Origin of the sequence: Micromonospora sp. NPDC085948 (assembly GCF_040686315.1) — a bacterium.
Taxonomy (GTDB): Bacteria; Actinomycetota; Actinomycetes; order Mycobacteriales; family Micromonosporaceae; genus Micromonospora.
Window position 1 is genome coordinate 1 of sequence record NZ_JBFBJW010000004.1, and the last position, 57671, is coordinate 57671.

At 69.9% G+C, this 57671-nt stretch carries 53 protein-coding genes and 1 pseudogene (1 of these 54 running past the window's edge); 21 read left to right on the top strand and 33 right to left on the bottom strand.

All coding sequences use genetic code 11. The annotated features are described in order from the left end of the window. Positions 1–617: 617 nt before the first annotated feature. Positions 618–872: a hypothetical protein gene (locus AB0O48_RS12425; protein WP_357242455.1), complete on the bottom strand. Its 255-nt coding sequence runs from the start codon at positions 870–872 to the stop codon at positions 618–620. A 184-nt stretch (positions 873–1056) separates the two neighbouring features. On the opposite strand from AB0O48_RS12425, the gene AB0O48_RS12430 reads away from it, so the two are divergent. Both AB0O48_RS12430 and trpS read left to right on the top strand, forming a co-directional pair. Then, entirely contained in the window at positions 1057–1527 is a 471-nt protein-coding gene (locus AB0O48_RS12430) for a PRC-barrel domain-containing protein (RefSeq protein WP_365065190.1), read from the top strand. A gap of 266 nt (positions 1528–1793) precedes the next feature. After that, complete coding sequence (gene trpS / locus AB0O48_RS12435) at positions 1794–2852, top strand: tryptophan--tRNA ligase (protein ID WP_357242461.1); 1059 nt, start codon at positions 1794–1796, stop codon at positions 2850–2852. A 57-nt stretch (positions 2853–2909) separates the two neighbouring features. On the opposite strand, the gene AB0O48_RS12440 is transcribed toward trpS, so the two are convergent. Continuing rightward, positions 2910–3092, bottom strand: coding sequence for a hypothetical protein (locus AB0O48_RS12440; RefSeq protein ID WP_365065194.1), 183 nt, complete (start codon positions 3090–3092; stop codon positions 2910–2912). A gap of 48 nt (positions 3093–3140) precedes the next feature. Between AB0O48_RS12440 and AB0O48_RS12445 the strand changes: the two genes are divergently transcribed. The 5 genes from AB0O48_RS12445 to AB0O48_RS12465 all read left to right on the top strand — a co-directional run bounded on the left by AB0O48_RS12445 (position 3141) and on the right by AB0O48_RS12465 (position 7198). Continuing rightward, entirely contained in the window at positions 3141–3644 is a 504-nt protein-coding gene (locus tag AB0O48_RS12445; protein ID WP_365065196.1) for an SCP2 sterol-binding domain-containing protein, read from the top strand. Between the two features lie 40 nt (positions 3645–3684). Further along, positions 3685–4893, top strand: coding sequence for a low temperature requirement protein A (locus AB0O48_RS12450; protein WP_365065199.1), 1209 nt, complete (start codon positions 3685–3687; stop codon positions 4891–4893). Between the two features lie 85 nt (positions 4894–4978). Beyond that, positions 4979–5326 carry a YciI family protein gene (locus tag AB0O48_RS12455; RefSeq protein WP_357244021.1) on the top strand — a complete coding sequence of 116 codons (348 nt, stop codon included), beginning with the start codon at positions 4979–4981 and terminating at the stop codon, positions 5324–5326. Positions 5327–5328: 2 nt separating this feature from the next. Beyond that, a complete protein-coding gene (locus AB0O48_RS12460) occupies positions 5329–6585 on the top strand; it encodes a sigma-70 family RNA polymerase sigma factor (RefSeq protein ID WP_357242472.1) in 1257 nt (418 codons plus the stop codon). A 19-nt stretch (positions 6586–6604) separates the two neighbouring features. Then, positions 6605–7198, top strand: a complete 594-nt coding sequence (locus tag AB0O48_RS12465; RefSeq protein ID WP_365065202.1) for an HAD family phosphatase — start codon at positions 6605–6607, stop codon at positions 7196–7198. A gap of 4 nt (positions 7199–7202) precedes the next feature. On the opposite strand, the gene AB0O48_RS12470 is transcribed toward AB0O48_RS12465, so the two are convergent. The 4 genes from AB0O48_RS12470 to AB0O48_RS12485 form a co-directional block, all read right to left on the bottom strand. Continuing rightward, positions 7203–8174: an NADP-dependent oxidoreductase gene (locus tag AB0O48_RS12470; RefSeq protein ID WP_357242477.1), complete on the bottom strand. Its 972-nt coding sequence runs from the start codon at positions 8172–8174 to the stop codon at positions 7203–7205. A gap of 198 nt (positions 8175–8372) precedes the next feature. Continuing rightward, positions 8373–9440 (bottom strand): DUF916 domain-containing protein, encoded by a 1068-nt coding sequence (locus AB0O48_RS12475; RefSeq protein WP_357572964.1) that lies wholly within the window; start codon positions 9438–9440, stop codon positions 8373–8375. 91 nt (positions 9441–9531) lie between these two features. After that, entirely contained in the window at positions 9532–11505 is a 1974-nt protein-coding gene (locus tag AB0O48_RS12480) for an FN3 domain-containing metallophosphoesterase family protein (protein ID WP_357572963.1), read from the bottom strand. A gap of 143 nt (positions 11506–11648) precedes the next feature. Then, positions 11649–12947 (bottom strand): HupE/UreJ family protein, encoded by a 1299-nt coding sequence (locus AB0O48_RS12485; protein WP_365065207.1) that lies wholly within the window; start codon positions 12945–12947, stop codon positions 11649–11651. A 90-nt stretch (positions 12948–13037) separates the two neighbouring features. On the opposite strand from AB0O48_RS12485, the gene AB0O48_RS12490 reads away from it, so the two are divergent. Beyond that, positions 13038–13700 (top strand): hypothetical protein, encoded by a 663-nt coding sequence (locus AB0O48_RS12490; protein WP_357242489.1) that lies wholly within the window; start codon positions 13038–13040, stop codon positions 13698–13700. A 33-nt stretch (positions 13701–13733) separates the two neighbouring features. Here AB0O48_RS12490 and AB0O48_RS12495 read toward each other — a convergent pair whose 3' ends face one another. Together AB0O48_RS12495 and AB0O48_RS12500 are read right to left on the bottom strand one after the other, a co-directional pair. After that, positions 13734–14447 (bottom strand): hypothetical protein, encoded by a 714-nt coding sequence (locus AB0O48_RS12495; RefSeq protein ID WP_365065210.1) that lies wholly within the window; start codon positions 14445–14447, stop codon positions 13734–13736. Then, complete coding sequence (locus AB0O48_RS12500) at positions 14440–14940, bottom strand: sigma-70 family RNA polymerase sigma factor (RefSeq protein WP_357242496.1); 501 nt, start codon at positions 14938–14940, stop codon at positions 14440–14442. Before AB0O48_RS12500 ends, AB0O48_RS12495 begins: the two co-directional genes overlap by 8 nt. 181 nt (positions 14941–15121) lie before the next feature. Here AB0O48_RS12500 and AB0O48_RS12505 point away from each other — a divergent pair, with 181 nt between their 5' ends. Continuing rightward, positions 15122–18358, top strand: a complete 3237-nt coding sequence (locus tag AB0O48_RS12505; RefSeq protein WP_365065213.1) for a S8 family serine peptidase — start codon at positions 15122–15124, stop codon at positions 18356–18358. Between the two features lie 138 nt (positions 18359–18496). Beyond that, on the top strand, positions 18497–19132 hold the full coding sequence (locus AB0O48_RS12510) for a class I SAM-dependent methyltransferase (RefSeq protein ID WP_357242502.1): 636 nt from the start codon (positions 18497–18499) through the stop codon (positions 19130–19132). Positions 19133–19302: 170 nt separating this feature from the next. On the opposite strand, the gene AB0O48_RS12515 is transcribed toward AB0O48_RS12510, so the two are convergent. Beyond that, positions 19303–20847 (bottom strand): non-reducing end alpha-L-arabinofuranosidase family hydrolase, encoded by a 1545-nt coding sequence (locus AB0O48_RS12515; RefSeq protein WP_357572960.1) that lies wholly within the window; start codon positions 20845–20847, stop codon positions 19303–19305. A gap of 520 nt (positions 20848–21367) precedes the next feature. Next, entirely contained in the window at positions 21368–22972 is a 1605-nt protein-coding gene (locus AB0O48_RS12520; RefSeq protein ID WP_357242508.1) for a serine/threonine-protein kinase, read from the bottom strand. A gap of 501 nt (positions 22973–23473) precedes the next feature. Here AB0O48_RS12520 and AB0O48_RS12525 point away from each other — a divergent pair. Then, positions 23474–24628, top strand: coding sequence for a methyltransferase domain-containing protein (locus tag AB0O48_RS12525; protein ID WP_365065219.1), 1155 nt, complete (start codon positions 23474–23476; stop codon positions 24626–24628). A 5-nt stretch (positions 24629–24633) separates the two neighbouring features. Here AB0O48_RS12525 and AB0O48_RS12530 read toward each other — a convergent pair whose 3' ends face one another. Continuing rightward, positions 24634–25845, bottom strand: a complete 1212-nt coding sequence (locus tag AB0O48_RS12530; protein WP_365065222.1) for a histidine decarboxylase — start codon at positions 25843–25845, stop codon at positions 24634–24636. 617 nt (positions 25846–26462) lie between these two features. On the opposite strand from AB0O48_RS12530, the gene AB0O48_RS12535 reads away from it, so the two are divergent. Continuing rightward, positions 26463–27086, top strand: a complete 624-nt coding sequence (locus AB0O48_RS12535) for a hypothetical protein (RefSeq protein WP_357242518.1) — start codon at positions 26463–26465, stop codon at positions 27084–27086. A 65-nt stretch (positions 27087–27151) separates the two neighbouring features. Here the strand turns inward: AB0O48_RS12535 and AB0O48_RS12540 are convergent, their stop codons facing one another. The 16 genes from AB0O48_RS12540 to AB0O48_RS12615 all read right to left on the bottom strand — a co-directional run bounded on the left by AB0O48_RS12540 (position 27152) and on the right by AB0O48_RS12615 (position 43399). Further along, complete coding sequence (locus AB0O48_RS12540) at positions 27152–28657, bottom strand: APC family permease (protein WP_357242521.1); 1506 nt, start codon at positions 28655–28657, stop codon at positions 27152–27154. Positions 28658–28855: 198 nt separating this feature from the next. After that, positions 28856–30382 (bottom strand): amino acid adenylation domain-containing protein, encoded by a 1527-nt coding sequence (locus tag AB0O48_RS12545; RefSeq protein WP_365065226.1) that lies wholly within the window; start codon positions 30380–30382, stop codon positions 28856–28858. Then, a complete protein-coding gene (locus AB0O48_RS12550; RefSeq protein ID WP_357572958.1) occupies positions 30379–31251 on the bottom strand; it encodes a hypothetical protein in 873 nt (290 codons plus the stop codon). The genes AB0O48_RS12545 and AB0O48_RS12550 overlap by 4 nt, the downstream gene beginning before the upstream one ends. After that, the gene (locus AB0O48_RS12555; RefSeq protein ID WP_357572957.1) at positions 31248–31418 is read right to left on the bottom strand and encodes a hypothetical protein; all 171 of its coding nucleotides are present in this window, start codon (positions 31416–31418) and stop codon (positions 31248–31250) included. The genes AB0O48_RS12550 and AB0O48_RS12555 overlap by 4 nt, the downstream gene beginning before the upstream one ends. 11 nt (positions 31419–31429) lie before the next feature. Next, positions 31430–32515, bottom strand: a complete 1086-nt coding sequence (locus AB0O48_RS12560) for an acyl-CoA dehydrogenase (protein WP_365065231.1) — start codon at positions 32513–32515, stop codon at positions 31430–31432. Further along, the gene (locus tag AB0O48_RS12565; RefSeq protein ID WP_357242536.1) at positions 32502–33680 is read right to left on the bottom strand and encodes an acyl-CoA dehydrogenase family protein; all 1179 of its coding nucleotides are present in this window, start codon (positions 33678–33680) and stop codon (positions 32502–32504) included. Before AB0O48_RS12565 ends, AB0O48_RS12560 begins: the two co-directional genes overlap by 14 nt. Then, the gene (locus AB0O48_RS12570; protein ID WP_357242539.1) at positions 33677–33919 is read right to left on the bottom strand and encodes a phosphopantetheine-binding protein; all 243 of its coding nucleotides are present in this window, start codon (positions 33917–33919) and stop codon (positions 33677–33679) included. The genes AB0O48_RS12565 and AB0O48_RS12570 overlap by 4 nt, the downstream gene beginning before the upstream one ends. Continuing rightward, on the bottom strand, positions 33916–35190 hold the full coding sequence (locus AB0O48_RS12575; protein ID WP_365065236.1) for an alanine racemase: 1275 nt from the start codon (positions 35188–35190) through the stop codon (positions 33916–33918). Before AB0O48_RS12575 ends, AB0O48_RS12570 begins: the two co-directional genes overlap by 4 nt. Continuing rightward, a complete protein-coding gene (locus AB0O48_RS12580; protein WP_365065239.1) occupies positions 35183–36658 on the bottom strand; it encodes an AMP-binding protein in 1476 nt (491 codons plus the stop codon). The genes AB0O48_RS12575 and AB0O48_RS12580 overlap by 8 nt, the downstream gene beginning before the upstream one ends. Continuing rightward, complete coding sequence (locus AB0O48_RS12585) at positions 36655–37761, bottom strand: hypothetical protein (RefSeq protein WP_365065242.1); 1107 nt, start codon at positions 37759–37761, stop codon at positions 36655–36657. The genes AB0O48_RS12580 and AB0O48_RS12585 overlap by 4 nt, the downstream gene beginning before the upstream one ends. After that, on the bottom strand, positions 37758–38030 hold the full coding sequence (locus AB0O48_RS12590) for an acyl carrier protein (protein WP_357242551.1): 273 nt from the start codon (positions 38028–38030) through the stop codon (positions 37758–37760). The genes AB0O48_RS12585 and AB0O48_RS12590 overlap by 4 nt, the downstream gene beginning before the upstream one ends. Positions 38031–38158: 128 nt before the next feature. Then, positions 38159–39382, bottom strand: a complete 1224-nt coding sequence (locus tag AB0O48_RS12595) for an ATP-grasp domain-containing protein (RefSeq protein WP_365065246.1) — start codon at positions 39380–39382, stop codon at positions 38159–38161. Positions 39383–39393: 11 nt separating this feature from the next. Then, complete coding sequence (locus tag AB0O48_RS12600) at positions 39394–40332, bottom strand: DMT family transporter (protein ID WP_357242557.1); 939 nt, start codon at positions 40330–40332, stop codon at positions 39394–39396. Positions 40333–40492: 160 nt separating this feature from the next. Next, on the bottom strand, positions 40493–41644 hold the full coding sequence (locus tag AB0O48_RS12605; protein WP_365065249.1) for a saccharopine dehydrogenase family protein: 1152 nt from the start codon (positions 41642–41644) through the stop codon (positions 40493–40495). Further along, positions 41641–42690, bottom strand: a complete 1050-nt coding sequence (locus tag AB0O48_RS12610; protein WP_365065252.1) for a saccharopine dehydrogenase — start codon at positions 42688–42690, stop codon at positions 41641–41643. The genes AB0O48_RS12605 and AB0O48_RS12610 overlap by 4 nt, the downstream gene beginning before the upstream one ends. A gap of 13 nt (positions 42691–42703) precedes the next feature. After that, positions 42704–43399 carry a methyltransferase domain-containing protein gene (locus AB0O48_RS12615; protein WP_357242567.1) on the bottom strand — a complete coding sequence of 232 codons (696 nt, stop codon included), beginning with the start codon at positions 43397–43399 and terminating at the stop codon, positions 42704–42706. A gap of 671 nt (positions 43400–44070) precedes the next feature. On the opposite strand from AB0O48_RS12615, the gene AB0O48_RS12620 reads away from it, so the two are divergent. The 4 genes from AB0O48_RS12620 (at position 44071) to AB0O48_RS12635 (ending at position 48425) form a co-directional block, all read left to right on the top strand. Beyond that, positions 44071–44436 carry a nuclear transport factor 2 family protein gene (locus AB0O48_RS12620; protein WP_357244024.1) on the top strand — a complete coding sequence of 122 codons (366 nt, stop codon included), beginning with the start codon at positions 44071–44073 and terminating at the stop codon, positions 44434–44436. A gap of 20 nt (positions 44437–44456) precedes the next feature. Beyond that, complete coding sequence (locus tag AB0O48_RS12625; RefSeq protein WP_357572948.1) at positions 44457–46190, top strand: thiamine pyrophosphate-binding protein; 1734 nt, start codon at positions 44457–44459, stop codon at positions 46188–46190. A 63-nt stretch (positions 46191–46253) separates the two neighbouring features. Then, positions 46254–47447: a methionine adenosyltransferase gene (gene metK, locus AB0O48_RS12630; protein WP_365065256.1), complete on the top strand. Its 1194-nt coding sequence runs from the start codon at positions 46254–46256 to the stop codon at positions 47445–47447. A 105-nt stretch (positions 47448–47552) separates the two neighbouring features. Further along, the gene (locus AB0O48_RS12635) at positions 47553–48425 is read left to right on the top strand and encodes a hypothetical protein (protein ID WP_365065259.1); all 873 of its coding nucleotides are present in this window, start codon (positions 47553–47555) and stop codon (positions 48423–48425) included. Between the two features lie 10 nt (positions 48426–48435). Here AB0O48_RS12635 and AB0O48_RS12640 read toward each other — a convergent pair whose 3' ends face one another. The 3 genes from AB0O48_RS12640 to AB0O48_RS12650 form a co-directional block, all read right to left on the bottom strand. Beyond that, a complete protein-coding gene (locus AB0O48_RS12640; RefSeq protein WP_357242579.1) occupies positions 48436–49458 on the bottom strand; it encodes a 3-oxoacyl-[acyl-carrier-protein] synthase III C-terminal domain-containing protein in 1023 nt (340 codons plus the stop codon). A gap of 37 nt (positions 49459–49495) precedes the next feature. Continuing rightward, on the bottom strand, positions 49496–50773 hold the full coding sequence (locus tag AB0O48_RS12645) for an MFS transporter (protein WP_365065263.1): 1278 nt from the start codon (positions 50771–50773) through the stop codon (positions 49496–49498). A gap of 590 nt (positions 50774–51363) precedes the next feature. Beyond that, positions 51364–51819: a SitI3 family protein gene (locus tag AB0O48_RS12650; RefSeq protein ID WP_365065265.1), complete on the bottom strand. Its 456-nt coding sequence runs from the start codon at positions 51817–51819 to the stop codon at positions 51364–51366. A gap of 180 nt (positions 51820–51999) precedes the next feature. On the opposite strand from AB0O48_RS12650, the gene AB0O48_RS12655 reads away from it, so the two are divergent. Beyond that, complete coding sequence (locus tag AB0O48_RS12655; protein ID WP_357242588.1) at positions 52000–52728, top strand: helix-turn-helix domain-containing protein; 729 nt, start codon at positions 52000–52002, stop codon at positions 52726–52728. Positions 52729–52786: 58 nt separating this feature from the next. Continuing rightward, positions 52787–53446 (top strand): dihydrofolate reductase family protein, encoded by a 660-nt coding sequence (locus AB0O48_RS12660; RefSeq protein WP_365065268.1) that lies wholly within the window; start codon positions 52787–52789, stop codon positions 53444–53446. Between the two features lie 39 nt (positions 53447–53485). Here the strand turns inward: AB0O48_RS12660 and AB0O48_RS12665 are convergent, their stop codons facing one another. Both AB0O48_RS12665 and AB0O48_RS12670 read right to left on the bottom strand, forming a co-directional pair. Continuing rightward, positions 53486–54274 (bottom strand): SDR family oxidoreductase, encoded by a 789-nt coding sequence (locus AB0O48_RS12665; RefSeq protein WP_357242594.1) that lies wholly within the window; start codon positions 54272–54274, stop codon positions 53486–53488. Between the two features lie 37 nt (positions 54275–54311). Then, positions 54312–54674: a nuclear transport factor 2 family protein gene (locus AB0O48_RS12670; protein ID WP_357242597.1), complete on the bottom strand. Its 363-nt coding sequence runs from the start codon at positions 54672–54674 to the stop codon at positions 54312–54314. Positions 54675–54752: 78 nt separating this feature from the next. Between AB0O48_RS12670 and AB0O48_RS12675 the strand changes: the two genes are divergently transcribed. Beyond that, entirely contained in the window at positions 54753–55547 is a 795-nt protein-coding gene (locus AB0O48_RS12675; RefSeq protein ID WP_357242600.1) for a MerR family transcriptional regulator, read from the top strand. A gap of 233 nt (positions 55548–55780) precedes the next feature. Beyond that, a pseudogene (locus AB0O48_RS12680) lies at positions 55781–56256 on the top strand (prolyl oligopeptidase family serine peptidase); the annotation flags it as partial. 21 nt (positions 56257–56277) lie between these two features. Here the strand turns inward: AB0O48_RS12680 and AB0O48_RS12685 are convergent. Further along, positions 56278–57300 carry an aldo/keto reductase gene (locus AB0O48_RS12685; protein ID WP_357242603.1) on the bottom strand — a complete coding sequence of 341 codons (1023 nt, stop codon included), beginning with the start codon at positions 57298–57300 and terminating at the stop codon, positions 56278–56280. 88 nt (positions 57301–57388) lie between these two features. Between AB0O48_RS12685 and AB0O48_RS12690 the strand changes: the two genes are divergently transcribed. Next, positions 57389–57671 carry the 5' portion of a TetR/AcrR family transcriptional regulator gene (locus AB0O48_RS12690; RefSeq protein ID WP_357242605.1) on the top strand. The gene runs 323 nt beyond the window's last position, so the window shows 283 of its 606 coding nt (coding positions 1–283); the start codon lies at positions 57389–57391; its stop codon lies off the right edge, out of view.

Consider the following 57671-nt stretch of genomic DNA (forward strand, 5'->3'; position numbering starts at 1 on the left):
TTGGCACTGGCTTTACAAGCACCCTGTTGAGTTCTCAAAGAACAACCACACACCGACCAGAAGCCCCACCTCAGTGGAACCCCAACCGGGGCTTTCCGCACCGTGCCCCCGTCGCTCTCGCGCCGGGCACTTTTACTACGTTACCTCACCGTCTTCGCCGTGTCAAACCGTGTGTCCCGGTCTGTCATGCTTCGTACGGCTTAGCACCGGCGCACTCACGCAGCAGCAGGCCGCTGCGTCAGGTCGTCGGATTTGGCAGGCCGGCCGCTGCGGTTTCCCGCAGTCTCGCCCGGTTCCCTGCCGGTCGTGAACCTTACCCGGTCGGCTTCGCTGCACCAAATCCGCCTCGCGGCCGATCCGGCGAGCACCGCCCGGACCGTGTCTCGCAGGAGTGAACCCCTCCGTGACCCGGTTGCCAGCTCGTTTCGGGGCCTCAGGACTTCCGTCCCGTTTGCCCCGTTCCGCGCTGGCAGAGAGAAAGTTACGCGTCTGCGGGTTTGATCGTCAAATCCGCGGGTAGCGGCGCGCGTCACACTCGCGTCGTCGACCGATTGCCGAGCTCGGACTGAGGCCCGATCGGTTCTGCGACAGCCGCTGGCGCCGAGAGGCGTGGCAGGTCAGGACGCTTGCCGGCGGCGGGCGGCGAGCCAGGCCCGGATGCCGAGGACACCGACTGTCGTACCGATTGCCAGGGACGCCGCGATCAGCAGTACGTGGACCCACAGGAAGCTGGTGGCGGAGCCGTCGCCAACGGTGCCGGATGTCCAGGACCGCGGGTCCTGCCAGATGGCGACCGCGAACCTCGGCCAGATGACCCAGGTCCAGACCCCGACCCCGACCAGGAAGACAGCCCACCCTCGCGACAGCACCATGGCTGCCGAGTATGCCAGCGCACCTGTTCACCTGGCCGTTCGCGGACACCCGCCCGGCACCGGGCCGCCCCGGCACCGGGCGATCGACGACGTGACGGGTCCAGGCTCGTCGGTCCGTTTCGATGCCCGCGCGGTGGGCACTGCAAAACAGGACGGCTGAGGACCATCCCCCCGGAGGTGCCCCATGCAACCCACGATCTTCAACCCCTGGGCCTGGCGTGACCCGTCCGCCCTGGCTGGCGGATACAACGAGACCACCCCGTCGGTCACCCCGCCGGAAGGTCAGGACGGTGGCCGCGACGGTCCGGACGCTCCCGGCCCCGGCACGCCTGTGGACCTGGTGGGCTACCACGTGCAGGCGGGTGACGGACGCATCGGCACCATCGACGAGGCGAGCAACGAGGCGGATGCCGGGTACCTGGTGGTGGACACCGGCCCCTGGATCTTCGGTCAGAAGGTGCTGCTGCCCGCCGGCACGGTGGAGCGGGTGGATCACCAGGAACGCGTCGTGCATGTCGACCGGACCAAGCAGCAGATCAAGGACGCACCGCCGTTCGATGCGGATCCGGCCGACCCGGAGTACCGGGAACGCGTGGGCGCCTACTACGCCGGTAGCCAGCTTCCAGCGCCCGGTGCCGCTCCGCGGGTAATGTGAGGCCGTGGTTCGGACGGGCAGTTGCGCAGCGGAGGCGGTCGACACGGTCGACGGCCTCCGCCTCGGTGCGGTGCCCGGTGTTCCGACCAGCTCCGGCGATGGCCGTGAGCAACTCCTGAGTGTCCTCCGTGCCGGTGGTCTGCGGTTCCGCGCCGGCGCGCGATGGCGGACGGCTCGCTGAGCCGATCCCGCCGACCGAGGGGGCTGACCCGCCCCGCTCGGCGCGCGCCCACGCGTCACCCACCAACGGAACGAGAGGCACCACCATGTCCGTCGCACGAATGCTCACCGGCGACCGGCCGACCGGCCGCCTGCACCTTGGCCACTACGTCGGCAGCATCGCCAACCGGGTACGGCTGCACCAGCGCTACGAGAGCTTCTTCATCATCGCCGACCTGCACATGCTCACCACTCGCAACCGCCGCGAGGACATCGACCAGGTCTCCGGCAACGCCCGGGAGATGGTCACGGACATCCTCGCCGCCGGCGTCGACCCGGAACGGGCCACCTTCTACCTCCAGTCGGCGATCCCCGAGGTCGGCGACCTCAACACCCTGCTCCAGAACCTGGTGACGGTTCCCCGGCTGGAACGGGTGCCGTCCCTCAAGGACATGGCCCGCGACGCCGGCAAGGAGGAGATGCCGTACGGGCTGCTGGGTTATCCGGTGCTCCAGGCTGCGGACATCCTCTGCGTGAAGGGCGAGGTGGTCCCGGTCGGCCGGGACAACGCCGCACACGTCGAGGTCACCCGGGAGATCGCCCGGCGGTTCAACCACCTGTACGGCCCGGTCTTCCCGGTGCCCGAGCTGATCGCGGCGGACACGCCGAGCCTGGTGGGCACCGATGGGGCGGCCAAGATGAGCAAGAGTCGAGGGAACACCATCGCTCTCTCCGACGACGCGGCGACGGTGCGGCGCAAGGTGCTCGGCATGTACACCGATCCGAACCGGGTGCGCGCCGACGTGCCGGGCACGGTGGAGGGCAACCCGGTGTTCGCGTACCACGAGGTTTTCAATCCGGACCGCGACGAGGTGGCCGACCTGGCCCGGCGTTACCGGGCCGGGCGGGTCGGCGACGTGGAGGTCAAGCAGCGGCTGATCGCCGCGCTGGAGGGGTTCCTGGCGCCGATCCGGGAGCGTCGGGCCGAGATCGAGGCGGACCGGGGGTTGGTGGACCGGCTGATCGTCGAGGGCACGGAGCGGACCCGCGAGGAGGTCCGCCAGACCATGGTCGAGGTACGCCGGGCGATGGGGCTGACCGGCGCGTACCAGCAGGTGCGGCGGCGGGCTGAGCGGAGCCGGCGCCGGACGGACGCCTCGACCTGAGGCCGGGGCGTCCGGTCGGCGACGAGGCGCCGGGTCCACTGCGACACCGTCGGGGTGTCAGCGGATCCGGACGTCAGCCAGGTCCAGGGTGATCGGCGTCCAGGAGAGGTCCGGGGTGCGGTCCTCCTGGCGGATGTGGATCCGGCGTCGCGTCGGCACGACCAGCCCGTCGACCTCGATCGCCCCGCTCACGTAGTGCGCGGTCGGGGAGGAGCCGTTGACCACCGGCTGGTAGTCCATGCGCCGCAGCAGGCCGCTGTCGTCGAAGTAGTACAGCTGGGTGTCGTTGTGGGTGTCCAGGCTCTCGGGGTACGTGACGCGCAGCCCGCGCCACGACTCGCCGCCCTCGGCCCACGGCTCGACCTCGTGCGCCTCGACGCCGGGCCAGGTGAACAGGAACGGCTCGACGAGCCGACGTTGATCGAGTTGTCGCGGTGGGGGGCCGGCCTGCCCGCGGAGCCGGACGCCGAGATGAGCACGGACGCGTTCATGCTGCTGCTCAAGGCCCTCTATCGGCCACCGGCCGACGCGCCCGTGACCACCCGACTCCGGTTGCAGGTGGGCACCGACGCCTTCGAGGTGGAGGTGGCTCCGAGTGGGATCAGCGTGGCTCGTGGCCGGTCGGGCCAGGTCGACGTCACGGTCACCGGCACCGTGCACGCGCTGCGGGACCTGATGTTCGGCGGCACGCCGCTGCGATCGGCGGTCTCGGCGGGCGACATCGAGGTGCGCGGCGACATCGGAGCCGCCGAGCGGTTCTTCCTGCTCTTCGGAGCGACGCCGGGCGGGTAGACCGGATGGGCCAGCGACCCAGATGGCGCAGAATGCGAGTATGAGGGGGATATTCGACATTCGTCCGGTGCCGGCGGGGGTGACGCACCGGACCACGATGTTCGAGATCTTCTTCGACCTGGTCTTCGTCTTCGCGCTCACCCGGGTCATCACGTTCATGGCGGTGTCGCCGAGCGCGCTCACCCTGGCCCAGGGGCTACTCCTCCTACTCCTGCTGCTCTACTCCTGGGGTCCGTACACCTGGGTGGGGAACCTGGTCCGCCCGGATGTCGGCCTGGTCCGCGCGGCCACCCTGGTCGCGATGGCGGCCATCTTCGTGGCCGCGCTGGTGCTGCCCGACGCCTGGAAACAGAGCCCCGGGTTGCTCGACGCGCCGCTCACCCTGGCCCTGGCCTACGTGATTGGCCGGGCGGTGCAGCTCGTGATTCTGTTCTGGGTGAGCGCGACGAACCCCGCACTGCGCTCGACGCTGCGCTTCTTCAGCGTGCCGGTGGTCCTGGCGTGGCTTCCGCTGATCGTCGGCGCGCTGCTCGGTGGCGCGGCCCAGACGGCGCTCTGGACGGCCGCGTTGCTGGTGGACATCGGCGGCGCGCGGATCGCGTCCGCCTTCCGGCCCTGGCAACTGGGCAGCGTGGACCACTTCACCGAGCGGTTCGGTCTGGTGCTCATCATCGCGCTGGGCGAGTCGTTGATCTCCGCCGGCGAAGGGCCACGGACGATGGCACCGGTCGGTGCGGCCGTGCTGGCCGCGCTGCTCGGCCTCACCAGCACGGTGTGCCTGTGGTGGCTCTACTTCGACCGGCTGGCCGCCGCCGCCCGGGAGGCGGTCAGCAACGTGCCCGGTGGGCGACGGGCCAGCGTGGCCGGCGACGCGTACGGCATCGGGCACTCCCCGCTGATCATCGGCGCCATCTACGTCGCGCTCGGCATCGAGGAGGTGATCGCCCAGCTCACCGAGGGGTCCGCGCATCCCGGCCGGCTGGGTTGGGAGGCCGCGACCGCGCTCTACGGCGGCACCGCCCTCTACCTGCTCAGCAGGTTGGTCTTCCGTCGACTGACCGTTGGCGCGGTGTACCCGGGGCAGGTCGTCGCCGCGCTGCTGCCACTGACTCTGCTGCCGATCGGTCGATCCCTGCCGCCACTTGCGGCGCTCACCCTGCTGACCGCCTTCCTGATCGGGGTCACCTGGTTCGAACGACGAATGGACCGACGGGAGCCGCGACGTGAAGTTCCGCCCCGAAAAACCTGACCCGCCGTGTCGATATCCGCGGGCCTCGACCGTCGTCATGCTGTACGGCGAAGCGCCGCACCGAGAGGAGCCGAACGTGAAGTACATGCTGCTGTTCATGAGCCCCATGGTCGACGGAGAGGTCGTCGGCAACGGGTGCAGCTTCGAGGACTGGATCCGCTACGACCGGGAGATGAAGGACGCCGGGGTCTGGGTCTCCGGGCACCCCCTGCAGGACCTGACCACCTGCACCACCGTGCAGGTCGGCCCGGACGGCGACCGCACGATCACCGACGGGCCGTTCGCCGAGACCCGTGAGCTGCTCGGCGGGTACGACATCATCGACGTGCCGGACCTCGACGCCGCGCTGGACTGGGCGGCCCGCAGCCCCGGAGCCGTCGGCACCGGATCGGTCCAGGTCCGCCCGATCGCCGAGATCGACGTGCAGGTCTGACCGTGCCGGGTGAGCCGGCAGCAGTCGGGTCGTCGGTGGAGGCGGTGTTCCGGGAGGAACGCGGCCGACTGCTCGCCTCGCTGGTGCGCCGCTTCGGCGACCTCGACCTGGCCGAGGAGGTCACCTCGGAGGCCATCGAGGCGGCGCTGACGCACTGGCCGATCGACGGCGTCCCGAGCCGGCCGGGCGCCTGGCTGCTCACCACGGCCCGGCGTCGAGCGGTGGACCGGCTGCGTCGCGACCGGGTGCTGGCGACGCGGCTCGCCGTACTCCAGGCGGAGGCCGAGCGGGCCGACCACGCGCCGCCCGCCGACGCGGACCGGGACCTGCCCGACGACCGGCTGGCGCTCTTCTTCACCTGCGCGCACCCGGCCCTGGCCGCGCAGGATCGCGGCGCACTCACGCTACGGTTCCTGGCCGGCCTCACCACCGCCGAGGTCGCGCGGGCCTTCCTGGTGCCGCCCGCCACCATGGCCCAGCGACTCGTCCGGGCCAAACGGAAGATCCGCGACGCCCGCATCCCGTTCCGGGTGCCCGGCCCCGACGAGCTGCCGGGTCGTCTGCCCACGGTGCTCCAGGCCGTCTACTCGGTCTTCACCGAGGGGTACGCGGCCAGCTCCGGCCCGGATCTGCAACGGATCGACCTGGCCGAGGAGGCCATCCGGCTGGGCCGGATCCTGCGTCGGCTGCTGCCGGCCGAGCGGGAGGTCGCCGGGCTGCTCGGCCTGATGCTGCTGGTCCACGCCCGACGGGACGCGCGAACCGGGCCGGACGGCGCCCTGGTCCTCCTCGACGACCAGGATCGGGAACGGTGGGACCGCCCGATGATCGAGGAGGGGTGCGGCCTGGTGGTGGTCGCGCTGACCGGCCGGGCGCCCGGCCCGTACGGGGTGCAGGCCGCCATCGCCGCGCTGCACGACGAGGCCGCCGACGTGGCCAGTACCGACTGGCCGCAGGTGGTGGCGCTCTACGACGTGCTGCTCGGCCTGATGCCCTCGCCTGTCGTCGCGCTGAACCGGGCCGCCGCGGTCGCCATGAAGGACGGGCCGGAGGCGGGGCTCGCGCTGCTCGACGAGTTGGCCGACGATCCGCGCCTGCGCGGCCACCACCCCTATCCGGCGGCGCGGGCCGCCCTGCTGCGCCGGCTCGGTCGGTACGACGAGGCGGCGGCCGCGTACCGCAGCGCGTTGACGCTTGTCGGCACCGAACCGGAGCGCGCGTACCTGCTCAGCCAACTGGAAGCCGTCACGACCGAGTGAGCTGTGTACCCTTCCCCGGATGAGTCTGCCGCTGCCCGCCGGTGAGTTCGCCGCGTACCTGTTCGACTGCGACGGCACGATCGTCGACTCGATGCCGCTGCACTACCTGGCGTGGCAGCGGGCCCTGCACGACTGGGGTTGCGAGTTCCCGGAGGACCTCTTCTACGCCTGGGGTGGGCGGCCGACCGCCGACATCATCGTCGCCCTGAACGAGCAGCAGGGGCTGGCCATGCCGGTGGCGACAGTTGTCGAGCGCCGGGAGAGCTACTACGAGGAGCTGTTGCCGCAGCTCGTGGCCGTGCCGGAGGTGGTGGAGCACATCCACGACGCCCACCGGCGGGTCCCGTTCGCCGTGGTCTCCGGCAGCACCCGTGCCTCGGTCACCGCCTCACTCGACGCGCTCGGCCTGCTGGACCGGTTCGACGTGCTGGTCTGCGCCGAGGACTACACCCGGGCCAAGCCGGACCCGGAGGCGTTCCTGCTCGCGGCGGAACACCTCGGCGTACCCCCGGGGTCGTGCCTGGTCTTCGAGGACACCGACCTGGGCATCCAGGCCGCGACCGCGGCCGGCATGGCATCGGTACGCGTGCCGCAACAGCGCACGGCGCGCTGAGGTCTCAGGCCACCGTCAGGAGCAGCTTGCCGGCGTAGGAGGTTTCCAGGCGCTGGTGCGCGTCGCGCACCTTGCCCAGCGGGAACTTCTCCGCGACGTGCACCACGAACGGGCCGGCCTCGATGAGTTCGTTGAGGCGCTGCAACTGTCGGGGGCTCGATTCGCCGTCGTACGCCCGGACCACCACGCCCGACCGTTCCTGCGGCTCCGGCTGCACCCCGTGGGCGAAGGCGACGACACCGCCGTCGACAAGTGCCTCGGTGAGCCGGTCCAGCGTCTTGCCGCCGGCCATCGCCAGGATGGCGTCCACCCCGGCCGGTGCCGCGTCCCGGATCCGGGCGAGCACCTCGGTCAGGTCGGCGTGGCCGTCGAGGGACACGTCGGCGCCGAGTCGGGTCACCAGCGCGACGCCGTCCGCTCCGGACGCCACGGCGATCACGTTCAGGCCCTGCCGCTTGGCCAACTGCACGGCCAGGTGACCCTGACCGCCGCTCGCACCGAAGATCAACAACCAGGCGCCGGACGACAGGCTGACGGTGTCGAGCCCGGCCAGCGCGGTCAGCGCGTCGGTGGGCATGGCCCCGGCGTGCTCGGCCGGTACGCCGTCGGGCACCTTCGCCGCGTACTCTGCCTTGACCGCCGCGTACTCGGCGTAGAAGCCGCCCTTCGGGCGGGTGCTGGCGGAGACGTAGACCAGGTCACCGACCCCGACGTTGGACACCTTGCTGCCGGCGGCGAGGACGGTGCCGGCGCCGTCGGAGCCGGGCACGATCGGGAGCGCCGAGCCCTCCGGTACCAGCATGCCCTGCCGCTCGTACACGTCCCACACGCCCACGCCGGCGCTCCGGACCTTGATCAGGATCTCGTCGTCGGCGATCTGCGGGATCGGCAGCTTTCGCAGCGTGATCACCTCCGGCCCGCCGAACTCGTCCAGGGCCGCGGCCTGCATCCGCTCTGGCACATCCCCGTCAACCATGTGGATTCCCCCTCTGTGCCGGCGTCACCGTCGCAGCATGCCGGCTCGGGGACCGGCGTGCGCCGGAGATGAGTGCCATTCCCCCGAAAGGCCCCCACGCGACCTTGCGGTTTCGGTCGCCGATACGCGTGGAACGCCCCCTTATGCCGGGGCAGCAAGTGCAAGATCGTGGGAGAGAGATCGGGAGGAGCTGAACGATCAGGAGGTCTGCGGCTCCTGACCGCGCAGCGCCTGCGCGACGGCGTCACGTACGCGGGCGTCCTCGCGAACCGTGCGCCGCGTCCGGTTGCGACGCCGGTACAGGTACGCCCCGACAACCGCGGCGACGAGGACGACGAGCGCCAGCACCAACATCCACGGCAGCGCCCAGCCGTGCGCGGTGACCGTCACCGGCTTGAGCGAGGTGGTGGAGCCCGAGGCGTCGGTGAGCAGCGGCGTGAGGGTCACGGTCGCGGCCAGCGAGACGGCGGGGGCGACCCCGGCGATGGGTACGGTCACGTCCCAACTCTCGCCCGGGAGCAGCTCCGGCGGCGCGGCGATGTCCTTCGCCCGTACCCGCAGCACGCCGAACGGCCCCGAGACCGATACCGCCTGCTGCCCGGAGAGTGCCGCGTTGCCGATGTTGTGGATCTTGTAGGTGACGGTGGCGTCGCCCTTGCGGAACGGGTTGGCCGAGCCGCCGTACGTGACGTGCGGGTCCTCGATCGCGAGGTTCGGCTTCAGCTCGCCGCCGACCCGCAGCTTGATCCGGATGCCGAGGCGCCTGTCGACGTTGATGCCTTCGGCCTGGTCGGCCTGGGTGAGCGTGGTGAGGATCCCGCCCACGTAGTCCCCGGGCGTGGCGTTGTCCGGGACGCTGACCGTGAAGGGGACCTGCGTGGTCTTGCCGGGCTGGATCACGACACTGCCGGCCTTCGGCTTCGCCCAGGCGCCGATCGCGACGGACTTGGCGTCCCTGGTGAGCAGGTCGAGCTGGCCCGCGTCGGTCGTGAAGCCGTCGGCGGCGTACACGGACAGGGTCAGTGGCGCCTTGCCGCGGTTCGCCACGACCATGGCGTCCTCGACGGCGCCGCCGGGGTTGACGTTGTAGCTGTAACTGGACCGAGCCTCGCCGTAGCCGTTGGAGGCCGTGCGGACCGTCCAGGCGACGTTGCCGTCCGCCGCCAGGGCGGGGCCGGCACCGACGCCGACGGTCGCGACGGCGGCGAGCAGGGACAGCGCGGTGGTACGAGCAAGCTTCTTCCAGCGCGTTACGGACGGGTACATGTCGGATCCTTGAGGTGATCTTGGGAGGCCTGCACATGGGTGGCGGGGTAGGCCCCCGAAGGTGCCTACCCCGCCCGGTGGAACAGTTCGGTCAGCTGCTCAGCGCGGTGATCGTGAGCGTGGTGCGGTAGCTGCCCTTCGCGATGCTGTCCGGGATCTTCAGATCCAGGTCGGCACCGAGGCGGGCGCCGCCCCGCGGGTGACCCTGCGCGGCCGCGGCGAGGGCGCTGGAGACCGAGAGGCCCTTGCCCTGGTCGTCGAAGGACGACAGGACCGGAGCACCGGCCTCGGCGCCCGCGCCGCCGTCGAGCACGTACGGGTTCCAGCCCAGGTAGGAGCCGGAGAACTTCTTGTCGGCGTCCTGGAAGTCACCGACGTTGGCCGAGATCGACCACGGGGCGAGCGAACGGCGGCTGTCCGACACGAGGATCGGGTTGATCTTGCCGGCCGCCTCGAAGTACGTGCCGTCACGCTCCTGGGCGGTGCCCAGGTCGACCAGGCCGTTGTAGCCGTCGATCGTCCAGCCGAACTCGCCCGGAGCCGCGTTCGGCACGTTGACCTGGATGGCCTGACCGTCACCGTGGTACGGGTGCACCGTGACCTTGTCGACGATCGAGCCGACCGGCTGACCGTCCGGGGTGTTGACGCAGGAGAGGCCCTTCTCGACGGCCGCGTTGGGCGCCGCGCAGGTGCCGCTGCGGACGTTGGCCAGCACCAGCTTGTCGCCACGCACCTGCACCTTGACGTAGCTGCGGACGTGCTCCTGGTTCTGCACCGAGTTGTACCAGTACTTGCCCGGGTCGAGCGGGTCCGGGCCGTTGCCCCGGATGCCGGTGCCGCTGTCGTCCGGCTTCTTGATGTCGTAGTACTTCGAGCCGGATGCCGAGTTCGCCGTCACGTAGATGACGCCGCCCGGACCGGGGAACACGTCGGCAGCGCCGGGCTGCTCGGCCGGGTTCTCCTTCTGGCCGTTCTTGATCGAGTAGCTGCGGGTGTAGCTGTGGTCGTGGCCCTGGAGCACCATGTCCACGCCGAGGTTGGAGAAGGCCGTGGTGAAGTCTTCCCGCCGCTGCTTGTTGTCGCTGTCGGTCGCGTGGCTGGCCGGCGAGTAGATGGAGTGGTGGTAGACCAGCACCTTCCACTTGGCCTCGGAGCCGTGCTTGTTGATCACGTCGGTGACGTACGCGACGTGCGCCGCGTCGCCGCCGGCGGAGCCGTCCGCCGGGTTGGCGTAGCTGTTGCTGTTCAGGTCGATGAACAGCACATCCTTGTGGATGAACCAGTAGTCGCCGCCGGACCGGGTCGCCTGGTCGCCGTTGTAGTACTGCGCCGAGCGGTCGGTGTTCGGGGTGAAGTGGTGCTGCTCGTAGGACTTGCCGCCGACGTCGTGGTTACCGATGGTGGCCACGAGCGGGTACTGACGCAGCTGCTCGGGGGCCAGGAACGAGGTCCACTGTCCCTCGTCGTTGGCGCTCTCCACGTGGTCACCGGCGGAGACCAGCAGCTCGGCGTTCGGGTTGGCCCCGGTGGCGACCTTCAGGGTCTCCTCCCAGCCGGCCTGGTCCTTCAGCCGGTCACCGGAGGAGCCGATCTGCGGGTCACCGAAGAACAGGAAGTCGTAGTCGCCCTCGAAGTCCTGGGTCTTGAAGGCGTACGCCGGCGACCAGCTGCCCTCGGCGCCGACCCGGTACGAGTACGCCGTGTTCTCGCGCAGGTTGCCGATCGTGGCGTGCCGGTTGAAACCGGTGGTGGAGGTGTTCGCCGCGCCGACGGCGTCGAAGCTGACGGCGCCTGCCGGAAACTCGCCGTTGACGATCTCGGCGGTCGGGGCGAGCTGGATCTTCTGGGCGGTGTCGGCGGAGGAGTACCAGCTCACGATCCGCTGGGTCTCGTTGGCGCCGACGCCGAGGACCACACCGGTGATCGTGGTGGACTCGGCCGCGCTGGCGGTGGCCGTGAGGCCGCTACCGAGGGCCGCGCCCATTCCCAGGAAGCCGGCTGCGACCCCGGCGACCACGCGCCGCCGCACGAGCCCGGGGGCCCGTGTCGAGGTGCTCAATGTCATCGACATTGTTCCCTTTTCAAATAGAGAAATGGATGGTGACTTCACCCGACGCGGGGAAGCAAATCCACGCTTTCGCCGCCTGGTGAACCGACCATGAACGTGATCTTGCGAAAGCCTGCACTTCGCGAACTACTTAGCCTTACTCAGGACCCGGAAACGCGCTGGACAAACCAGATCAGCCCCATGACGGACACGGCTGCGGAAACAACACCGGTCGCCCAGATGCCGGCTTTCGGCGCACGGCGGCGCAGGACGAGCAGGAGCGGGAAGACCACCGCGATAATCGTCAACTGAACGACCTCGATGCCGATGTTGAACACCAACAGCGACCACAGCAGGGTCCACGACCACGCCTCGTCGATGCCCAACGCGCCCGCGAAGCCCAGGCCGTGCACGAGGCCGAAGCAGAAGACCACCCCGAGACGAATCCAGCCGGCCCGATCCAGGCTGAAGTGACCGTGCCCCGCCGTCTCCAGGTCGGTCGCGTGCTTGCCGCGTCGCCAGATTCCCCACAGGTGCCAGCCGGCGACGACGGCGATCGACAACGCGATGACCGGCTCCACGACCGCCCCCGGCACCTCGACCAGGCCGAGGGCCGCGAGCATGAACGTCACCGAGTGCGCCAGGGTGAAGCTGGTGGCCGCGAGCACGATCTCCCGCAGGCGCCGCGATCCGGCGATGAGCGCCAGCAGGAACAGGATGTGGTCGATCCCGGACAGCAGATGTTCGGCGCCCAACAGGAAGAACTCCCCGAACCGCTCGTACCACGCCTGAGCCGTCGAGAAGCTGGGGTTGGCGCCGTCCAGCGCCGCACTGCCCGAACGGCTGTCGATCTCGTAGGTGACGATCGTCTTGGTGCCCTTGACGTAGCCCTCGTCGTCCGGGAACAGCGCGCTGCGCACCTCGTGCTGGTCGACCCGCTCGGGGCAGGTCCAGTCGAGCAGCAGATTCGCGTACGGCACGCCCTCGCGCTCGCCGATCGTCGCGTCGCCCACCTGTGTCGGCTGACAGGCCGTGGCCCGAGCGGTCACCGAGACCCGGTCGGAGACATACCTGAGGACCGTCGACGAGTGGCTCTTCAATGCCGCGGCCTGGGCGCCGCTGTCGCCCGCGTCAAATGCGGCGGTGCCCGCCGTGAAGAGTGGGTCATCGTCGCCCGAATCCGCGGCGGACACGACGAGAAGGTCGTATTCGAGATCCAGCGCCGTGCGGATGTGACCCTCGTCTCCGGCCGTTATTTTCGCGTACACAGTCGACGAGAAGCCGTGCGCCGACGCGGTTCCGGCGCCCAAAAATGGAAGCACCACTGCGGCAATCCCGACAGCGGTGCAGATAACGGTACGGCGGACGCGCCCCAACATGCGACTCCCTCGGTTGGCCAGTGCACGTTGCATGGCGTGGGTAAACACCAGCCCGCGCGTCGACGAACCGCCGGAAAACAACTACCGCGAAGGACCGCCCGCGGATAACCGGGTGCGGGGAATTGAGATAGGAATACGAGGTTGCCGCCACCACTCGAAAGGACGACCACCTTGCGCCCCCCGCTTCGGGCCGTCGCCATGCTGGCCGCGACCGCCGCACTGGTCGCCGCCTGCGACTCCGGCGACGACTGGTCCCAGCCGCACCCCGCACCCAGCGCCGTGGGGACTCTCGGCCCTGGATTCGTCGACCCCTCCACCACCCCCGCTCCGGAGGCGACGATCACGCCGCGACCCGGTTCGTGGGCCGGGGTCCACCCGCCGAAGGACTATCGGGTCGTCCTACTCACCGCCGGCACCGACGACCCGACCAAGGCTCTCGTGACGGCCGTGCGGGAGTGGGCCGACGACGAGCACGCGGATCTCCGGACCATCACCGTCGGCAACGCCCACGATGCCGTTCCCAGCATCGCCAAGGCCATGGAGATGAAACCGGATCTCATCGTCAGCGCCGGCGGTGACCTCATCGACCCCCTCGCCCTGGTCACCCCGAACCACCTGGACGAGAAGTTCCTCGTGGTGGGCGCCGAGCTCGCCGAGCCCACCCACAACGTCACGTCCGTCGACTGGGAAGGCGCGTCGTTCCGCGGGGAGGGGCTCGGCATGTCCTCGACGTACGACCCGAAGTCGTTCACCGGCGAGCGCTGCGCGGCAGCCATCCGGGCGGGTGTGGCGGCGGTCCTCAACGACCTGACCGGGATCGTGGTCTGGCTCTGACAGCGGTCCGCCCCGGGCCGTGACGGTGCGGGCTCAGCGCGGAACCGGCCCACGATCCTCGAACTCGTACGTGGTGGTGAGGCCCTCGGGCAGGTCGGGGACCAGGGCGTTGGTGCCGTCGACCACCTGGACGTAGCGCTTCCCCTGAAAGATCGAGTAGCTGCCGTCGGCGACCTGCTCGATCCGGAAGCGCTGCGTCGAGAGGGCCACCTCGCAGGTCCGCCCGCGTACGCTGCCCGGCGCGGCGTCGTGCACGACAGTCATGCAGACCTGGTCGGCGTCGGGCGGGGCGGCCAGGACGATCCGGAACCCGTCACCGTCGGGGCGCAGCACCCACAGTGCCCGGTCGTCGCTGCCCCGATCGGTGCGGGCCCGCACCTGGTCGCCACCCTCGTCGATCACCAACGCGGCCCCACGCATGCCGGGCAGCACGATCTGGACCTGACGTCGGCCACCCAGAATGTCCTGTCGACCGGCCGTCGCGGTCTCGGACGGAACGACCGGGGCCGACGACGGGACGGGACTCACCGGGCCGACACCCACCTCCGGCGTCTCGACCTGGTTCGGGGTCGTCCAGACGACGACGCCCACGGTGCCGGCCAGGAGGGCCAGACCGGCGGCGACGATCGTCGTCCGATGCCGCCGACGCCTGTCGCTGCGCTGCCGCAACGTCTGCGCGGGGGGAAGCGTGGCGACTCGCCGGACCTCGTCGACGATCGCGGTGAGGTCGTCGCGTGGATCAGCCATGGGACGTCTCCTCCTGGTGCGCATCGGTCAGCAACCCGGCCATCGCTCGTCGACCACGGGCGAGGTACGTCTTCACGGTCCCGACGGGGGCCTGCATCTCGGCTGCCACCTCGGCGACGCTGAGATCGTTCAGGTGGTGCAGCACCACGGCCCGGCGCTCGTTGACGCTCAACCGCTGCAACGCCTGCAACAGGGCGACGTGGTCCTCGTTCAGTCCGGGAACGCCCTGGTCGACGGCGGCCCGGCGATGCGCGCGTACCCGGTTGAACGTCTTGCGCCAACTGCTCACCGCGATCCGGGACGCGACGCGGCGGACCCACGCCTCCGGGCTGTCCGCCTCCCGTACCGTCCGCCAGCGCTGCCAGGCCCGCATGAACGCCTCGGCGACGGCGTCCTCCGCCTCAGCCCGGTTGCCGGTCAGCGCGTACACGTGACCCACGACCCGGCCCGCGCAGGCCGCGTAGAGGGCGTCGAACTCCTCGGCGTCACGCATCCGACCGGTGCCCTCCCCTGCCGCGTCCGCTGGTCACCGCCGCATGCAACCCTTCCGGGTGAATCGGACACCTCAGCGCGGGGCAGGATTGTGGTGACCGTCACAGCAGAGTGATCAACCTAACGTCCTGCCCAGGCGTCATCGTGCCGTCCCGGGAGACGCCCGTGGCGGAGAGGACGATGTGCGACGACGGCAACGACGCGCGCTGACAGCCGGCGTACTCGCGATGGCGCTGGTGGCGGCGGGCCTGACGGCCACCCCGGCGAGCGCGCGGGTGCGGCCGGAGGGCGCGGTCGACGGCAGACCCGGCACCTTCACGCTGATCACCGGCGACGAGGTGTCGCTGGACGCGAGCGGTCACCCGACGATCCAGCGCGGGCCGGGGCGGCCCGGCATGCGGTTCGTGACCAGCCGCGAGGGCGGCCACCAGTTCGTCATCCCGGTGGACGCGATGCCGCTGCTGCGGGACGGACGCCTCGACCGTCGGCTGTTCGACCTCACCGTGCTCGGCGGGTTCGGCTACGACGACCGCTCCGCCGAGTTGCCGCTGCTTGTCGCGTACCCGGAGAACGCGTCAGCGCAGGCGCGGGCCGCGACCGTCGGGGGTGCCGCGCGGGTCCGGGCCGACCTGCCCGCCACCCACGCGTTGGCCGTGCGCGCGCAACCGGCCGACCGGGTCACGCTCTGGGGGTCGCTCACCCGTGGGACGGCCGCCGGGCGCACCCTCGCCGCGGGGGTCACCCACATCTGGTTGGACGGCAAGCGCACGGTCTCCCTCGATCGCAGCGTGCCGCAGATCGGTGCCCCGACGGCCTGGCAGGCCGGGTTCGACGGCACCGGTGTCACCGTGGGCGTGCTGGACACCGGGATCGACGCCGGTCACCCCGACTTCGCGGGACACCTCACCGAGGTCCGCGACTTCACCGGAGGCAACGACCCGAGCGACGCGGTCGGTCACGGCACCCACGTGGCGTCGACGATCGTGGGCAGCGGCGCTGCCTCCGACGGCAGGTACCGCGGGGTGGCGCCGGGGGCGAAGCTGCTCGTCGGCAAGGTCTGCGCCACCACCGAATGCCAGGACTCGGACATCATCACCGGCATGCAGTGGCTCGCGCCGCAGGCGCGGGTGGTCAACCTGAGCGTGGGCGGCGACGACGCCCCCGGCCTCGACCCGCTGGAGACCGCGGTCCAGGAGCTGAGCCACCGCTACGGCACCCTCTTCGTGGTCGCGGCCGGCAACGAGGGCAAACCGAAGTCGGTCTCCTCGCCGGCCTCCGCCGACGACGCCCTCGCCGTCGCCGCTGTCGACGCCGACGACCAGCGGGCGTACTTCTCCAGCCGGGGTCCGCGCGTCGGCGACAACCACATCAAGCCCGAGATCAGCGCACCGGGCGTCGACATCGTGGCCGCCGCGCCCGGCGGCCAGTACGCCACCATGTCCGGCACGTCGATGGCCACTCCGCACGTGGCCGGCACCGCCGCGATCCTCGCCGGGCAGCACCCGGACTGGGCCGGCCCGCAGCTCAAGGCCGCCCTGATGGACTCGGCCAAGCCGACCGGCGAGGACACCATCTACGAGCAGGGCGCCGGCCGGGTCGACATCGCCCGGGCGGTCGCCCAACCGGTCGCCGCCGAGGTCGCCGCCATCGACTTCCCCGTCCAGCGCTGGCCGCACGCCGACGACACCCCGGTCACCCAGGTCGTCGGCTACCGCAACACGGGCACCGCGCCGGTCACCCTGACGCTGGGCATCGCCCCGGCCCCGGCCCCGGCCGGCATGCTCACCGTCAGCCCGACCACGTTTGTGGTGCCGGCCGGTGGCCGCGCCGAGGCGACGATCACCGTGGACACGCGGGTGGACGCCCCGGACGGCGTCTACCAGGGTGCGCTGACCGCGACCGGAGCCGGCGACCTGCGGGTACGCACGCCGTTCGCGCTCAACCGCGAGATCGAGAGCTACGACGTACGGCTCACCCACACCGAACGCGACGGTCGACCGGCCACCGACTACACGACAGTGGCGGCGAACCTGGCCACCGGAGAGTTCAGCACCCTCGACGGGGCGCCGGGCGGCGGCACCCTGCGGCTGCCCAAGGGCCGGTACGCACTCTGGAGCACCATCCACGAGGGCGACGCGTCGACCCTGCTCGTGCAGCCCGTGCTGGACGTACGCGGCCCGGTCACCGAGGCCGTCGACGCCCGCACCGCCAAGCCGGTAGCGCTGACGGTGCCCCAGCCGGACGCCGCGCCCGTCGCGATCAACGTCAGTGCGAACTGGGACGACGGCTTCCGCTATCCCGGAGTGCAGCTCAGCGGGGTGTCGTTCGGGGACGTCTTCTTCGGCCGGATCGGACCCGCCGTCGCGGCACCCGAGTTCACCGCGACGCTGGGTGTCGGGCTCGCCCGTCCGGGCAGTGCCGGGACCTTCCGGAACAGCCCCTACACGTACGACCTCGCGTACGTCCGCCCGGGCGACATGTTCACGGGCCTCACCAGGAAACTCTCACCGGGAAACCTGGCCACCGTCCGGACGACCTACCGGAGCCAGTCCACGGCGACGACGGCCGTCCGGTTGCACCGTGCGGCGGCGCCCGGCGGCTCGGGTCCGATCGGTTCGAGAACGCCACTCGACCTGCCGTTCCGCGGCACCGAGTACTACAACACCGACGGCGGCATCACCTGGACGTCCACGTTCGTCGAGGGTGACAACGCCACCACGCAGACGTCGACCTTCACGGCGGGCAGGTCGTACACCCAGACCTGGAACGCGGCGCCCTTCGGCCCCACCGTGGCGCAGGCGCCGACGCTGACACCCCTGGGGTACGCGGGCCGCGACGGCGACACCATCTCGATCGCGTCGTTGCCCCTGTTCGGGGATGCCACGGGTCGCCCCGCCACCCGCGACGACCGGCCGGTGCAGGTCCGGCTGCTGCGGAACGGCAAGGAGATCGGCACCTCGGACAGCCCGTGGGCCGAGTTCGCGGTGCCCGCCGGCAAGGCGACGTACCGGCTCGAGGCGACGGCCACCCGCGGCGCGCCGGACACCCTGTCGACGTCGGTCTCGGTGGCCTGGACCTTCACCTCGGCGCACACCACGTCGCCGCAACGGTTGCCGCTGACGACGGTCCGGCCGACGCTCGTGCTCGACGACACCAACACGGCCCGGACGGGCCGGATCGCGGCCGTCCCGGTGGCGCTGGACCGGCAGGCGGGCTCGACGGCGGCCGCCAACCGGACCCTCGGGGTGTCCGCGTCGTTCGACGACGGCAGGACGTGGGTGGCGTTGCCGGTGCTCCGGAACGTGGCCCTTATCAGCCACCCCCGGCGAGCCGGGTTCGTCTCGCTGCGGCTGACGGCCACCGACACCGCCGGCAACACGGTCACGGAGACGATCCAGCGGGCCTACCAGATCGCCTGACACACCGTCCGGCCCGGGGTGGCGGCGCTTGAGCTGCCGCCCCGGGCCGGGCCTCGGTGCGCCACGGCGGTAACGGCACCGCCGTCGGTGATCGAGGACACGGTGCACTGGCTCGTCCGGCAGGGTGAAATCAGATGTGTGAGCAGAGCAGGCACCTCGGGCGACGCCGTGAAGTGCACTCTGCCCATCCGCCATTCGGCTTCCACCAGCGGAAACGGCATTCCCCTGCCGGACGAGCCGGGGCGGACGACGACGCACCACCGGCAGCGCTGGGCAGTGGAGACGATGACTGTCGCCCCCGACGACACGGTGCTGGAGATCGGATGCGGTCGGGGAGCCGCCGTCTCTCTGGTCGCCAGCCGCCTCACGACCGGTCGGATCGTCGCCATCGATCGGGCTGCGACGATGGTGCGACTTGCCACCAACCGGAACGTTGCCCATGTCAACGCCGGCCGAGCTGACATTCGCTGTGTCGGGTTCGAGTCGGCCGACCTTGACCCACTCCGTTTCGACAAGATCTTCGCAGTGAACGTCAGCATGTTCTGGCTGGGCGACGCGACACCGCAGATCGAGCGAGTGCGGAGCCTGCTGAAGCCCGATGGGCGGCTCTACGTCTTCGGCGAGCGACCCACGGCCGCACACGCCACAGCGAACCTCACCTCGACCACGTTGCTGCTGGAGGCCCACGGCTTCGCGACAACCACGGCGAGCGCCACTCGCGGTAAGGGGCAGGTGCTCACCTGCGTGAGCGGCGCACGCCGTCCCACCGAGTAGCGCGGGTGACGCAGCATCGACCGCGAACGTCGTTCGTCCCAGCGCGGGGAGCAGCGGCACCCAGATCGAGCCAGACCCGCGCCTGCCCGTCGCCATCTCGCGGAAGGACCCGTGGCGGAGTTGTCCGCCACGGGTCCTTCGTCAGCAACGAGTCAGACCTACGTCACGACTCAGCGCTGGAGGGTCAGCAGACCCGGCCGGTACGGCAGGAGGCCGTAGGGGACACCGTCGGAGCTGGGGGAACGACCCTGGTAGAGCAACTGCAGGTTGCAGGCGTCGACTGTCATCGTCTGGTCGGCGTTGGTGCGCAGCAGCTCACCGTGGCTGATGTCGTTGGTCCAGGTGGCACCACTGTTGACCTTGGCGGCGAACGGGTTGCTCTGCGTCGCGGCCTGCGGCGTCCACGTACCGTTGAGGCTGGTCGCCGTGAACGAGCGGAAGTAGCGGCCGGTCGAGCCGATCGCCTCGACGATCATGAGGTACTTGTTCAGACCCTGCAGCTTGTAGACCTGCGGGGCCTCGAACAGGTTGTTCTGCGTGTCGCTCATGATGGTCGTGTAGCTGCTGCCGAAGTTACCGGGGAAGTTCCCGATCGGCATGCTGGTCCGGTAGATCTTGCCGTTGTCGCCGGCGAAGAACAGGTACATGGTCGTGTCGTCGGCGATGACCGTCTGGTCGATCGGCCCGGTACCGGAACCGGTGATGCTCCCGGTGAACATCGGCTGCGCCGCGGACCAGCCGTTCGGGTTGGTCGGGTTGGTCGAGGTCCGGTAGTGGAACGCCGCCCCGGCCCCCCACTGGTAGGTGAGCACCCAGATGTTCTTCGGCGCGAAGTAGAACAACGACGGGGCGACGGTCCCCGAGTTCATCCCGGTCTGGGTGGCCGAGGCCATCTGCGACCAGTTCGAGAAGAGGCTGAAGTTCATCGAACCCCAGCTGTCGCCGAAGTCGTGCGTGGTGGCGTAGACCAACTGCTGGCCGTTGAAGGGGGCCACGGTGAAGTCCTTGAGCGACACCCAACCCGACTTCGGAGTCGCCAACACGCCACTCGACGACCAGCGGTACGTCGAGGGAAGGTCACACACGCCACCCGGCGGCGGTGACGACGGCGGCGGCGTGGTGGGGTTGCTCCCACCGTCGACGCGGACGAACTGCCACTGCTGGTTCGTGCCGTTCCAGTCGTCGTACTGCACGATGTTGCCACCGTCGGCGGTCGAGGCGCCCTGCACCTCCATCACCTTGTTGCTGTTGCGGTTGATCAACCGGACGTAGCCGCTGTCCGAGTCGGCCAACCGGAACTGCTGGTTGGTGCCGTTGTTGTCAGACCACTGCACGATCGGCCCGCCGTTGGCGGTCGAGCGGCCGGAGACGTCCAGCACCTTGCCGGACAGCCGCGACTTCACCCGGTAGTAGCCACCGCCGGAGTCGACGAACTGCCACTGCTGCTGGTTGCCGTTGTTGCGCGTCCACTGGGTGATCCGGGCACCGTCGTTCGTGGCCAGGTTGTACACGTCCAGGGCCTTGTTGCTGTTGCGGTTGATCAACACGTACCACGCGCTCGTGTCGACAGTCGCCGCGGCGGCGGGCGACGACACCACCGCGACGGCAGCACCGCCGACCAGCACCGCCGCCGCGCCAGCGGCGATAATGCGGGGCAACCACCAACGCCGCCGTGACGGCGGTGCGATCGATGGAGACCTATCGAGGGCAGACATGATCCTCCTTCAGTGACCAAAGCCGAACGGCCTGCCCGAGGGTGGGCGCACCGCGACGTGTGTCCGGGCGATGCGTCGGGGAAGTTAGCGCTAACAACACGCCTACATGCCCTGACGCACGACCGATTCGGGGGTCGACGAAGCAGGCTTCCCCGGTAAGCCATAGATGTCGTCGTCCTTAGCCATCGACTGTGAGCGATAACATGCCGTTCGTCAAGACGTAACGTGCTGGGAACATCAGGCGGTGACGTGTCGTGCCGCAGGGCGGGATCGCCTCCCACCGGGCCTGTGCAGGCATCCGCCCCCAACTCGTCGGCACGGGCCGCAGCCGGAGCCCTTGAGGAGCCGATGCGTTGGCGCTAACATCGACGGTTGCCCATTATTCGGGCAACGTCAACCCGGACCGCCGCAGCCGGCCGGACCGCCGCCACAGCGCACCACACCCAGGTTCAGGAGACGTGGGTCAGGCAACGATGGCCCCTGGGTGGGGGCTCGGCGACGCAGTCGGGGTGCGCCCGCCTCAGACCGCGCCTCGGTCGACCAGGCTGAAGGTGGTGTCGACCGGGGCATCACCCATGAACTCGACGTAGATCTCGCTCCTGGTCTCGTCCCACTGCACCACGCCGTGCTCCTCGTTGACGATGACGTAGGAGGTGCGCCCCTTGTCGTCCTTGCCCTCAGGAGTTATCGAGAACAGAGTTGCCTTGGTCGGCCGGCACTCGGCCCCTACCAACAACTTGTCGTCGTCCCCATCTCTCTTGACCCCGAGGCACGGTCGGTGGGCGATCTCCGGGTTCAACGACTTGATCATGTATTCGACGCCGTCCGGTTCGAGCACGAAGAGCGCGTCCTTGCCGGTCCCGCTACCGACCACGACCTCGCCGTCCGACGGCAGTGACAGATCACGGTCGATCTCCACCACGTGCACCAGGATTCGCCGCTGTCCGGTCAGGATGGCCTGGGTAGGGTCCGCGGCGGCCGACGGCGAACCGGTCGGCTTGGCCGCTGGCGTGGACGCGGCGGCCGATGCCCCGCTCGCCGCCTGACTCCCCGCCGCCGTCGAACCGGCCGGGGCCGGTCCGGCCTGGTCGTCCAGCAGTCGCGGGCCGAACAGGAAGGCGGGCACCAGCACCGCGATCACCGCGACGACCGACCCCAGAGCGATGAGCCAACGACGCCGGCCCGAGCCCGCACGCCCGCCGGACGGCTCCGAACGCCGCCCCTGGTCGGCAGCACCGTGCGCCTGTGCCGCACGCACTGTCGGCATCTCAGCCAGGCGTTGGGCTGTCTCGGCAGCACCCCGCTGATTCGCGGCGGTCAACAGTTCGTCGAGCAACTCCCGGGCGGTGGGCCGGGCAGCGGGATCCTTCTCCAGCGCCCGGGCGACCAACTCCCGCAGCGCACCGCCGAGGCCGGTCAGGTCCGGCGGTTGGGTGAGGATCCGCATCGCGACGGCGGTCGGGGAGTCACCCCCGAACGGGTTACGGCCGGTCGCGGCATGAGCGACCAGGGCGCCCCAGGCGAAGATGTCCGCGGCCGGACCCACCGTGTGGCCGGACGACGCGTCGAAGCGCTCCGGGGCCATGTACGAGACGGTCCCGACCATCTGGTTGGTCCGGGTGTGCTGGCTCGTCGCCTCGAAAGCTCGGGCGATGCCGAAGTCGATTACCTTGATCCCACCCGGTGCGACCAGGACATTGGCCGGCTTCAGGTCTCGGTGGATCACCCCGGCGCCATGGATGGCGGTGAGCGCGGTTGCCACCCCGACCGCGATGCTGTGCAGTTGCGCGGCCCCCAGCGGCCCTCGATCCCTGATCACCTGGGCCAGACTGGGGCCCTCGACGTACTCCACCACCAGGTACGGCGGGTTGTGGTCCGGGTCGGCGTCCAGGACCTCGGCGGTGCAGAACGGTGGAACCTGGCGGGCGCGGTTCACCTCACTTCGGAACCGACCACGGAACTCCTCGTCATGCGAGAACTCCGGCCGGACGACCTTGACCGCCACCTGCCGACCCTGCGGAGACCGGGCCAGGAAGACAGTGCCCATGCCCCCGTCGCCGAGCCGGTCGAGCACGTCGTACCCACCGAGGCGGGCCGGGTCCCCGGGACGCATCCCGTTGCTCACGCCGGATGCCCGCAGACCGCGATCACCGCGCGAACCGTTCCGCCTGTCACCCGTTCCCCTTAGGTCACTCGACTGCCGCCCGCAGCCTATCGTCCGCCCACCAAACCCTGTCGATGCCGTCCACGCCTCGGGGTTCCCCCGTCGGCGCCCCGGGCGCGGACGCCGCAGCGGGTGCGGGCGTGGTCAGGCGACAGGTCCGGAGCGTTCCGATGAGCTGTGGTGCAGCCCGCGAGGAAGGTGCTGCGGTCGGGGCCTCACGGCACTCCTCGGCCTCGGTGTTGCTCCAGCGGGGACGCCCTCGCAGGAGCTATATGATGAGAGCCCTACCAGCACCGATGTCAGCGAGCGGGTCTGCGTTGCCGGCTCTCGACTGATGTGACCAGGAAGGGTGACCGCGTCGGTGACACCCACCATGACTCACCGCGAGGACCCCGCGGAAGTCGCGCCGACCGTCGTCGGCCGAAGCGGTGCACCTTCCCGCGCAGACCACGAATCCGGCTCGTGACCTTCCGCTACATCGCTCGGACGGTTCGCGGGCTGGAGTGGATCTCGGCCGCGGAGATCGAGCGGGACATCGCCGGCGCCACCATGATCACCATGGCGGCCAGGGAGGTGAGCTTCGAGACCGAGCGGCCCGAGCCGGCCGTCGCACGCCTCAAGACCGTCGACGACCTCTTCGTCCAGGTGGGTGAGGTCGGCGGTGTCGGACACACCAAGGCGGATCTTTCGCCACTCGCGACCCAACTGGCGCGGCTGGAGTGGAGGTCCTCGATCCCGGCCGTGTCCGCGCTCCGTGAACTTCCCGAAGCGCTCAGGTTCGATGTCGTCGCGAGCCTCGAAGGGCGACGGACCTACAACCGGTTCGACGTGGAGAACGGCACCGGACGTCTGCTCCAGGACCGGCTCGGAGGCACCCACCTGCCGCGCACGGAGAGCGTGCGCCCCAAGGATCCCGACCTGACCGTCCGGCTGTTCCTCCGCGGGCCGACGGCTGTCGCCGCGCTCCGGCTCGGGCAACGCCCCCTGCACCGGCGAGGCTACAAGGAGGAGGCGGGACCTGGGACTCTGCACCCTCCAGTGGCCGCGATGCTGGCGATGCTGGCGGACCTCGCTGCTGGCCAGACGATGATCGACCCGTTCTGCGGAGACGGCACGATCGCCATCGAGGCCGCCCTGCTCGGAACGGGCGCCGACGTGTCCGCCAGCGACATCGATGCCACTCGGGTCGGTAACGCACGCCGGAACGCGGAACGCGCAGGGGTGCGGGTCCGGTTCGCGGTCGCCGACGCGGGGAAAGCTGCCTGGACACCGGGATCCCTCGACGCGATGGTGACGAATCCGCCCTGGAACGTTGCGGTTTCCGGCAGCGGTGAGCTGCGCCGGTCTCTCGACCCCTTCTGGGCGCGGCTGTCTGACGCCTTCACCACGCAGGGACGGATCTGCGCTCTGGGCGACGCCGAACTCCAGATTCCGGCCAGGATCGCAAGCCTCGGCCATGTCGTCACCATGAGCACACAGATCCGTCTCGCCGGGAGGATCTCCGAGGTTGTCCTGGCTCACCCTGCCGCTGCGGAGCCGTTCCACCTGCCCGCCAACCTGGCGCGGTGGCGTGCGCGTGCCCGGCGTGCCGGCATCGTCACCGAAGCCGGCTGGTAGAGCGATCAGGGCCGCTCGGCGCTGAGGGGAAGTTGCGCGACCGGCACGAGCCGCCGGACACCCCGGCTGGGGCTGGGCTGGTCGGTGCCCTTGACGGTGGCGATGTCGGCGACGAGGGCCTCGATCTGTTGGCGGGTGACACCTGGCATGCAGATCAGGTGGCTGATGCCACCGTCGGCATTGGAGAGCCCGTGGCGACGGGCGATTGTCAGCGGTGGGGTGGTGAAGTACACGGTGAAGGCGTGGACGTTGCGCCAGGCGGGCCAGCCGATGCTGGCCAGGAGCGAGTGGGCGTAGCGGGCTGTCTCACGGGCCTGTTCGGCGCGCTCACGGTGCCCGTCCTCGCCGAAGAGCCGCATCACGTACCACATCTGCACGGCGAGTTGGCCGGTGCGGGATCCGCCGATGGTGGTGTCGGTCGTGGCGGTGTAGGCGATTCGCCGGGCCGCGCGTTGTAGTGAGCGGCGGGTCAGGACCAGTCCACCGGTGATCGTGGTGCCGTAGAACTTGTGGCACGAGATCGCGACCGAGTCGATCACGCCGTCGAGGTCGAGGGCCACCGGCCGCTCCGGCAGCAGGACCAGCGGGACGCCGGCGAGCGCGCCATCGACGTGCAGGTGGTTCTTGCGGATGGCCAGGTCGGAGAGGATGGTGCGAATCCGGACCGGGTCGTCGACCGCCTCCGTGACCGTCGTGCCAGCGTTGGCCACGACGATCGCCGGGCGATCCCGGCGTCGGGCGAGCTCGCCGCGCAGATCGTCATAGTCGATCTCGCCGGTGTTGTCGGTGCGGATGACCACCTCGGGCAGGCCGAACATGCCTGCCGTCTTGTTGATCCAGTAATGAGTGGCCTGGCTGTAGTAGAGGACGGGATCCGCGCCCGCGAACCTGTCTCGCGCCAGCAGGATCGCCGCCTGGTTGGCCTCGGTGCCGTCGCCGGTCAGGTAGCCCCACCGGTCACCGGTTGGAGCGCGGAACAGGTCGGCATGCCAGTTGAGGACCTCCCGCTCGTACGCCTTCGTGTGGGCGGTGTCCGGTGCGGTCTCCGGGTCGCCGACGTTGTTGATCAACATCTGGAAGAGCGGAAGCGTTGGCCCGTAGTCGATGTCCCGTGCGGCCGGAAAGCCGATCGAGCGATCCTTCGCCAAGCTGGCGAGAAGGTTCTCGATCTGGGCGGCGAGGGACAGATTGTCGGGGACGCTGGTGGGAGCGCTCATCGCGGACCCGCCGTCGCGGCACTCACGGCATCACGGACCAGCAGACCGCATCGCTGATGGCAGGGGGTGGTCACGAGCACTCCGTTGTTAGGCACCCAAAAACACAAAGTGGACCATGATTACGCCCGGCGGGCAACCAGTCCTTTGTCGAGCGATCGAACGGACTGGTGGTGTGCGGTTGATCGCGGTGCGTGTGCAATGAGAGGCTATGGCGACGGTTTTCCGGGGAGGACTACATCGTGGTGTATGACAGGCGAGCGACCCAGCCAGGCCCTCCTGAGTGGACTGCGGAGAGCTGGAGGGCGTCCGCCAGTGGCGGTTGGACGACGGAGGCGCCCTGGGACCAGCAACCGGACAACCAGACGTCGCCCTACCAGCAGGCGCCGGTGCCGGACAGCCGGCATGCCTGGGTGGCGCCGACGAGTGCGGTGCCGTCCCCGGCAGCTGAGCGGTACCCGCCGGCATCGTGGCATTCGACGTCTCCCGCGCAGCCGCCACCACCCGATCCGCCGCCGGCCGCGCGAGAGTCGCCCCCCGCCGCGCCCCCGGTCAGCGATCCCGAGACACGACGGATCTGGGCCTCGCTGCGGTCTTCCGCGCTGAGCCGAGTCGGGTTGATGAACACCATGCACGGCCGCCACGCCTGGGCCCAGCGCCGGCGTAGCCCGTTGTGCCCGTACGGCTTCGCGTTTCTCTACGCGGTGCCGTTCCCCGGCTCCACACCGGACCGACCGGTCTTTGAGGTCGGAGCGGCGACGCGTCTGGACAAGGCTGGCGAGGACGTGTCAAACCTGCCCAGGTTGCTGTACGACCTGACCGAGACAGCACAGCACTACCTCGATCACGGCGGGTTGGACCCGCGTCAGCCACCGCAGATGTGTAACCGGGTCGACGAGCGGGTCAACGCCGACTCGACGTTCATCGGCATCGCGGTGAGTTCGCTCGATGGTCCGCTGGGCACCTGGGAGCAGACGATGCGGCAGGTGGAGGGCGAGGATCGGATCCCGGGACGGTTCTACATCCAGCTGATGGACCCCGAGGAGACGCGGATACTCGTCGATCGGCCCACCGACCCGTGGAGGAAGCCGTTGATCCAGTCGACGACGCCGACGTACGAGGCGTGGCGGCCGTTGCAGAGCCACCCGGGCGACGCGCCCATCTGGACTGGCATAGCCCAGTTGGCGACCCTGGTCCACCACGGCGCTCAACGGATCGGGAAGGGCAGAGGCGGGGCAGCGTAGCCAGCTCGACAGAGCGAAGGCGGGGCCGCACACGCGGCCCCGCCTTCGGTGTCCTTCGAGGACGTTCAGAGCGTGAGGTGGCCCAGATCCTCGTCAACCTGACGCGTCGGGTTCGTCTCCCGCACACCGACGGAGGCGAGCAGCTCCGGCCGGCGAAGCCGCAGGCTGACCGCCCACAGCACGCCGACGAGGACGAAGGCGCCCACCGTCCCGGGCACCAGCCACGCCCGGTGTGACCCGGGTGGCGTACCCAGCGCGGCACTGATGTTGATCAGCGTGACCAGCAGGATCACCGCGATCGAGATACCGCCGAGCGTCGGTGCGATCATCCGCGCCCACAGCGACTCGTTGCGCCCACCGCCCCCGGCGAAGAAGCGGACGGTGGCGAGTGAGCTCACCGCCATCAACAGCATCAGACTCACCGCAGCGATGTTGGACAGCCAGGTGAACATGGTCAGCGCCTCGGCGCCGCTCATCACGAACAACAGGAGGACGATCAGAGCGGTGATCGACTGGGCGACCGATCCGCCCTGCGGCGCACCGGAGCCGCCCTCACGGATCGTCGCCAGCCGCGCCGGCAGCAGACGGTCCTTGCCCAGCGTGAACACGTACCTCGCCACGCTGTTGTGGAAACTGATCATCGCCGCGAGGACGCTGCTGATCAGCAAGAGGTTGCCCAGCGCCACGAGCAGCACGCCGGCCGTACCAGCGCGGGAGGTGGAGAAGACCTCGAACGGCAGCGGCACCGACGGGTCGCGGGCCAGATCAGCGACCTGGTCCGCCCCCACCGTGGCCACCATCGCCCACGCGCACAGGGCGTAGAGCAGGCCCAGGCCGAGGATCCCGCAGAAGATGCTCCGCGACACCGCCCGCGGTGAGCGGGCCTCGGCACCGTACGCGGCAGGGGTTTCGGTGCCGAAGAACGCGGCGATACCCAGCGGCAGGACCGCGAGGCCGGCCACCACCCCGCCGCCGAACAGTTGCGTCGGGTTCAGCGCCTCGAACGTCAGGTGACCACCTGCCGGGTGCGCCAGCCCCATCAGCACGAAGACGAGCAGCAGTGCGACCTCGACGACCAGGATGGTTCCGAACATGGCGGTGCTGATGCCGGTGCGTTGCAGACCGAATGTCGCGACGATCGCCCAGGCGAGGAGAGCCCACGCCCACCACGGGCCGCCGATCAGTCCACTTGCCACCGAACCGAGCAGGCCGTACAGCGAGATCTGGATGGTGTTGTAGGCCAGCAGCACGACTGGCGCACCGGCGACGCCGACGGGCCGGGACAGCCCGGCAGCGAGGGCGGTGTAGAAGATCCCGCTGGGTGGCACGTACCTGGCGATGGCGATGTACCCCGGCGCCCAGAGAAGCATCACGACGGTCAGGAGCAGGAAACTGCTGGCCACGCCGGTGTTTCCGGTGGCCGCATAGGTGGCCACGATGCCGCCGACGAGCACGGCCATCGGGGACGATGCGGTCGCGCCGAATGTGACAAGCGAACTCATCCGCAGTGTCTTGCGAGCCAGCCCTCGCTCGGCGGACACCGTCAGGGGGGTCACAGGGGACGTGACCATCACTCAACCTCCCCAGGTCTAAGGCAAATCGGTCAGGCGACGGGACTCGATGACCTTACAGGTGATTTCGCCGTCACAGCGAGCAGCGAAGCATAGATGTGATCACTCATCGGAGGCGGGCGTTGCGCCGTGTGTGTCCACGATGCGGCCCTCGGTCGCAGCGCGTCGCTGACCACCGCGCGGGGCTTTGCCGGCTACCTACCGGTCACCTGATCGCAGGACCTCGCCGAGCAGAATCCGGTCGGTCTTGCCGTTGGCCGTGAGCGGCAGGGCCTCGAACCGCGTGACCCGGCGGGGCACCATGAACGGGGCAAGCGTGGACCGCAGCAGGGCCAGCAGCTTCTCCTCGTCGGCCACCGGCCCCTCGTAGGCGAGGTGCAGATCCACACCACCCGCTGGCACGGGGAGGGCCAGGGCGACCGCCTCGGCGACCTCCGGGTGCCGCCGGGCGACCGCCTCGATCTCGCCGAGTTCGACGCGGTATCCGGACACCTTCACCTGGTGGTCCAGCCGGCCGAGGTGGATCAGCCGGCCGTTCTCGTGGCGGACCCGGTCCCCGGTCCGGTACCAGTCCGATCCGGACGGTGTGCCGTGGCGGAGCCGGTAACGGCCGGCGGCGCCGGTGACGAACCGGTCGCTGTCGTCCGCCGGATCGAGATAGCCCGGGAACCGCTGCGGACCCCGGACGCACAGCTCTCCCTCGGCCGTGGGGCGCAGGTCTTCGTCGAGCAGCAGCCAGTCGACCGCCGGGTAGGGCTCCCCGATGGGCACGGTGCCGTTCGTGGTGACAGGCCAGTCGGCGGGCGATGCCGGCAGGCGGTAGCCGGTGCACGTGACGGTGAGTTCGGTGGGTCCGTACATGTTCTCGATGACGCTGTTCGGCGCGGCCGTCTGCCAGGCGGCCGCGGCGTCGACGGACAGCGGCTCGCCGCAGAACATGCTCCATCGCAACGTCGGCATCCGGTCCGGGCCGAGCTGCCGTAGCCGCCGCGCGATGGCGACCGCCGACGGCACCGAACTCCAGTGGGTGATCTCGCGTTGCCGGACGAACCGGACCGCCGCCATCAGGTCCGCCGGCTGCGGCACCACCACTGTCGCTCCGGCGCCCCAGGTGGCGAAGAGGTCGAAGATCGACGGGTCGAAGGTGAGATCGAACATCTGCGACACCCGGGCGTCGCTGGTCAGCTCCGCGCGTCCGGTCACGGCCCGCAGGAAGGCGAGCACGTTGGCCTGGGTGACCGGCACGCCTTTCGGCGTCCCGGTCGACCCGGAGGTGAACATGATGTACGCCGGACGGGCCGCGTCCCCGTGGTCTGCGGGCCTGCCGTCGCCCGGTGGGAGCGCGGCGAGGGCGCGATCGTCGACCGGTAGCACCGGCACCGGCACCGCACCGCCGCTGCCGCCGGCGTCGGCGAGGACCAGGTCCAGCTCGGCCGCCGTGGCGATGGCCGCGGTCCGCGCGGGCGGATACGCCGGACTGAGCGGTACGACAGTGGCGCCCAACCGGTACGCGGCGAGATACCCGGCGTACGCACCGGCGCTGCGTGCCGCGAGCAGCCCCAGCCGGCGCGGGGGCTGTCCGAGCCGGTGGACCACCGCAGCGGCGACCCGGCCCGCGAGATCGTCGAGATCCCCGTACCGGAGCTGATTGGCTCCGAGATCCAGCGCGATCCGGTCCCGATGCCGGGCGGCGGACTCGGCGAACCAGTCGTACAGGGTGTTCACGCGGTTGCCCCCTCGGTGCTGATCCGGTCGAACGCGGCCCGGACCACACCCGGCCGGGGCCGCCCACGGCCGGCCGACTCCACGGCGAACCGCAGAGCCCGCGGCAGGTCCTCCCAGGCGGACACGGCGGCCGCGGCCACCGCCGGGTCGGTCAGCCCGGCGGCCGACCGGACCCGGTGGCGGAACACCTGGTGCCGGCTCGCCGCCCACAGGTCGTCGGCCAGTGCGGCGAGCCTCGCCGGGCCCTCGACCGCGGCGGCGAGGTGCGTCACGGCGGCCGAGCCGGTGAGCCATCCCGGCTCCACGGGAGGACGCACCGCGGCGGTACGGGCCAGCCAGCGGTACTGCGACGGCGGTGGCACCTCGACGGGCTCGCCGAGGGCGTGCCGATCGCGGTTGGCGACCTCACCGGACGCTGTGGTGACCGGCGTGAGCAGCACCCGCAGCTCGTCGTCGGTGACCGGCCCGTGGTACGGACGATGCTCACCATGCGGCGTCGTCGCGGCGAAGTGGTCCTCCACCTGCCAGCGGCCCCCGGGGCGGCCGCCGGTCAGCAGCACCCAGTGCGGGGTCGCGCGGCGCTGGTACTCGGGAGACCAGGGCAGCTGTTCGGTGTTCGCGACCGCCAGGACCGCGCCACGGGTCTCCAGCTCGGCGGCGATCCCGGCCGTGGCCTCGGCCCATCGGCCCGTCCCGAGATATCCCAGGCTGCCGCCGTCGATACGGCCGTGATGCGACAGGGCCGTCGTCGCGGGGAGGACCGCGAGACGTACCGCGTCGGCCAGCTCGGACCGCAGGTGCGGCCGCCCGGGTGCCAGGTAGGCGGCCAGGTTGCTGGTGTAGCAGCTCAGCTCCGCCCAGTTCGTCATCGTTCCCCCGTCCCGTGGGCCACGGCCAGGCGGCCGACCGCCACCGCGGCCGCCGTCGTACCCCGGTCGTGCGAGATGCTGACGCCGGTCGTGGACCACCCGGCCAGGGTGGGCAGGTCCGGTCCGGAAGGGTACGACCCGCCCGCCGTCCACACGTCCGTGTCCACCTAGACCACCGTCACCAGGCGAGACCGTGCAGGAGGTCGTCGACGCGGTCGGCGAGCAGCTCACGGGCCACCTCGCCGACACCACCACCGATGCCGAACACCGCCGCCTCCGTGCGCAGCCGCTGGACGCCGCCGTCGAGGAACCCGGCCGCGCCGTGCAGGCGAGCGCATTCACCGAGCACGTGGTCGACGGTGTCGGCGGTGGCGATCTTGACCCGGGCCGCGGCTGCGGAATCGTGGCGCTCGGCAACCCACGGGCCGGCGGTCACGCACACCGCGCGGAGTTCGTGGACCCGGGCCAGGCATCCGGCCACGTTCCGCCGTACGCCCGGGTCCTGCCAGAGCGAGGTGCCACCGTCGTCGGGCCGGCGCAGGCGTTCCACGGTGTCGGCCAGCACACGCCGGCACAGGGCGACCGCCCACAGACCACCGGCCAGTCGCTCGGTGGCGATATGCCGGGCGAACAGGGCCATCCCTCGGCCACGGCCGCCGATGACGGCGGTGGCGGGGAGCTGCACGCCGGTGAACGCCACGTCGCCGAGCCCGGCCCCGTCGAACAACTCGGTACGGGTCGGGGTCACTGTCACACCGGGAGTGTCGGCCGGCACCAGCACGAAGCTGAAGCTGGTGAAGTGCCGGCCCTCCTCGTGCCGGGCCAGCACGAGGAACGCGTCGGCGGTACGCGCGTTGGTGATCCACCGTTTCGCGCCGGTCAGGGTGAGCCGGTCGCCGTCGACCCGGTAGCCACTGCCCAGCGAGCTGAGCTGCGAACCTCGGCCGCTGTCGGTGGCGGCAAGCGCCAGCACCGCCCGCCCGGCGGTCACCTCGGCCGTCAGCGGATGGTCCGGCAGGGCCGTACGCAGCAGCGGCAGTGCCGCCGCGACCTGCACGCAGACACCCAGCGTGACCCCGATCGGTTGGGACGCGTCCACCGCGGCCAGCAGCCGGCCGAGCCGTTCCGAATTGACGCGTCCGCCCGGCTCGTACAGTGCCGCGATCAGGCCGGACGCCCCCAGAGCCGACCACACCGGGCGGTCACCGGTGAGCGCCCGGGCCACCGCGTCCCCGGCCCCTGACGTCCGCTCACCCACCGACATGGGTGACTTTCCGATCGAGCAGCACGTGCCGTCCATCGGCAAGGTCGAGGCGGTCGTTGTGGTAGTTGAGCGCCGCCGACCGCAGATCCCGCAGGACCCGTTCGAGGTAGGTGTCCGAGTCCTTGAAGTAGCCGTGCCGCAACCCGACCGCGTCGACGAGTTCCTCGACGGCCTGCCGGCACGACTCCGCCGCGGTCACCTTCAGGCCGTTGAGCAGCATCTGCACCGGCGCGGCCGACAGGTCACCGCCGTCCTCGACGATGTGCTGGGTATGCCGCAGCAGCGCGTGGACGGCGTCGATCCGATGGCGGGCCCGTGCCAGCCGGGTCAGGAGCAGCTCGGACCGGTGGTCGAATCGTTCCCGGCCGTCGGGGCTGCGCAGCAGGGTCGCCACCCGGGACAGCGCCCCGGCGGCGGCACCCAGCCAGCAGGCGGCCCAGCCGAGGTGGGCCAGCGGCGAGAAGAGGGCCAGCGAGATCTCCCGGAACCCGTGCTCCGCGCCGATCAACTGGTGGCGGGGGACGGTGCCGGTGAGCCGTAGCGCCACACTGTGGCTGGCCCGCATGCCCATCGGTTGCCACTGGCCCGACTCGGTGATCCGCAGTTGCTCGCGCTCGGCGTAGACGAGGCAGACCTGTCCGGGTGCGTCCGTGCCGGGGCTGCCCATGGTGATGAGGAAGCCGTCGGCGTGGGCACCGCCGGTGACGATCGGCGCGAATCGCTCGATCAGCAGCCCCTCCCCGGTGTCCCGCAGCGGCGCGGTCGCGGACAACAGGTGGCCACCGGTGCCCGCGGCGGTGGTGACCGACGCCAGATAGCGTTCGCCCGCGGCGATGCGCGGCAGAAGGGTGGCCCGCAGCTCATCGCCGCCATACCTGACGACGGTGGCGACCTGCTGGCAGTGCATCGCGAAGATCAGCGCCACCGACAGATCGGCGCGGGCCAGCGACTCGGCACAGTCGATCAGTTCTGCCGGGCCGCCGCCCAGCCCGCCGTACGCGGCCGGCACCATCAACGCCAGCAGCCCGGACGCGCGCAGTTCGGCAAGCGCCTCGGTGGGGAAGACCGCCTCGTCGTCGGTACGCCGCGCGTGCTCCCGGGCCACCGCCGTGACCCGTTCCACCCGGCCGGCCAGGTCGACGGCCGTGGCCGCCACCGCCGTCATGGGGCGTCACCGCGAGCGGTACGCACGGCCGCCCAGAGGCTCCCGGCAGTGGCGAACGTGCTCTCGGTCAACGCCTCGTCGGGAAGGCTGACACCGAAGTCGTCCTCGATGGCGAAGAGCAGCTCGATCGACTGCATCGAGTCCAGGCCCAGATCGTGAAGTACGGCGTCGTCGGTGATCTGGTCGGGGGTGGCGTACTTGAGGAAACGCGACAGCAGCGCGACGAACTCCGGATTCACAGCGGCTCTCCCAGGGAGATCGGGGTACGGACCAGGCGCATCCGGGACACGTGCCAGGTGGCCGGGTCCGGGGCGGTGGAGTCGAGAACCACCTCGGCCGGCAGCGGGTGGCCCAGGAAGGCGAGCAGGCTCGCGTCCAGGCCGTAGGCGCCGACGTTGGGTACGGCCAGCAGGTCGCCGGGTTCGAGCCGGGGCAGTTCGACGGCCCGCGCCCAGACGTCCAGCGGGGTGCACAGCGGGCCGCACACCGTGGTCGGCACGATGTCCGCCGCAGGCGCCGCCGTGTCGACCGGGACCAGGTACGGCACCAGCGGTGGGAGGCGGCGCAGCCCCGACAGGCCGCCGAGGTGGTTGATGCCGGACTCGAGGACGACCAGGTTGCTGCCGTGCGACGGTTTCGCGTCGAGGACCCGGGTGAGCAGCGTGCCGGCGGTACCGACGAGGTAGCGGCCCGATTCGAAGGCGATCCGGGGCCGGCCGTCCCGCCAGTCCGGTGCCTCCGCGTCCAGCAGGGCGGTGAGCGGTTCACGTAGCCCGGACAGGTCGAGGCGACCGCCGGCCCGGGCGAACGGCGCACCGAATCCGCCGCCGAGATCGAGCACGTCCAGACGTACGCCCTGGGCGCGCAGCACCTCGCGCAGGTCGGCGGCGGTTCGCAGGCTGCTGGTGAACTGGGCGAGCAGATCGTCCACGGTGGTCAGGTTGGTGCCCATGTAGAGGTGTAGTCCGGTCACGGTCACGTGCGGCAGGTGCCCGAACCGTTCCGGGGCGGTCGCCACCCAGCGGGCATCGGCACCGAACGGCGACGACACCCCGGTCATGGTCAGGCCGGGCCGGGACGCGGGCGCGTCGGCGTTGATCCGCAGCAGGCACCACACCGGCACACCGGCCGCTTCCGCGCACCGGTTCAGCTGGTCCAGGGCGTGCGGCGAGTCCACCGAGAAGTGCCGCACTCCGGCGGCAAGCGCGGTGCGCAGATCGAGGTCGCGTTTGCCGGGTCCGGCGTACAGGATGGTGTCGGGGTCCCAGCCGGCCGCCAGGGCGGCGGTGAGTTCGCCCGGGGAGCAGACCTCGGCGCGGCTGCCGGCGTGGTGCAGCGCCCGCAGCAGTTCCGGGTGACGGTTGGCCTTCACCGAGTAGTACGTGTCAGTCCGCTCGGGCAGGGCGGTGCGCAGGGCGGCGAGGTTGTCCCGCGCGGCTGCCAGGTCGTACACGTAAGCCGGGGTGCCGGCCGTGGCCGCGACGTGCCGGGCCAGAGCGGGATCAAGCATGGCCGGCCACCAGGGTGGTCAGCGCCCTGCGGTCGATCTTGCCGTTGCTGGTCAGCGGCAGACCGTCGACGACCACGCACCGTTGCGGGATCTTGAACACCTCGAGATGGGCGCGCAGCCGGTCCAGCACCGTCTCCGGGGCCAGCTCCGTGACGGCGACCAGCACCGACCGCACGCCGTCGCGGGGTGGCAGGACCGCGACGGACGTGACCCGCGGTATCCGGCGAGCCGCGGCCTCCACCTCGGTGGCGCTCACCCGGTATCCGCGTTCCTTGTAGATGTCGTCGGTACGACCGTCGACGTAGACCCATCCCCCGGCGTCCACCCGACCCTGGTCGCCGGTGCGCAGCTGGGTGGTGAGGCCCTCCTCCACCCGGAACCGGTCGGCGGTCAGCTCCGGGCGCCGCCAGTAGCCGGACATCACATGCGGACCGCGGACCACCAGCTCACCGACGGCACCGTCGGGCAGACGACGTCCCTGGCCGTCGATGGCGAACACCTCCGTCCCGGCCAGCGGTCGACCGCTCGACCCGGGCCGCTCCCGATCACCGTCGGGGGGCATGATGGCGACCCGCTTGCACTCGGTCAGGCCGTACATCACCTGGGTCCGCAGATGCGGCATCCGGGACCGCAGCGTCTGCAGCAGGTCCGCGGGCATCGCCGCGCCGGTGGTGGTGAGCAGCCGCAACGTGGGCGGCTCACCACCACGGCCCAGTAGCCGGGCCAGCATCTCGGCCGCCGACGGGACTGCCGCGAACACGGTCGCGCCGGTCGCGGTGAGCGCCGCCGACAGACCGGGGCCGGTCGCCGTCAGACCGGCCAGGTGTATCCGGGCGCCGCTGAGCGCACCGAGGAAGAGCTGGTACAGCCCGTAGTCGAAGGAGACGGGTGACGGGCAGAACACCACGTCGCCGCGGCGATAGCCGACGGCCTCCTGGATGGCCGCGACGGCGAACAGCATCTGCTGGTGGGTGGTGACCACCGCGTTGGGCCGAGCCGTGGAACCGGAGGTGTAGACCAGACACACCGGGTCCACGGTCAGCGGCTCACCACCCGGCGGCAAGCCGTCCAGCGGTGCCCCCGCGGCCAGTCCGCTCAGGTCGCCCGCCGCGGACCCGGACTCGACCGCCGAGGCTCTGACCTCCGCGTCGTCGCTGAGGACCAGGGCCGGTTCGCAATCCTCGAGCACATGCCGCAGCGGATCACCGCGGAGTTGTTCGTGCAGGACGACGAAGACGACACCGACGCGGGCCGCGGCGTACAGGACGGCGGGCAGGACCACCGACGGCGGTGACACGATCACCAGCCGGTCACCGCGGCGCAGACCGGCCTGGAGCAGCCCGGCCGCGATCCGGCGACCCGATGTCACCACCTCGGCGAAGGTGGCCCGGTCCGCGCCTACGGTGACGGCCACGTCGTCGGGGGCACGCCGGGCCGCCGTGTCGAAGAGTTCGTGCAGCAGGGTCATGAGGCGCCGGTCCCGGCGCGGGCGACGATCCGGCACAGGCCGTCGAGGTCCTGCAGGTTCTCCGGTACGAGGTCGTCGGCGGACAGTTCCACACCGACCACCCGTTCCACCAGCTCGACGATCTCGACGATCCGCAACGAGCCGTAGTCGGGAGAGGCGTCGAACCGGGTGCCACCCAGCACCGCGGGCACGGGCAGGCCGAGGACGGACGCGGCAGCCTTGGCGACGTGCTGCCGCCACGGCTGCCCGCCGGCCGTCGGTACGGCGAAGAGCACCTGGTCCCGGTGCAGCAGGTCACCGAGTCGCCGCAGCGGGGCCTCCGGCGCGGGCCGGCCGCGCTGCACCATCCGCCACGCGACGTAGGTCTGCTGAACCAGCCCCTGCCAGGCCCCGAGATGTTCCTGGAGCTCCATGTCGCGGTAGGCGGCGTGCAGCAGCCGGGACCGGGCGAGCAGCCAGGTCTGCAGGGTCAGGCGGGCGAACGCGGCAGCCGGGTCCGGGGCGTCGGCGTACGCGGCCAGGTATTCGGTCGGGTCGTCGAACTCGACTGCCGGCCGCGGTTCCGGCAGCGCCGCCGCGCCGAAGCTGATCACGTCGGCGGTGTCGCCGAGTGCCGCGGTCAGTTCCTTCTCGCTCAGGTCCCAGTGTCCCGGCACCGCCGGCCCCCAACGGGTGTCGTTGCGGTAGGCGTCCCAGACACGTATGCCGTCGTCGTGGGCGTGCACGAGGAAGCTGTGTCGCAGGTGCTCCTGCCCGGCGTAGGGAAGCCACGGCAGGTGGTAGGCGTCGGCGACGACGTAGAGGGGCTCGCGCCGGGCGATCAACTCGGGCACCCGGTCCGCCGGGCAGGCGTCCCAGCGCTCGTCCACTCCGAGTCCGAGGAGCCCGGCCGAGTGCTCCACCTGGTCGGCCACGACGGGTTCGACGGTCCACCAACCGTCGTCGAGTCGGGGTCGGAAGGCGAGCCGGGCGCCGAGCCGCAGATGGGTGCCGAGACCGTGTCGCACGTCGGCCAACAGTGCGAGGTTGACCTGTACGCAGTCGAAAAGGTCGGCGGGCAGCGCATCGAGAGCCGCGCCGAGATCGGCGGCGGGGCCGCTCATCGGGCGGTCCGTTGCACGAGGTCGACCAGGTCGCCGACGGTGCGCGGCAGGGAGGCGGAGAACAGGTCGTCGGGCAGCGTGACACCGAACTCTTCTTCGATCTTGAGCAGTACGGCGAGCAGGCCCAGCGAGGTGACGTCCAGCAGCGGCCCGGCGAGCGGCTCTGCCTCGGTGATCCGACCGGTGCTGATCGTCAGCTGGGACTGTGCGATGACGAGCCGTTTCACAGTGTCCGCAACGGTGTCGCGGTCGGCGGTTCCGGTGGGCACTCTGTCGCTCCTTCCCGAGTGGACGGTGGTGCCGGATCGGCCCGGCGGGCACGCCCGTACCTCACCCCGGCGTCGTGCTGTGCCGAGGCGAGGCGGGGACGTGTGGAGGCGAGGCGGGGACGTGTGGATCAGTCGCCGTAGAGGCCGGCGACTTCCAGCGAGCGCAGCCGGTCGTAGTCGGCGATGACCTGCTGCCGGTCCGGGGCACACAGGTACAGCGTGCCCGGGCAGGTGGCCATGTCGGTGGTGGGCGACAGGAGGGTGCCCTCCGGGATGTTGAGCACCAGGCTGTCGAAGGACGCAAGCGCCCGGACAGCCGCCCAGGCGTCGGCACCCGGCATGACGCCGTCGCGCTCGGTGATCAGGTTGACGCAGCGCAGGTAGGCGTCGAGCTGATAACCGCTGGTCCCCTGACGCGTGAACACCTCGGGGTCGGCGATTGCCAGGGCCAGGCTGTCGACCTGGTTGGTGCCTGTGCAACGAGTCAGCAGTTCCGGCATCTGCCCGCCACCGAGGCGGGCTCCGCACTCGACCAGCACCGGCCCGGACGCGGTCAGCATGACCTCGGTGTGCCCTGCGCCGGTACGGATCTCGAGCGCGTCCAGAACCGCCAGGGTGTAGTCGGCGATCTGCCGGGTGGCAGGGTCGTCCCAGGCCAGCAGGTCCTCGTAGTCGTAGATGGTCCGGCCACCCGTGGAGCGCTTGTGATAGCGCCAGACCTCCACGATCCGGTGCACGCCGGCCCGGCTGACCGAGTTGACGTAGTACTCGGTGCCGGCCAGGAACTGTTGCACCAGAACGATGCGGTTCTGCCGGCCGTACCGGTCGAGGTTGCCGGTGATCCGCGCGTACGCGTCCCTGATCTCCTCGGCGGAGTGGCAGACGTAGACGTTGTCCCCGCCCGCGCTGGACGGCGGCTTGAGGACCACCGGCCATTGCCCACGCTCATCCGCCCAGCCGAGAATCGCGTCGACCGACTCGGACCGGAAGCCGTCGGCGGCGGCCAGGCCGGCGTCCCGGATCGCCTCGTGCATGGCGAACTTGTCGCGCCGCGCCAGGGGATTCCGCATACCGTTGCCCGGTGTGCCCAGGGCGGCTGACAACTGGTCGGCCAGCAGCACCCCGGACTCGGCGCCGGCCACGACGATGCCGACGCCGTGCTCCCGCATCCGGGCGACGGTGGCGTCGAGGTCGCCCTCGTGCTTCAGGTCGACAGTGAATTCCTCCGGCCGGTAGCTGAGCCGCCAGTCGGGCGCGTCCGAGCGGATGTGGATGAATTCCATGCCGTGCCGCAGCAACGCGGCCGGCAGGTGCCGGCCCGCGCCGTACGCGTCGACGATGGCGCATTTCATGGAGGACTCCTTCATCGGCGGTCTCCGACGGTGTCGTAGGCCGACGGCATGGTCGCGGCTTCCAGTCGGCTGTCGTGGCGTGCCCGGGCCAGGGTCCCGGCGGTCGCGAGTGCCACGATGCCCACGATTCCCACGATGGTCAGCGAGGAGGGCTGCAAGCGCCCGTCCAGGAATTGCATGAAGTAGGCGAAGATCGGTGACAGCGAGACGATCAGTGCGGTGGTGATGGGTTCGGTGTGCCTGATCCCGATCTGCAGTACGTAGATCGGAAGCCCGATGCCGATGACGGCCACCACTGCGCCGGGCACGAGCGCGGCGGTCACCTCTTCCAGCGAACTCGTCGCGGTCATCGCCCACCCGATCGCGATCATCAGGAAGAACCGCACCGCCAGCACTTCCTGCGGGCTACGACCACGATCGCTGAGCCGCTTCATGTAGGTGATGTTGGCCGCCGATCCGATCGCGCACACCACCGAGAAGAAGAGTCCCCAGGCGGCGGTGCTCTCGCCGATGTCCCCGACGGCGGTCTCACCGGTGAAGGAGCCCCATACCAGGACGCTGAGGAAGACGCAGATCCCCAACGCGACCACGACCTCCGCGGCGATGACGGACGCCCCCCGGCGCAGGATCGCCCCGGTCAGAAGGATGAACACCGGACCGAGCGCCAGGCCGACCACGTTCACGACCGCGGGCTCCAGGTTGCGGAGGGCGTAGAAGGTGGCGAGCCACGTCACCGCGGTGGTGATGTTGATGGCGATGACGTCGTGGCGTGACTCCCGCAGCATGGTCAGGAACGCGGTGCCGTTACGCGCCATCTCCAGGACGAGGAAGAAGACCGCCGTCAGTGTGAACGAGACCGCGGTGAGGCTCTCCGGACTGACCACCTGGAGCCGGTTGCTGCCGTACACGTCCATCGCGGCGGTCAATGCGGCGAAGATCAGTAGCGGCACAATGCCGCGCCGAATCGTCGCCGATTGCCTGGTCCCCGACTGTTGCGCCATATCCTGGCCTCCCCGTAACTGGCTGTGAACCGCGCCAGACCGACCGAAGTGTACTTACCTCGGTACGTTATAAGGCGACCGAATTCCAACCATGTACTAGATCATCGGCCTATGGCACATATTCCTGACAGACGACTCCGTTGGCGGACAGGAAGTCCAACCAACTGTCGATCGAATCGGGGTCGGAGGTCGCCTGGTGCAGACCGGCGGACAGCCGGCCGGCCAGCAACTCGGCGAGCCCGCCGGCGAGGGCCACCGAGACCAGGCGAGGTGTCGCGTTCTCGGTGGCATCCCCCTGGACGTCCATGGTGTACTCACCGGCCCAGCGCGCTCCGTCGCCGGTCACCGCCTCCAGCCGTACGAACATGACCACCCGGTCGTGGTCCTCGCTGGTGGCCGGGTACTGCTCGGCCAGCCGCGCGGCCAGGGCAGTGATCTCGTCGGCGGTGCCGTTCTCCAGCTGAGTGAAGACCGGCTGCCAGGCGTCGGTCCATCCGTCGAGCCGGACGGTGCCGCGAACGAAGGTGTCCACCTCCCAGAACTTCGGGAACTGATACGTGGTGATGTACGGGATGCTGTCCCGGTTGGCGTAGACCTCGAACGGTTCGCCACCGAGGGTGATCTTTTCCGCGGCGCGGTACGGCCGGTCGACGGTCCGCTCGCGGCCACCCTCCACGAAGCGGGCGGGAGTGCCGAGTGCGGTCAGGACACCCCGCGGAGCCCAGCTGAACCGGTATCGGAAGTCGTTCGGCACCGCCGGGAAGCTCCCGCAGTACGACGTGAACGACACCGTTGCCGGCGTATCGCCGAGGGCCTTCTCCGCGGCCTGGACGAGCCGGTGGGCCAGCAGGTGATCGATGCCGGGGTCGAGTCCCGCGTCGGTCAGCACCACGAGCCCGGCCCGTCGCGCATCGGCGGCCAGCTCGGCGACCTCCGCGGAGACGTAGCTGGAACTGGCGAAGTGCGCCGACTGGCGCAGGCAGAGCCGGAGCACGGCCGGGTGCTCGGCGGCCGGCAGCATGGAGACGACGAGGTCACCTGGGCGGACACCCTCGGCGAGGGCGTCCCAGCCGAGTTCCCGCGCGTCGGCCTGGCCGCCGAGCCCGAGCCGCTCGAGACAGGCCTGTGCCTTCTCGCGGGTGCGTCCCCAGACCGTGGTCCCGGTCGCGGTGGCGCAGACCAGGGCGAGCCCGCTCCCGGTCGACAGGCCGGTGCCGAGCCAGTGAACCCGTCCGGTCGGCTGGATGAGGGTGGATGTCACGACGGGCTTCCCATCAGGTCGAGTTCAGATGTCGCGGTGGTGAACCGGTCGTACGCCCGTCGCCAGACCGGCGTGTCGTCCCGCAGGGTGCGCAGGTGCGGCAGCAGGTCGGCGGAGAAGGCCACACTCGCCTCCCGCGGCAGCAACGAGGGCAGGTTGTCGATGGCGAGCAGGTCGAGCGCGGGCTCGGCACGCAGGTGGTGCACCGGCCGGGCCCAGTCGGTCGGGGTCCGGTAGATCGGCAGCAGGTTGAACTCGGACGTCACGTCGCAGGTCACATCGCTGATCACGGACAACGTGCGAGCCGGGTCGTCGAGATCCTCCGGGCGTACGAACGGAGGCGCGAGTTCGTTCGACAGCACGGTGTTGACCAGCACGTCGTGGTCGAGGATCGCTCGGCGGTCGAGATCACGGGTCTCGGCAAGGTCCCACGCCGTGGGCTCCACTCCGCCAACGGACAGCGCGTCTCGCGCGCCCCGACCGCACCGGCCCAGCGCGCCGATCACCAGTGCCCGTACCCGGCTGTTGCCGGACGCGGCAAGAGCCTCGTCCAGTTCCGGGCGGGTCATCGCGCGCAGGGGCGGAACGAGCCGGCCCCGGAGATGCAGGAGCGCCAACGCCGCGCCGACGTAACCGGCCCAGTAGCCGAACGCGGCGACCCGGCGGCCCGTGTCGTCGGTCAGGTATTCCAGGTCCAGCAGAGTGCCACCGGCCCGGAAGCGGCGCAGCAGCGCCGCCCCGTCGCGCTGACCCTTGTAGGCGTGTCCGAAGAAGATGTGTCGATGGTGCAGCGGTTCCGGCTCGTCGGCGGGGGCCTTGAGCCCCACGACGACGGTCTCGGCCGACGCCTCCGGCCAGGTGCCGGCCGTGACGATCCGGGCACCGGCCGCCGCGTACTCCCCGGTGTCGAAGATCCGGTGCGCCGACTCCTCGACGGTCAGCCGCACGCCATCGGCGATCAGCACCCGGGCGTCATCGGGAGTCAGGACGGTACGGTGCTCGTCCGGGTTGATCTCTTCGCGTAACCACAGCTCACGAACGCTCATCGCAGGCTCCCGGTCACGCGTGCAGCTGTGCTACGACCACGGACCGCCGGCGGGGACCCGACTGCGGGCGCCGGTAGTGGAAGTGTTGGATCTCGACTCGGTCGAAGCCCGCAGCGAGCGCCTGCTCGCCGAGGTAGCCGGCGGACAGCCAGTAGAAGCCCGTGACGTTCGAGGCCGCCTGCGCCCAGGAGCCGTTCCGGGTGTCGTCGTTGGACGCCACGAACGACGCCACGCCGGCAGGTCCCGGTTCGAGCCAGGTGAGGATGCGCTTCAGGATCGACTGGAGTCCGTTCTCGGGGTCGTACAGATGCCCGAGCACGCCGTCCATGTAGACGACCGACCACTTCTCTTCGGGCGTCCAGGTGTTCAGGTCCGCCTGCACCGCCTCCAGACCCTTGGCCCGGGCGAGATCGACCGCCTCCTCCAGCGCGTCCACCGCAAGCACGCGGTAGCCGGCCTTGGCCGTGTCCGCCTCCACCACGGCGTTGCCGCAGCCGAGGCTGAGCAGGCCGGTGGCCCTGTTGGTCTCCAACCGGTTCACCAGGATGTCCGTCATCCAGCCGCGGTACTCGGTGGAGTAGGTCGACGGCGTCACCGAGTCGCCACGGGCCCCGCCCTTCTCCCAGATCTCGAAGAGGTTCGGCTCTCCGTCGCCCTGCGGACGATAGAAATCCAGAAGTTCCGTCTTCTGTCGACTTTCTGTGCTCACAGTTTTCCCCCGCTATTTGCCGGTCATTCACCAAATCACGTGGCGAGACGATCGCGTTAGCCAATGGCACCCAGCGGCGCGCTGCATCGCCTTGGTGATTCAAGTGATTAGTCGGAATTCCCCCAGGTAACGAGACGACCAGAAGCACCAGGCCACTCTCGCCAATTCGGACCACGGTCCGACAGATATCGATGCAAGCACATGGACCCCTGGCTGTGCAAGCATGCCTTCCTAAGATGTGGGAACGCGGCTCGAAACCCAGGCGAAATGTCGATCACCGGCTTTGGAGAATGCGGTGCGCACCCCCACACCGGACTCGCGATGAGCTACCGTGCCGAAGGTCCGGTACGCGACATCCCCGCAAACTTGCAGCCCCTTGGCCCGCCGTATAGACATGTTGTCCCAGCACAGGAAGCACCACCTTTGGTGATCACTGGCATCGATGCCAGTGGCGACACCGCCCAACCTCGCCCGCGCCACCGCCGTCACCTGACGGGCACCCTGTGTGATGAGGGCCACACAGAGCGAGGCGAATAATGTGGGGATGATGTCGGATCATGCCTTTCGTCCAGTAGCGAGCCTGCACTTCACCCCGCCTGACCGGCGATCACCACGACCGGAGCCGCTCGGTGGTGAGCCGCGAATCATTGCCGGAGACACACGTGTCGCACATGATGGATCGGACTCACCTCGACGACGTGGTGCGCACCTACTACCACCGGGTCGACGCCGATGACATCGAGGGAATGATGCTTCTCTTCGAAGCGGACTCCATATACGACCGGCCAGGTCAAGAATCCATTGTCGGGCGATCGGCCATCGAAGCGTTCTACCGTTCTCAGCCACCCATTCGCAGCCGCCGGCACAACCTTTCATCCTTGATCGTCGAAGGGTCGGAGGTGGCAGTGCACGGCTCTGCCGACCGGATCACCCTGGGCGGACAGCACTCCACAATCGGCTTTGCCGACTTCTTCACCGTCTCCCGATCCGGCCTGTTCTCGTACCGCCGGACCTTCTTCTTCGTCCCATTCGCCTAGCGACTCCCAGGGAGAAACCAATGAGCGCAGCTGAGGGTGCGGCGCGCGCCGGCGCGGAACTTCTGGTCGAAGCGCTGGTGCGGCACGGTGTCGACACGATCTTCGGGTTCCCCGGAGACACCAGCATCCACTTCTACGACGTCATCGCGAGGCGCCCGCAGGACGTCCGGCACGTGCTCGCCCGCGACGAACGCCACGCGGCGTACATGGCCGACGGTTACGCACGTACCCTCCGCCGCCTCGGGGTCTGCGAAGCGCCGAGCGGCGCGGGCGCCGTCTATCTGGCCAGCGGTCTGGGCGAGGCATTCGCCTCCGGCATCCCGATCCTGGCGATCGCCACCGACAACCCGCATCGCAGCCGGGGCACCAGCGCCATCAGCGAGATCGACCAGATGGCTCTGTTCAGCGGCGTGACGAAGTGGCGGCGAACGGTGGACCGGACGGCCGACCTGCCCGGCGCGGTCGCGGAGGCGATCACCGCCGCGACGAGCGGCCGGCCCGGCCCGGTCGTGCTGATCATCCCGGAGAACGTTCTGGAAGAGACCGCCGACCTGCCCGTCGGCACCGGCAGCAGCACGGTTCCCGCCGCACGCCCGCTTGCCCCGACCGAGGCCGTGAACACGGTGGCCGAACAGATCGCGCAGGCCGCACGCCCCGCGATCGTCGTCGGCGGCGGCGTACACCTGTCCGGAGCCTGGCGCGCCCTCACCGACCTCGCGGAGCACGCGGCCATTCCGGTCGGCACCTCCATCCACGGCAAGGGCACTCTCCCCGAGGACCACCCGCTCGCCCTCGGCGTCGTCGGTGCCAACGGCGCCCGGGAGTACGCCAACGACTACCTGCGCAACTCCGACTTCGTCCTCTTCGTGGGAACCCGCGCGAACGCCACCGACACGGCCAGTTTCACCGCACCGCCACGCTCGGGCACCCGGATCGCGCACATCGACCTCTCCCCGGAGCGGGCCGGACGCAACTATCCCGGAAGCACGCCCCTGGTCGCGGACGCCGGGGCGGCTCTCGACCAGCTCCGCCAGGCACTACCCGCCGCCGACGAGCAGACGCGCGACGGTCGGATCCGGGCTCTCGCCGCCGCCCGGCAACTGTGGGTCACGGCGAACTCGTCACCACTGCCGGACCCCGGCGACCAGCGGCTTCAGCCGCGGGACGTGGTTCGTGCGCTGCACGCCGAATTCGGCGGGTCCACCTGGGTCGTGGCGGACGCCGGCACCCCCACGCCGTTCCTCGCCTCCTTCTGGGAGTCGTCCGGTGCCGGGTGGCGAGTCGTCATTCCGCGCGGTCACGGGCCACTGGGCTTCGCCATCTCGGCCGCGATCGGCGTCGCCGTGGCGCACCCCGGCGAGCGGATCCTCTGCCTCACCACCGAGGGCAGCGTGGCGATGGGTCTCGGCGACTGGGAGACGGCCGGCCGGCTCGGGCTGCCGATCACCTACGTGGTCCTGGACAACACCTCGCTCGGCTGGATCAAGATGATCCAGCATCTCTACGCCGGCGGGCGCTACTTCGCGGTCGACCCCGGGCGGATCGACCCCGTCCTGCTCGCCAACGGCATGGGACTGCCCGCGGCACGAGCGTTCGACATGGAACAGCTCAGCGTGATGATCAAGGAGGCGGCCACCGGAGGTGGTCCGTCGGTCATCCACGTCCGGGTCCCCGAGCACATGGACAATCCGCCGCCGGTGGAGGCGTGGCAGGCAGCACTCGCCGGCACCGCCACGCAGCGCCCGATCCACTGACAACCTCCGCCCGCCCGCCGGCGCGCCTGAGACGGGAACGCGCCGATATCGAAAGGAAACGTCGTGGCACGCCGCCTTTTCACCTCCGAGTCGGTCACCGAAGGCCACCCGGACAAGATCGCTGACCAGATCAGCGACGGGATTCTCGACGCCCTGCTCGCCCAGGACCCGCGGAGCCGCGTCGCGGTGGAGACCCTGATCACCACGGGCCAGGTGCACGTGGCGGGCGAGGTCACCACGCACGCCTACGCCGACATTCCCAGCATCGTTCGCGACACGATCCTGCGGATCGGTTACGACTCGTCGAAGAAGGGCTTCGACGGCGCCTCCTGCGGCGTGAGCGTCTCCATCGGCTCACAGTCGCCCGACATCGCGCAGGGTGTCGACGCCGCCATCGAGGCGCGCGAGGGTGGGGCCGGCGACTCGCTGGACAGCCAGGGCGCCGGGGACCAGGGCATGATGTTCGGGTTCGCCTGCTCGGAGACGCCCGAGCTGATGCCGGTGCCGATCGCGCTGGCACACCGCCTGGCCCGCCGGCTGTCGGCCGCCCGTAAGGACGGCACGATCCCCTACCTGCGTCCGGACGGCAAGACGCAGGTCACCGTCGAGTACGACGGTCTGCGTCCGGTGCGTCTGGACACGGTCGTGGTGTCCTCGCAGCACGCCGCCGACATCTCGTTGGAGTCACTGCTGACGCCGGACGTCCGCGACCACGTCATCGCTCCCGAGCTGGAGACGCTCGGCCTGGACTTCGAGGGTTACCGGCTGCTGGTCAACCCGACGGGCCGGTTCGAGATCGGTGGTCCGATGGGTGACGCGGGTCTGACCGGCCGCAAGATCATCGTGGACACGTACGGGGGTTACGCCCGCCACGGTGGTGGCGCGTTCTCCGGTAAGGACCCGTCGAAGGTGGATCGCTCGGCGGCGTACGCGACGCGCTGGGTCGCCAAGAACGTGGTGGCGGCCGGCCTGGCCGAGCGGTGTGAGGTGCAGGTGGCCTACGCGATCGGCAAGGCCCACCCGGTGAGCTTGTTCGTCGAGACGTTCGGAACCGAGAACGTGCCGGTCGAGCGGATCGAGAAGGCGATCAAGGAGGTGTTCGACCTGCGGCCGGCCGCGATCATCCGTGATCTGGACCTGCTGCGTCCGATCTACCAGCAGACCGCCGCGTACGGCCACTTCGGCCGTGAGCTGCCGGACCTGACGTGGGAGAGCACCGACCGTGCTGCCGATCTGAAGAGCGCGGCGACCAGCTGACATGGGGCGGCTGATGCCGTGCGTGCGGCCGCCGACCACACCGACGCCGGCTGAACGCCCTACTGTCGAAGGCACTGCGCACACCTGTTGCTCGATGGAGACGCTTTGCACGAGATCACCGAGACCCGTATCTCCTATCACCGGGGTGAGACTGCCGCGGAGGCGCGGATCGAGGCCGTCCTGCCGGCCGGCTCCGGGCGCTGGGCCGTCGTCACCGACGCGACCCCGTTCCACCCGGTCGACGCCGCCTGGCCGGACCAACCGGGTGATCACGGCAACCTGACCGTGGGCGATCAGGTCATCCCGGTCGTCGACACCCAGATCGTCACCTTCCGGCCGGCCGACGGCGCGGTGTCCATCGGACCCGAGGTGACCGCACGCCGTGGCGACACCGAGCACGTGTTCGCGGTCGCTCACCTCATCGTCAAGCAGCCGGATGAGTCCTGGGTCGGTCGGACCGCCCAACTGACGGTGGACGATTACCGGCGGCGATGGTTGAGCGCCGCCCACACCGGGTGCCACCTGGTGGCGTACGCGTTCAACGAGGCCACGGACGAACTGTGGAGCAAGGACGCGCCCCGGGACTCACGGGGAAGCCGCAACTTCGACGCCGCCGCGCTGATCGACAGCCGGCACGACCTGGGCAGCAGCGTGGACCGGTATCGCCTGGGCAAGTCGTTGCGACGCAAGGGTTTCGACCACGCCCGGATGCTCGCCGGCCTCGACACGTACCTCGCTCGCGCCAATGATCTGCTGGCCTCCTGGGTCGCCGCCGACGCCCCGGTTCATCTCACCGGATCGTCGGACAGCTTCACCGCGGAGCGGGTCTGGCGCTGTGAGATCTCGCCCGTGGCGACGATGCCGTGTGGCGGCACACATGTCAGCAGCCTCGGGCAGCTGCGTTCCATCGAGATTCGGGCCGAGTACCTGGAGTCGGAGAAGGAGATGCACCTGGTCGCGGCCTCTCAGCCGCGATGAGCGGAGGCGGTCAGACCTCCAGGAGTGTGCAGAACCAGTGCATGCCGTACCCGATACCGGCCAGTGCCACCACGTCACCCTTCCGCAGATCGCCGCGCTCGACATAGGTGTCCAGGCAGATCAGCTGGTCCGCAGCACCGCAGTGGCCGATCGACGCCCCCAGCTCGAAGTTGGTCCGATCGAGCGGCAACCCGACCGCCTCTGCCACGTCGACCATCGCCTTGTGGTTGTCGTTGAGGTAGATCAGCCGGGTCAGCCGGGCCCGGTCGGTACCGGAGCGCGCGAAGGCGTTGTCCACGACCAGGGCGACCCGTTGATTCAGCTCGCGGGTGAACCGGGTGAAGTGGTCGGGGTCACGGCGGAACTGCCGGTAGACGGCGGCGAGCCGGTCAAATTCGAGGTTGCCGAGGCCATCGGGGGCGATCGGTGCCGCGGCTCCGCCGTACTCCACCCGGAAGAAGTCGACGCACTCGGGATCGGTGAACTGATCGGTCGCCAGCCACCGCAACGTTGCGTGGTCCCGCCTCAACACGGCGGCGGCGGCCCCGTCGCTGGAGACACACGTGTTGGTGTTCATCCGGTTGGCGTGTCCCTCGCTGACCTGGTTGATCGCGACGAGGAGGACGGTCCGCACGTCGTCACGGACGGCGAAGGTCCCGGCGATCTGCTGGAACGCCGTGACCGTGGCGGCGCAGGCCTGGGTGAGCAGCAGCGTCGGCGTCCCGATCATCCCCAGCTCGCGGGCCACCGCCGAGGAGACGTCCCACTGCAGGTAGTCCGGGACATCGCTGGCGGCCACCACGAGCAGGTCGATCTCGCCGACCTCGATCCGCGCCCGCTCCAACGCCCGGGTGGCCGCTCGGGCGCCGAGATGCGCCGACGTGGTTCCGTCGACGACCCGATGGAACGTGCGATAACCCCACGCCATCACCCGCTCGGGATCCTTCACGTAGCTCGGTGCCACCTCAGCGACATCCTGAGGTTCCCCCAACGCGGCACCCAACGAAACGACGCCGAACTGCACAGGCGGCATGGCACTTCCTTCCTTTGCGGGCTACGCCACGATCGGGTCAGGCCTCTGCGGCCCGGCTGGGCACCGCGGCGTCACCGGGTTCCCGGGAACGCGCCGAACGCTGGGTGAGCAACGAGGTGACCACCCCGGTGACGAGGAGAACGGCTCCCAGGACCAGCCAACCGACCGGCCCGGGACCGACGACGGCCACGGTGAGCAGCCCTGGGCCGATGACCGCGAAGCCACCCGCCCCGAGGTTGTAGAGACCCAGATAGAAATTGCGTCGATCCACCGGGGACAGCCCGAAGGACACCCCCCATCCCCCGGCCGACTGCCACAGCTCCCCGAATGTCAACGCCACCGCGGCGAGGAGGAGCACAGCCGTCGTGGCCACCGGACCCAACCCGGCCGACACCGCGGCCAGGACGCAGAACACCGCGAGAGCCACACCCGCGCGGCGCTGGAGCCGACCGGCATGAGCGAGATCGTCACCACCACGGCTGAATCGGACCTGCAGCGCCACGGCGAGGACGGTGTTGATGAGCAACACGACTCCGACGACCGGCTTGGGTGCCGACGTCTGCGTCACGATCCACAGCGGCAGTGCCACACCCAGGATCGCAACGTGCAGGAACAGGATGCCGTTGAGCAGGGCCAGCGAAACGAAACGCAGGTCCCGCCAGGGGAGTGCCCCCACACTGGCGCCGCGCGGCCGTACCGCGACACCCCGTGGTAGCTCTCCACGCACCCGCAGCAGCAAAACTGCGGTGATCAAAAAAGCTACCGCATTGACCAATACAAACCCGATGTACGCCGACGCGTCGGCCAGGGTGATGAAGAGTGTGGCTGCCAACGTAGCCAGGGAGTACGCCGTGTTGCGCACCACCGAAACCGCCGCCATCGTACCGACCGGCGTATCGTCCTCGGCGATCGAACCAGCAATTGATTGCAGTAGGGGGGTCGCCGCGTTCTCGGCCATGCCGATGAAACACGCCGCTATCAGGAATCCGCTGAAATCGTCGACCAGTGGATAGGCCAAGAAGCCGGCCGCGCGCCACAACTGGAGCGCGATGAGCATCCGGGGCGCTCCGACCCGATCAGCGAGCCGGCTGATGGGTACGACGCAGACCAGCCCGCAGAGCGCCGCGATCGACAGCCCGGTACCCACCTGCGTGCTGGTCAGCCCGATCACCTGCGTGTAGAAGAGGACCGACCCGGTGAGGAAGATCCCCCGGCCCGCCGCGTCGATGAAGACCGCCAGCAGGAAGGCCCGGGCGGCTCTGCTGTGAGACAGCCGGCGGAGCAGATGCAGATCGAGTCCGAGTAACCGGTTCAATGCCGTGGTCCGCGATCAGTCGTGCCGGGCGGATTACATCGGGCCGCCATCTCGGCGCTCCCCGGAATGCGGCCCGCAAGGCCGTCCTTGCGCAGGCCCATTCGAGCAGTCAAGTGCGAGTATCGCATCATTCGCCGAGCCTTCCCCCGATGTCCGGCACCTCGACGTTCGCGGGGATACAGTTCCAAGGCAACGACTGATTGACCCGCCGCGATCCGTGATCGGATCCTAGGTCGACCACGCAGCGACCACAATGGATGTCCCATCGTGCCGCTGTGAACTAACTCTCACCGTGCGACAACCGGGACGGTCCGGTCTTGTCCGCACCCGTTCGCCCCAGTGGCTCCCGCCCACGGCTCCCACCAACCCCGGCTGGAGCCGTCTGCTACCAACGGATTCCGCGTGGTCACGGGGCAGTCAGTGTTCGAGTTCTGGAACTGGCCCATGCTCGACCCTGCTTCGCCGCCGCCGTGTCCAACCGGCTGGGCCACCGGACCGTCCGACCACGCGGAAAGCTCTAAGCCCTGCCTGGCCCGAGCGGGCAGGTCCACTCCGAGCGCAGGTGGTGGTCTTCGACGACTGCCGTCCGCTCAGCCGGGGATCAACGACTCCGCGCCAGGGTAGTAGCGCCACCAGCGTTCCCTGTTCTGTTTCCGCAGCTGCCCGCCGAACCGGGTCAGCACCAGCACCTCACCGTTGAGCACCAACGCGGCGTCCTCGACACCGGAGCGGAGCACCCTGTCCACGGCCACCACCATGTTCCGGGCACCCCGGTCCGGCGGGCCGAACTTGTCCATCCGGAAGCTCAGGTCCGTGTAGTGCTCCGGCTCCCACTCCCACGGACCGTCGTCGCCGTCGGCGTCCAGGTAGCCGTTTCGGCCGGTGAGCAGCGTGACATCGAAGCCGCGCTGCTCCGACATCTCCGCGCCGAGCGTTGCCAGGTACGGCTCGAACCTCGCCACGTCCGCTGGGTCGGGAAAGGCGCGGGCGGCGAGGTCGGGCAAAGGGACCTGACCAGCGAGGGTCAGTCGGTAGTCGATGGACATGTGTCTCCCTACAGCAACGGGCGATTGGCGCGACCGGCTTCCCGCCTCCTCGACGATTCGGGACCGGCTCCCTCATGGAAGTCCGGGCGTACTTCTTGCGCTTCTGGAGGTTGTCGGTCCTGACTGTCGACGTCGCTAGCCTCATCAGGGAACCTCGGCAGATCGACGACGGAGGAGGCCGTGGCGTTGCGGTTCGAGCATCGCGACACCGAGATCGACGTGAGCCTCGTCGACCGCGTGTGGCGCACCCGCTCTGACGCGGAGGAGACGATGACGTCGGCAGCACGCACCTGCTGGCATCTGATCCTCTCGCGGGCGCAGGGACGCCTACTCGCCAGCCTGCGCGGGCCGGAAACGAGGGCGACTACGGCACCGGTCCCGCCGGGCACCGAGTTCCTCGGGATCCGGTTCGCATTCGGCGCGGTTCTTCGGCCGCATCCCGCAGCCTCGATCGTCGATGGGTGGGTGCCGTTCCCAGTGACGGAATCGGGCAGGATCGTCATCGGCGGCGAGAGCTGGGAGGCGCCGACGTTCGAGAACGTCGAGCACTTCGTCCGGCGACTGCAGGACGCGGGTCTGCTGGTGCGATCGCATCTCGGGGACGAGGAGCGGACCGCCGAGCATCCCGAGGCCAGCCCGACCGAGCGAACCCTGCAGCGTCGCTACCGAGCGATCATCGGACTGTCGCAAACCGCCGTGCGGCAGATCGACCGCGCGAACGCCGCAGCCACGATGCTGCACGACGGCCTTGACTGGCGCACAGTCGTCGAGACGTTGGGGTACTTCGACCAAGCCCATCTCGCGCACGCGCTGCGTCGCTACGTCGGGTGCACCGCACGCGAGCTTCAGGCGGGCCACTTCGCCGCGATGTCGTTCCTGTACAAGACCCACCCTGGGCCCGGCAGCTAGCGTCCGTCTGCCAGCCAGCCCTGGCCGGCTGTCCGCCACCAGAACCTGAAGGAAAACCGTGCTGCTCAGCGTCAACATCTTCGTCAGTCTCGACGGCGTCATGCAGGGACCCGGAAATCCCGACGAGGACCGCTCCGGCGGCTTCGACCGCGGCGGGTGGCTCGTTCCGCACGCCTCGAAGCACACAAACGACGTCGTCGAGAGCTGGTTCCGTGAGGCCGACGCGTTCCTCTTCGGCCGCACCAGCTTTGGCCTGCTCGGCGGATACTGGCCGAAGGTCACCGAACCGAACAACCTGATCGCCACCAAGCTCAACACGCTGCCAAAGTATGTCGTCAGCTCCACCCTGACCGACGATGAAGCCGATTGGAACCCGACGACGGTCCTGCGCGGCGACCCGGTCGACGAGGTACGCCGTCTCAAGGGGCTTCCCGGCAAGGAACTCCAGGTTCACGGAAGCTGGAAACTCGTGCAAACGCTGCACCAGGCAGGACTCGTCGATGTCTACCGGCTACTCCAACACCCGGTCGTCGTCGGCACGGGAAAGCGCCTGTTCCCGGACGGATCGACGCCCGCGACGTTCGCAACCGTCGAAGAGAGCTCGCGCGTACTGCCCGGCGGCGTCGTCTCGCTGACCCTCAACCCCACGAGCCTCGGCGTGATCTCCGCAGGCTCGTACGGGGTCGACGAAGGGCGCTCGGCGACGTTCCTCGACTGACAACGGTGCCCGACCGGCTTCGAGGCCCTGATCTCCGGCTCAGACGGTCGGGACTGTTCCGCCATCGATCACGTACTCGGCGCCCACGATGGCCGAGGCGCGGTCCGAGACCAGGAACCCGACCAGGTCGGCGATCTCCTCAGTGTTGGCAAACCGTCCCAGGGGTACGCCTCCGAGGGAGTCGTAGATGCTCTGCTTGGCTTGTTCTCGACTGATCCCGTTGCCCTCGGCGATTCGGTCCACGAACCTCTCGTAGGCCTCCGTCTCGATCCCGCCGGGGCTGATCGCGTTGACGCGGACGCCGCGCGGGGCGAGCTCGTTGGCGAGCCCCTTGCTGTAGGTGCGCAACGCGGCCTTCGCTGCCGCGTAGGCCAGGGACGCGTCGTACTGAGGAAGTTCACGCTGGATCGAGGTGAAGTGCAGCACGACCGCCGACCCGGACTCGATCATCGCCGGGAGGAGAGCTCGATCGAGCCGCACCGCTCCGAGGAGGTTCAAGTTCAGCTCGATCATCCACTGCTCGTCGGTGATGACGGCGAACCCACCGGACGGCGTCGAGGCACCTCCGACGACGTGCACCAGGATGTCCAGTGCGCCGCCGGTCTCGGCGATCCGGTCGGCCACCGCCTTCGCGCCCTCGACCGTCGAGGTGTCGGCCTCGATGAACCGGTCGGGGTACTCGTACCCCTCGGGCATCGTCCGGGCCGTCACGTGGACGTCGGCGCCCATCTCCCGCAGTCTCTCGACGACGGCCTTGCCTGAGCCCTTCGATCCGCCCGTGACCAGCGCACGACGTCCATCGAGACGATCGCGATCTGAAGTAGGCATTCTTTCTCCTCTGAAGATGAACGCGGTGCGGGTCTTGTCAGGATCCGTGGTTGGCGATGACGAGTTCGGTGACGGCGTCCTGACGGATCGTGAACCGGTAGTCGAGCTCGGCGACGCCGCCTGGGAAGGTTCCCTCGAGCCGCAGGGTCACCACCCAGTGGCTGTCGTCGATGCGAGCAGCACCGATCTGCTCGGTCGTGTACTCGAACTCGGAGCCGGCGTCCCGCAGGAACGCGTGAATCTGCTCTCGGCCGCGGAAGGACTCGCCCTGATCGACGGCCACCGCGTCCTCGGCGAAGAACGGCGATGCCGCGTCGGCGTCGCGGACGAAGTGAGCGGCGAGGAAGCCGCGGACGATGGCTGGGAGTGGGTCGGACCGGAGGCCGTTGTGCTGTGTCATGAGCCCACCGTGCGGCCTCGCGGTGCAGGAGGGTCAAGCGCTGGACTCTCCCCCCGGGGGAGGCTTCATACTGCGGTGGTGCTGACGATCGGGGAGTTCTCGCGCCTGACCCACCTGAGCGTGCGGACCCTGCGTCGGTACCACGAGAGCGACCTACTGGAACCCGCCGTCGTGGACGAGACCTCCGGCTACCGCTACTACGCCATCGAGCAGATCCCGACCGCCCAGGTCATCAACCGGCTCCGCGAACTCGACGTCCCCCTGGGCGACGTCCAGCGGATCCTGCGGTCCCCGGACCCCGGTGTCCGCGCGACCCTGATCGCCGACCACCTCCAACGCCTGGAGGCCGAACTCGACCGCACCCGAGCCGCCGTCGCGTCGCTGCGCCGCCTGCTCCGGCCCGACCCCGCGCCGATCAAGGTGGAGCTCCGTGCCGAGCCCGCCCGCACGGTCGCGGCGGTGGCGGCCGTGGTCGACGAGGGCGAGGTCGAAGCCTGGTTCGCCGGCGCAATGGCCGAGTTGGAGGTGGCCGTTGGCGACGCGGTGACCGGTCCACCGGGTGGCACCTACGACAACTCCCTGTTCGAGCTGGGCCGCGGTCACGTGTTGGTCTACCTGCCGACGGCGGCTCCACCTCGTACCGGGCGGGTGCACGCCGCGACCCTGCCCGCCGCGGAACTGGCAGTGGCCACCCACGTCGGCGAGCACGATGGCATCGAGGTCACCTACGGCGAGCTCGGTACCTGGGTCGTGAACAACGCGATGTCGGTGGCGGGGCCGGTGCGGGAGGTCTACCTCGTCGGACCTCGGGACGCAGGCGATCCGACCGCGTGGCGCACCGAGATCGGGTGGCCGGTGTTCCGAGTGACCTGAGTGGTTCGGCGGACCGACGGCCGAGAACTTCACGAGGGTGCGACGGTCACCATCCAGGGCGCCGCTCACTCGAGCATCGGCCCGCCGGGGTGGCCGCAGGGCCTCTCAGACGCCAGGGTCATAACCGGTTGACGTGTCAGCACCCGAACAGAGCAGCCCCAGCCCTCCCGGTCGAGCTGTCCCGGGTCGACGGCCTCGCGGCGTCGTTGACCACAAACCGGCACGGTGACGCCGTCGCGGCGGTGGTCAGCACGTCCCACGAGCCCGGAAACGTCTACGCCGGCCCCACGAGCGGGCCGCTGACGAGGCTGACCCGGCCGGTCCCACAAGGATGGGCCCTTTCCACTGGTGACGCTGGTCCCACGGCGGCCCGTACGACCGGCACGCCGACCGGCTCATGCTCGGCTGGGACCCGTCCGGCCAGTGGCTGGCGACCGCCGGCTACGCCGTGTTTCTGCCGAACCCGCGCGGCGGCAAAGGGCACGGCCACGACTTCGCGGTGCGCGTCGCCGGCGCGGTCGCCCTCGACGAGTGGACCGACATCTGCGCCGGCATCGACCTGCTCATCGCCGGCGGCGTCGCCGACCCGGACCGGCTGGGCATCGGCGGTAGCAGCGGCCGGGAAGGAACGGGTCCACACCGCCACGACCGGCTCAGCCCGATCTCGTACGCCTCCAAGGTCCGCACGGCGGTGCTGATCCTGCACGGCGGTAGCGGTGGTGTCCCTTTTTCAGGCAGCGCTGCGTTCGCCGGCCGGTCGGCGACGTAGGGCCGGGTCCAGGACTGGCGGGGGCACGTAGGCCTGGTCGAGGCGGGTGACGTCGGTGCCGGGCGGAACGATCTCGTCGATCCGGTCGAGGATGTCGTCGGTGAGCGCGACGCCGACGCCCCTGAGCAGGTCGTCGAGGTGTTCCATGGTGCGCGCGCCGAGCAGTGTGCTGGTGACGCCCGGGTGCGCGATGGTGAAGGCCATGGCGAGGTGGGTCAGCGGCAGGCCGGCCTCGTCGGCGAGCGGGATGAGTTGTTCGACGATGTCGATGCGGCGCTCGTCGCTGAGGTGTTGGAAGTAGCGCGCGCGGCTCAGGTCGTTCTGCTGACCTTTGCGGACGCGGCCGGTGAGCATCCCCTGCCCGAGCGGACCCCACACCAGGGTGCCGAGGCCGTAGCGCTGCGCTGCCGGCAGTACGTCGTTCTCGATGCCGCGGTTGAGGATCGAGTACGGTAGCTGCTCGGTGCGGAAGCGTGCCAGCCCGTGCCGTTGGGAAAGCCACTGGGTATCGACGATGTCGATGGCCGGCGTGTTGGACGATCCGATCGCCCGCACCTTGCCGGTGCGGATCAGGTCGGTGAGCGCGGAGAGCGTTTCCTCGATGTCCGTGTCTGGGTCCAACTTGTGCACCTGGTAGAGGTCGATGTGGTCGGTCTGTAGGCGACGCAGCGAGTTCTCGACCGCGGTCATGATCCAGCGTCGGGAGGTGCCCTGCTGGTTGGGGTCGGCGCCGGTCGGCCTGCCGAACTTGGTGGCGAGCACGACGGTGTCCCTCCGCCCTTTGAGCGCCCGGCCCACGACCTCCTCCGAGTCGCCGTAGACGTCGGAGGTGTCGATGAGGTTGATGCCGGAGTCGAGCGCCTTGTGGATCACTTGGATCGAGTCTTCCGGATCGGAGTTGCCTACCGACGTGGCGAACATCAGCGCGCCGAGCGCGTACGGGCTGACCTTGATGCCGGTCCGGCCCAGGGTGCGGTACTGCATGAGCGTCTCCTAGCGGTATGGTGAGTTAAGCGGAATCTCTTTCCGGAACTATACGGAAAGCCTTTCCGGAACGGCAAGGAGGGCTACCGTGACCAACGACACCACCGGCTCGAGAACGGGCGCGAGCGCACCGCGCCGGATTCGCACCGACGCGCGCCGCAACGTCGAGGCGCTGCTGGATGCAGCGAAGACGGTCTTCGGCACGTCGGGCGTCGACGCGCCTGCGAAGGAGATCACCGATCTGGCCGGTGTCGGCGTCGGCACCCTCTACCGGCATTTCCCGCAACGCTCCGACCTAATCAAGGCAGTGATCGAGCGCGAGATCGACGCCTGCGCCGACGCGGCGCCTGCACTGGCCGCCGAGCACCCGC

Coding starts and splice junctions, on each gene's coding strand:
- AB0O48_RS12425 (WP_357242455.1), bottom strand. CDS start 872: ATGGTGCTGTCGCGAGGGTGGGCTGTCTTCCTGGTCGGGGTCGGGGTC.
- AB0O48_RS12430 (WP_365065190.1), top strand. CDS start 1,057: ATGCAACCCACGATCTTCAACCCCTGGGCCTGGCGTGACCCGTCCGCC.
- trpS (WP_357242461.1), top strand. CDS start 1,794: ATGTCCGTCGCACGAATGCTCACCGGCGACCGGCCGACCGGCCGCCTG.
- AB0O48_RS12440 (WP_365065194.1), bottom strand. CDS start 3,092: ATGGACTACCAGCCGGTGGTCAACGGCTCCTCCCCGACCGCGCACTAC.
- AB0O48_RS12450 (WP_365065199.1), top strand. CDS start 3,685: ATGAGGGGGATATTCGACATTCGTCCGGTGCCGGCGGGGGTGACGCAC.
- AB0O48_RS12455 (WP_357244021.1), top strand. CDS start 4,979: ATGCTGCTGTTCATGAGCCCCATGGTCGACGGAGAGGTCGTCGGCAAC.
- AB0O48_RS12465 (WP_365065202.1), top strand. CDS start 6,605: ATGAGTCTGCCGCTGCCCGCCGGTGAGTTCGCCGCGTACCTGTTCGAC.
- AB0O48_RS12470 (WP_357242477.1), bottom strand. CDS start 8,174: ATGGTTGACGGGGATGTGCCAGAGCGGATGCAGGCCGCGGCCCTGGAC.
- AB0O48_RS12475 (WP_357572964.1), bottom strand. CDS start 9,440: ATGTACCCGTCCGTAACGCGCTGGAAGAAGCTTGCTCGTACCACCGCG.
- AB0O48_RS12480 (WP_357572963.1), bottom strand. CDS start 11,505: ATGACATTGAGCACCTCGACACGGGCCCCCGGGCTCGTGCGGCGGCGC.
- AB0O48_RS12495 (WP_365065210.1), bottom strand. CDS start 14,447: ATGGCTGATCCACGCGACGACCTCACCGCGATCGTCGACGAGGTCCGG.
- AB0O48_RS12500 (WP_357242496.1), bottom strand. CDS start 14,940: ATGCGTGACGCCGAGGAGTTCGACGCCCTCTACGCGGCCTGCGCGGGC.
- AB0O48_RS12515 (WP_357572960.1), bottom strand. CDS start 20,847: ATGTCTGCCCTCGATAGGTCTCCATCGATCGCACCGCCGTCACGGCGG.
- AB0O48_RS12530 (WP_365065222.1), bottom strand. CDS start 25,845: ATGAGCGCTCCCACCAGCGTCCCCGACAATCTGTCCCTCGCCGCCCAG.
- AB0O48_RS12535 (WP_357242518.1), top strand. CDS start 26,463: ATGAACACCATGCACGGCCGCCACGCCTGGGCCCAGCGCCGGCGTAGC.
- AB0O48_RS12540 (WP_357242521.1), bottom strand. CDS start 28,657: ATGGTCACGTCCCCTGTGACCCCCCTGACGGTGTCCGCCGAGCGAGGG.
- AB0O48_RS12550 (WP_357572958.1), bottom strand. CDS start 31,251: ATGACGAACTGGGCGGAGCTGAGCTGCTACACCAGCAACCTGGCCGCC.
- AB0O48_RS12560 (WP_365065231.1), bottom strand. CDS start 32,515: ATGTCGGTGGGTGAGCGGACGTCAGGGGCCGGGGACGCGGTGGCCCGG.
- AB0O48_RS12565 (WP_357242536.1), bottom strand. CDS start 33,680: ATGACGGCGGTGGCGGCCACGGCCGTCGACCTGGCCGGCCGGGTGGAA.
- AB0O48_RS12575 (WP_365065236.1), bottom strand. CDS start 35,190: ATGCTTGATCCCGCTCTGGCCCGGCACGTCGCGGCCACGGCCGGCACC.
- AB0O48_RS12580 (WP_365065239.1), bottom strand. CDS start 36,658: ATGACCCTGCTGCACGAACTCTTCGACACGGCGGCCCGGCGTGCCCCC.
- AB0O48_RS12585 (WP_365065242.1), bottom strand. CDS start 37,761: ATGAGCGGCCCCGCCGCCGATCTCGGCGCGGCTCTCGATGCGCTGCCC.
- AB0O48_RS12595 (WP_365065246.1), bottom strand. CDS start 39,382: ATGAAATGCGCCATCGTCGACGCGTACGGCGCGGGCCGGCACCTGCCG.
- AB0O48_RS12610 (WP_365065252.1), bottom strand. CDS start 42,690: ATGAGCGTTCGTGAGCTGTGGTTACGCGAAGAGATCAACCCGGACGAG.
- AB0O48_RS12620 (WP_357244024.1), top strand. CDS start 44,071: ATGATGGATCGGACTCACCTCGACGACGTGGTGCGCACCTACTACCAC.
- AB0O48_RS12625 (WP_357572948.1), top strand. CDS start 44,457: ATGAGCGCAGCTGAGGGTGCGGCGCGCGCCGGCGCGGAACTTCTGGTC.
- AB0O48_RS12640 (WP_357242579.1), bottom strand. CDS start 49,458: ATGCCGCCTGTGCAGTTCGGCGTCGTTTCGTTGGGTGCCGCGTTGGGG.
- AB0O48_RS12650 (WP_365065265.1), bottom strand. CDS start 51,819: ATGTCCATCGACTACCGACTGACCCTCGCTGGTCAGGTCCCTTTGCCC.
- AB0O48_RS12665 (WP_357242594.1), bottom strand. CDS start 54,274: ATGCCTACTTCAGATCGCGATCGTCTCGATGGACGTCGTGCGCTGGTC.
- AB0O48_RS12670 (WP_357242597.1), bottom strand. CDS start 54,674: ATGACACAGCACAACGGCCTCCGGTCCGACCCACTCCCAGCCATCGTC.
- AB0O48_RS12685 (WP_357242603.1), bottom strand. CDS start 57,300: ATGCAGTACCGCACCCTGGGCCGGACCGGCATCAAGGTCAGCCCGTAC.